Below are 50,740 nucleotides of genomic sequence, written 5' to 3' on the forward strand. Positions count from 1 at the left end.
TCAAACCTGGGAATTGCTCTGGTTCGTACATGCTTCTTGGCAATGTTCTTGCTGCTTGTTCCAAGTTGACTTTACCTCCAAGGTTAATTGAGGATACGATATTTTGAATTGAAACTACGGCATCTTTTTTGACTTTGATTCCTCCTTTACGGAGTTGTTGGACTACTGTTTTTACTGCTTTTTTTGCTAATTCTTCTGATTTAGAACCTGTACATACCATTTTGCCAGAACTAAAAATTAATGTTGCACTTTTTGGAGTCTTTAATCTGTATACTAGGCCTGGAAAAACATCTGGGTGATACTCTACATCTGGGAATGTTTTTGTAATTTCATTTAAGTCCATTTTTTGCTCAACTGAGGCTGATGCTACTACGTTAACTATGCTTATCATTGGTTTTGTTTGCGGCATGTCGAGGTTTTTTAGTCCTACTATATAAAAGGACTATCTGTCTCTCTGTTTTTAGATTCCATTGATTTTACGAATCATTTAATTTAGATCTACAAAGTTTTCTTTTTATTGAATTTTACAGATTTTGAACAAATGTTCTCTATGGGTGATGATGGAGACACTTTGATGATGTTGGTTTGGATAATCCCAATAGTCATTTTTGTATTCTATGGACAACAAATTCAATTACTAGTTACTTCTGGTGAAATAAAAAAAGCAATTAAAAAATTAGACAAATTTAGTTCTGATTCTAAAAAAGAATTAATTGATTATGTTAAGAAAAATTTAGAACCTGTAGATGAACCTACAAAAAAAATTGAACAGTTTTTGGATTATTTCACAATAATGCCTGTTGATATGGATCCTAATGGAATTGTTGAGAAAGTAAGACATACTGTAAGATCGAGAGAAGACTATACCCGAAATCATATCAAATCTCTATTGCCTAATATTTCAGAAATTGAATTAAATCGTGTTCAGACATTACTTGAACTTGCTTCTTCATTACAAATGATTCACAAAATTGTAAATCACATGTTTTTGACTGCAAAAAAACAAAAAAATTATCCATTAATTTTGCCTCTACAAATGATTTTACCATTTATTATGGAAAATGCAAAAGCAATGCAATCTGCAATCCCCGCATTTAAAACCGGCCAACCAATCGGTGACGGAATTGGACCTATTGTAGTTGGTAAAATGATGTTAAATGAAGAAAAAGAAATTATTTCATTTCAAACTGTCATGGCAAAAACTACTTTTGAACAAAGAAAACTATTTTTACTAAAAGCTGAAGGGCCTAGCTCTACTGTTGGTAGACCTGATGAGGCATTACAAAAAATTATTGAAGACAGCAAAATTGATGCAATAATCATGGTTGATGCTGCATTAAAAATGGAGGGTGAAGATTCTGCATCTATTGCAAGAGGCTTTGGGGCAGCTATTGGGGGAATTGGCACTGAAAAATTCCAAATTGAGGCCATTGCAACTAGCAATCAAATTCCAGTTTTTTCAATTATTGTAAAACAATCTGTAAAAGAGGCAATTACTCTAATGAGTAAAGAAATTGCTGATCAGGCTGATAACGTTCGCTCACAAGTGTATGAAATGATTTTGGAAAATACTGTTGAAGGACAATCTGTTGTAATTATTGGTGTCGGAAATACTGTGGGAGTTCCACAATGATCTTTTCAAAAGAAGAAACAATATTGGCATATACTGTTGAAAAATGTCCTAAATGCAATAAACTCAACAGGCGAGATTTTTCTGAAGGTGATATTTTGTTTATGTCTTCTTCTGATTGTTCTTTTTGTGATGGCATTACAGTCATCGAAAAAATTTATGGTGAAATATTCCAAAAATAACTTGTTAAATTCTCTATTTTTGTAATTGGATAAATACAGTATCTTTTTTTAATTTGATTAGATGGCACTAAAAAATAAATTGGATCTGTCTAAACAATATGCAATAAAGCAACATAAGGGGCAATATCGAAAAAATAACAAAACTCCCTATTGGCATCATTTGCAAGATGTAGTGAAAAATCTTGAAATGATGGGAATTAAAGATGAATCAATTTTGTGTTCTGGGTGGTTACATGATTCTATTGAGGATACTTCTTCTGATTTTGATGATGTTTCAAAAAATTTTGGTAAAAAAATTGCTCAAATTGTATCTGATTTAACAAAAGAAACTCGTTTACCTAAAAATCAACAAGAAAAAAATTATCTAAAACAACTGTCTAATTCTTCATGGCAAGTTAAAGTTGTTAAATTTGCTGATATTTTGGCAAATGTATCTGATTTAAAAAATTCTGAATTGAATGGATCGCAAAAAATTATACAAGTAAAATATAAGCTAAAATATCTTGGTGCAATAAAATCTGGAATCATTCAAAATAAAAAGAAGATTCCTAATCTATCTCATGCTGAAAATATGTTAAATTTAGTTCTCAAAGAATATGGTCAGTGTAAAATTACTTTGTCCTAAATTTTAAGTTACACGATGGACAAAACCAAGAAATTGTTTCACCTTGCTCTCTAAACATTAATCCTCCGCATTTGGGGCATGGTCTAATTTCTTCACTCATTTTCTATTCTAATGCTTTTGTTGTTACTGTTACTCCGCTTTTACTTGGAATGAATGTATGTTCTGCTTGGGCAACTCTTTGTTCATTTACTTCAATTAATACTGGATATGCTTGAACAGCTTTTTTCTTTATTAGAATATCTAGTAACTCTCTAGCTTTCTTTTCTTCCCACTCTTTTGTAATCCATCTTAACGCAAATGGTAGCATGTTGAAATTTTCCCAAATGAAATTCAATAATTTGTCTGCCTCATCATTTTTTGTTTTCTTTCTGGAATTAATTGCAAAAATATCTTTTATTTTTCCGTTTCTTACAAATCCTCCCCCTTGTTCAGTTGTAACAAATGGTTCACATGCATAAGCTGTATTTTCAGATAATGAGAATCCTCCAATTGACCAAATATTTGGAATTGATTTTCCTGCATGTATTGTATATTGTTCTAATGAATGTCCACTAAGATTTGCAATTGGTTTGAATCCTAATTGTTTGATTGTTGTTTCAATTGTACGACCAATGTCGCTTGCTTTAACTCCTGACTTGATCATTGACATTGCACTTCCTAATGCTTCTTCTGATGCTTGAACTAATCCGTCAAACTGCGCATCATAACAAACTGTAACTGCTGTATCTGCTATATATCCATCAATTTGTGCACCAAGATCAATTTTTACTAAATCTGTATCTTTGATTGTAATTGGATCATTTGGTTCTGCTGTGTAATGTGCTGCAACTTCGTTGATACTGGTATTGACTGGAAATGCACACTTGGCACCTCTTTTTCTAATTTCTTTTTCTACCTCTTCACAAATCTCATAAACTGTTTTTCCAACCCAGTCTTTTACTCTGACCATCTCTCTTACTTCTGCTGCAATTTTACCTGCTTTAACATAATTTTCAATTGTCACAATCTTGATCCCTTGTTTGCCTTTAAAATTATTATCTGTGAAGCTTAAATTGGGGCATTTTCGTATTTCGCTGGGATCGTGGTCTAGCTTGGTATGATTCTGCGTTTGGGACGCAGAGGTCGCGAATTCAAATTTCGCCGATCCCACCATATTCTTATCTTATTATCAAATTACTGTTAATTGATGAAAATTATGCCTGAGAAATGATGATACTATTCATGGATATTTCAGAATTAATCCATTACAACTAGAGTTACAACAATTTCGGTTTTATCATTATCAAGATCATCTTCTAATGTAATTTTTTTATCTACTAGTTTATTTTCTTCAATCAAAGTTCCGTATTCATCAAATCTTCTAACTAGTTTGCTTTTTGGAAGAACCACTACATCCCCTGCATTATGAAATGTTTCAATGGTTTCACCATTTTTTATTAAAATTTTCAATCTATTCTTCTATTTCTAATTAGTAATAATAAAGTATGAATTTCCTAGTGCTGATTACTCTTTGTTTCTGTCAGTCATAAGCAATTAGTTATTATCAAATTGATGTCTTGAATCATTGCCGAGCAATGAAGATGAGTTAGAGAAATGACTTTGAAATGAAGTAAACTAATGGCCTGAGCCCGGCAAACTTTTATCGATTCAATTTAACACATTTTATTGAATTTTGAGCGTCGAGATATTATTCTGATAGTAGGCTTGCTTCTTGTAATGCTAGCATTAATTCAGTATTTGGGACCTGCATATTCTGCAATTATTGTAATTGGACTATATTTTGGAATAAAGATCTATGTTGGTAAAAAACGCCAATTAATCCAGCGTGATGTTGGTGAGGGAATTTGCATGGAATGTGGATCTAAAATTATCAATAAAAAATGCACAAATTGTGATTCTGGAGAGGAATAATTCATTCGAATTCCTTAAAGTCCTGAAATTTTATTATTTTTTGATGATTTTAAGATCTTTGACTTTAACAAATAGCTCAACTTTTTCTCCATCTAATTCTAAAATGAGTCCTTTTATGAAGAAATATAGGAAATTCCAATGAACCATGCTTCCATACTTATCGTATTTGCAGTACTAATTACCGCAGTTTCTATTCCTGCATATGGCGAACTGATTACTGATCATGTTGTGATTAATGAAGTTGATACTAATCCTTTTGGTGATGATTCACTTGCAATTTCTGAGTGGGTGGAACTTTACAATCCTACTGATTTAGATGTAGATTTGAGTGGTTGGAAAATTGCATCTACAACAGTTCTGAAAAAAACATTCACTATCCCTGATGGAACAATAATTTCTCCTGAACAAATGTTGACATTTACTTATGCAAAAGTTTGGTTTACTGATTCCTCTGAATCAGTTGAATTACGAAATTCTTCTGGAGATGTTGTTGATAAAACTCCTGAAATTTCTGATGTGAAAAATGATTTCATGTCTTGGCAAAGAAGTTATGATGGTCACACTGATTGGGAATTTTCTCTTGGAAATGCTGGTGGTTCAAATGGTAAACTATTATCATCTGATGGGGCCTCTTTAGTTGAAGTTACATTATCAACAGATAAAACAAATTATATTTTTGATGAAACTGCAATAATACAAGGAACCGTTTCTGAAAGAGTTTTTGTTGAAATTCCAACTTTTCAATCCTCCCCAATTTTGATAAATATTTCTGGCCCTGATTTCCAACAATCTACTTCATTATATCCTGATTACAATCTAAACTACGAAACAAGTTTGAATTTATTTCAAGTACTGGGAATATCTGAAGGCACATATGATGTAACTGTAAATTATGCTGGTGTATCTGAAACTACTAGTTTTTTTGTTGAATCTGAAAATATTGAAACTAATGAACTAGTAGCATCTTCTTTCAATATTTTTGTTGATCAAAATGAATATTTTCTTAAACAATCCATTTTACTAACTGGAAAAACTAATGAAATAATTCCTTATGAAAGCATGCAATTTACTGTAACTGATCCTGATGGTGTTCAAATTGATAGTGGAAGTTTGTTTACTGTCGATGGTGAATTTAATACAATCATTTTAATTAATTCTGCTATTCCTGTATTTGGTGAATATGTCCTCACCGCTGAATATGGTGAACATATTTCGTCTACCACATTTTCTTTAATTGAAAAAATTGTTGAAATTGATGAAACTGTTTCTAATGAAATGATTTTGACATTGGATGATTTCCAATATCTTGAAAATGGTTCTCTACAAATTTCTGGAAGTTTGCCTAATTTTGATTTTGATAGTGATATTTACTATCAAGTTGTTTACTTGAATTTTTATTCTTCTGACGGAAAACAAATCCATTTTGCTGCAGCAAGTGAAGATTATAGTTCAAACGAATCTCCTGTAGTGCCTTTTAGTGCTACTGCTATCCCTAATAGTAATGGTGAATTTTCTGTTAATGTTAGAATTCCTCCTGTAATCTTCCCAATTGGAGATTATTATGTAACATCTAATTATGGTGGTCTCAAGAACACAGTAAATTTCTCAATAATTTCTGAAAAATCTTCTGAATCTGGAAACGTTACTGGTGAAGGTAATCTAAATACTTTAATTCCTGGAAAACAATCTGTTTCTGAAAAATTAGATGCAGGTGGATATGCTGTAGCTAGTGTAAAAACTATAATTGAAAAAACTAATAGAATTTCAGATAGTTTGATTTCTATTGAAACTAAAGATAAAACAATTGATGAACAATCTGTGCAACCTAGAGTTTTATCTGGTTCTATGATCACTCCTTCAAAGGCTGATGTCTCTAAAGTGAATTTACAAGTATCATCTGAATCTGGTATTTGCATAATTGGTCAAAATTCTGATTGTTTAGTTAGTGAATCAACAAGAAAACCTGGACAAATTTTTGAAGTAATTCAAATTGATGGCATGAATCTTAATGTGAGATATTCTGGTCCTGATGTTAGATTAGAAAAATTCAGTATTTTACCTCAATCCTCTGATGATTTCTTGTCTAATGCAAATTGGAATGTAGAAGTTCAAAAAGACGATGAGGTATCTAGATTTTACTATAAAGTCACTTACAAAACCACACAGTAAATTCCAAATACTCATAATTTGATTATCTATTAAATTGAAATTACAAGTTTTGATGTTTTATCAGGATGATCCAAAGAAATGTACTGCTGCAAAGATGGTGAAATTTGGCCTTGCTCAAAATATTAAAAAAATTGGTTCAAAAGGACTAGTTTTAGATCCCTTTGCTGAAAAAACTTTACTTCCAAAAGATTCCTCTATCATTAACTCTGTTGTTGGAATAGATTGTTCTTGGAATCTTGCAAACCATGCATTTTCTCAAAAATTTAATGGAATTAAGAGAAAATTGCCTCCTTTGCTTGCAGGAAATCCTGTAAACTATTCAAAATTAAATAAATTAACTACTGCTGAAGCTTTATCTGGTTCTTTATTCATTTTAGGTTTTAAAGAACAAAGTTTGGAATTATTAAACAAATTCAAGTGGGGTCACACGTTTTATGAGTTGAATCAAAATCTACTAAATGATTACTCTCAATCAGAAACTGAAGAAGACATTAAGACTATTGTTACAGATTACGGGTTATCTTAAACTCTCTTTTTTAGAAATATCGCAATTCCAATAATTATAATAATTAATATGATGGAGATAATTTCTATGTTGTAATTTATTTCATTTTTTATATTTTGTAAATCAATATTTGATTTAGGGATGTCTGATTTTTCTTTGGTCACCAAAAAGTTTGTTTCATAAATATCTGGTTTTAAAACTGAATCTGATACACCAAAGATCTTAATTTGATTTGTTCCAATTTTCAATTTTTGTGTATTCTCTGATGTGAGTTTAATGATTGCTTGATTTTCATGAATCTTTGATTGTTCAGATATCTGAATTGCCCCTTCATTATTTAAAATGAAATATAGTAATGATGTAACTCCATCTGTTTCTATGTTAATTTGAGTAGTTTCCCCTTGTTGGATTGTCTTTTCCATGCTTATTTTTTTGATGTTTGGAAATTGTACGTTTTCAAATCCTGACCAAGTTCCAGTTTCAAATGGATATGTGTTATCTTCAAATGCCTTAACTAGAATTGTTCTTGATTCTGGTGAATATGTTTCCAAATAAAATGGCCCATTACTAATTACTGCATGATTTTTTTCTTCAATCCATTTGATGGATGAATCAAATCTATTATCAAAATATTGTTGTTGAATTTGACTTTGTTTTAATGAATTTGGAATGAATTTATTTTCTTTAAATTCTTTCAAATATTCTTTGATAATCTGTGCATCATTTGGAACTATTAATGATAACCAATTTACATTCTTACTTGTGGCCCCTGACCTTGAAAATGATACTTTGCCATCGATTACTGCTTTTTCCATTGCAGCAGTAATTTCCCATGGAACTGGACTCCATACAGCTGCCCATTCTGCAATCTCATTTTTGTCAAAATGCCAATAATCGACATATACTTCTACTGTATCCTCATCAATTTGATTAATTGCAATTATTGTTTGAATGCTTTGAGCTGCTCTGGGCGTGAATTCTGTGTCAAACGTTTTATCTTTTTCATCTACTTGTGTGCCCCATTCCATTGTAAAATATAATGAATGTAAAATATCGTTAATATCCATTAATTCTCCATTATGCCAATTACTAAATTTATAGTCAAAAGTTACTTTACTAGTAGCAAATGTCTCTGTTGGTACATTTTCCCATTTTTGTGATGATGGATTCCACATTTTTGCATCTGTAGGAACGTTGATTTTTTTATCAAACTCTGATGTATCTACTTCCCATTGTGCTCTAACTGGAAATGTTTCTCCCGTAAATGGATGCTTAAATGTAATGGGATCTGAAATGATTCCCCAAATTTGTCTACTGTAAGTATCTGTTAATCCCATTATTGGATTCCATGAACCTTGATAGATTTGCTTAACTCCAATGCTTAATTCCTTGTCATTGGTTTTTGCATTAATTGGCGTGAATCTACTTGGAACTCCTGCTCCCAAATCATTAATCACTCCTTCAACATTTTGGTTTACTACATATTGATCAATTTTACTTGCCAAAAAAATTCTTACTGATTCATTAATTCCTTCTACTACTGCTTTTTGAATTAATTCAGATCTTTTTTCTGAAGACTCAAAATCTCCTTTGTAAATTTTTTGGGTTAATTCATCTAATTTTTCATTTTCATAATTCCAGTATGATGGGTCATTAAAACCTGGCATATTTGAAAACCAAGGTGAATACATTTGACCTAATCCAATTGAATCATACTTTACAAATGCAGAACGCCCCCATCCTTCTGTGTATAAATTCCAATTCATATTTGCTGGATTTGAACCATATACGACAACAAATGCTTTATTCAAATCTCCATAGTCTTTTTTTATTTTGAATCCCATATTTTCTAATTCTTTGGATAATATTTCTCCAATAGATTTTCTTACTGGATCATCACTTCTAATAAAAACAATGATTTCAATTTCTTCATTATTGTGAATCCATTTACCGTCAATTTTCTTTGCTCCTCTATCTATCATTGATTCTGAAATTATTTTATTTGCCAATGTTGGATTGTATTTGAAATTAAATGATTCTAGTTCTTTGATTATTGTAAGATATTCTGGATCTGTTGGGCCATAATAAGAAATAATTTGAGAGCCGTATCCACTCATTAATTCATTTATGATTAATTTTCTATCTACTAGATAATTCAACGCAAATCTTGCATCCTTTTCTGAAAATGGATTAAACTTTTTGGACTCTGCTGGATTGATTAGCAAACTATATGACCCTCCTGTTGAATCAAAAATCTTTAACCCTCCTGTGGTCTCTATGTTTTCTAATCTGTCTGGTGAAATTCTATAATAATACAAGTCCAAATTTCCATTTTTTACTTCTTCTAATGCTGTATTTTCGTCTAAATATTGAATGAATTTTATTGAATTTACAAAACTATTTTTTTCTGCAAATGATTCATTGTAGCTAATTGCTATCACTAAAAGAGCTAGTATAATCACTAGCATTTTTTTCATAATTTTATTTTTTTTGCTTGTAATAAAACCTATGTTGTATTTTCAATTTTAATTTCTATGGATTGTAATTATGTGAAATAATGTGTAAGAAAAAAGTAAAATGTCTAATAGATGGAATTTAATGTAAAAATCAGGCAAATTAAAGGAATAATGCATATGACACAAGAAGATGATTTACAAAGAATTGAAGAATTAGTTAACAAGGGAATTTTATTTCAAAGAGAAGGTAAACATAAAGAAGCAATTACTCATTTTGATCAAGCAATTGAAATTGATAAGTCCTTAGGTGGAGAACCTGATCCAAATCTATTACTTCTCAAAAATAACTCTTCAATGAAATTATGATTGAGAACAAATGTCTTTGTTGTGGAAGAACTTTTCAACAAAAACCAAACAAATGTTGTGATAAAACCTGTGTGGAATGTCATACTAATCCTACTATGAACTGTCCAAATGCATAATTTCTATGCCTAATTTAATAACAAATCAATCTTTATTGTACATTTTTTGTGATACCATTGACTATTTCGTATCTGTGGTTTTAATCGAATTTCCTTTTTGCAAAAAGTACAAAAAATTTTCAAGATTACTAAAATATCTTAAATTTGCTTAAGAGCAGTTGGTTATTGTAATAAAATTTAGTATTGACCTAAAACCTATATCCTGTATATTATTCAAATTTGTTTATTGAAAACTCATCCTAAAATGATTCAAGGTTTAAATGGAATTATTTCTGGTGGTGTTTCTATAAAGGATTTTTCCACAGTTACTAAAATTAACTCTACTGAATCTGAAAATATTTTAAATAATTTGTTAAATAATGGGATTGGAACTCTGAAAGAGAATTTTTATTATTTTGAAGATGGCGATAAATTAAAAATTGCCATGATTTTGCTTGAAAATGGTTTTCCTTTAGATGAAATTTCCGTTGTGTTGGACTGGAAGGATTTTGAGGGACTAACTGCAGAAATTTTATCATCAAAAAATTTTGCTGTAATAAAAAATATGATGTTAACAAAACCTAGAATGGAAATTGATGTTGTTGGAATTCGTTTGGGTATTGCAATATTGATTGATTGTAAACATTGGAAAAGATATAATTCTTCATCATTATCATCTGCAGTTAAAAAACAAATTGAAAGAACAAAACATTATGTTTCAAAAACTGAAGGATCTATGGCTGTACCTGTGATTGTAACTTTATACCAAGACAAAATTGATTTTATTGATAAAGTTCCTATAGTCCCAATCTTTCAATTTTCCTCATTTATTGATGAATTTTATGGTAATATTGAAGAAATGAAAACTATAGAAAAAGACTAGTGATGAATAATCCTAGTCCTCCAATGACAAACATTTTGGTAATTCTTAATGAGTTTTCTAATGCTTTTGAATAATCTTCATAGATACTTTGACCCATGACTTTGACTTTTGTTTCATTTTCTAAAATCTCATATTTTGCTGATGATATTTTTAATTCTGCATTTTCTGCAATTTCTAAAAACCATTTTGAAAGTTTGTCTGCTCCAGCGATTAATCCTAATTGATAATACCCATTTCTATTTCTAGCTTTGACTACTGCATAATGTGTATCTGAAGTACAAATTTCTAATAAATTATGTCCTTTATCGGCAAAATTCTTGATAATTTTCTCTCTAACTCCATTTTCCATGTTGTTTGCATCTGCCCATCCTAGAAAATATTTTTTATTGTTAATCTTTAGGCAAGTAATCCCTAACCCTCCTTTTGCAAGATCTTCAGTCCATACGTCCATGTTGTTTGAATTTGCATATCCAAACTCAATTGGGAAACTATCTTTTGTGATTAATGCATCTAAACAAGATTTTGTAGCTTTTAGCATATCTTCGCCATCTTCACTTGAAATTTCTTCACCCATTGCATTATGACAATCTATGGTCATGATTTTTGTAAAATTTCTATTTTTTCCATATTGTTCAATTTCTTTTTTGATATAACTTGGAATATCTTCCATTCCATGTGGTGATAATGAGAGCATAAGTAATGGATTATTTCCAAAAAGCATTCCTGTTACTCTAGCTTTGTTGATTTGAACTATTACTGGTTCTGTACATGTCATTCCTTCTTCTTTGACAACGCTTTTTTCTAAATTTTTCAAATAATTATTCACTTCATTCCGTGATGGCAAATTCAATGCATGATCTGAAATACTGTGCATGATCATTGCCGATGATGCCAAATTTTTATAAATTAGATATGGGATATTGCTACCTCCTACTGGATGATATGGTCCTGGATGTATTTCTGGTAGTACCATGTGGAATTCATTAGCCCCATCTTTGGATGAAAATTTGATTTGTGAAGTTCCTACTTTTGTTTCAGTTGCATGTTGTTCCATTAATTCTTCAGCATCTTCAAAATCATTTCCTTGTGATGCAAGATATGCCTGAATAGTTTTATGTGTACTTTCCATTCCTGGTCTACCTGCTCTATCTGTCGTTAGTGACCATACAGATGCAATAATCAAAAATGCAAATCCATATCCTATTCCCAATGGTTCCCTAAGTATTGAATACCATAATTCTTGTGGTATTAATGCAAAGAACATCACTAGTGGTTGAATAAATGCAATTGCCCATGCTTTTTTCAAACTTAATCCTAATGTGGTTGTGTAAATTCCTATTCTAAAACTTGCAAACAAAATCATTCCAAATGTTATGAAAAATAATTCAATATTTTTTGATAATACAATGCTAGATAATATTCCCATTAGGATAGTAACCACCCAGAGCATACTTCCAAACAATGATGAATGTAATGATTTTGAATATTCTTTTTTCTTTGTAAATCTTGTATCTAACACTTGGATTATTGCTAATGCTCCTAATACCATTGGTATTCTATACCAAAATTCTTCAACACTAGGATTGTTCAGATATCCAAAATATGTTGCAAATACGATAACTACTCCTACCCCCATTGATGCAGCTAATGAAAAATAATGTGAACCCGGGTTAACTAATGTAAGTGAAAACCTATTGTGTATGTTTGAAACGTCGTCTTGTTCCTTTTCCATTGCTTTTTCACGGAGCTAAAAATATGTCAATTACCCATGAAATTGCAATTAAGCTTATTGGAATTGATACAACTATTCTTGGATCTAATTTGAAACCTTTTGTTTCATCTTCGAAGAATCTCATAAGACCTCCACTTGATGCTGGAAGTGGAGCTGATTTATCTGCCATTATGATTCAGACAAACGAATTTTACCATAAAAACTTTCTTATTTTTCTCAAATTTTATCAATTGTCTCTATTATTGAGTTAATGGTTTTGAGAATGGCTTGTTGTTTTTCATGATCTGCCTCTTGCTCTAACTCTTTTGACAGTGATTCTAATTTTTTTTCAAGTGTCTTTTTAAGTGAATTTGCTTCTGGCTTCTGCTCTTCTGGAATGTCTCTTTTTTCAGGTTCCCGTCCACATTGAATACATAGTGCCTGACCTTCTTTCATCACTCTCACCCCTTTACAATATGGGCATGGTTCACTCAGTAATGTTGCTCCACCAAGTAACATTTCTGCTGCTCGTTTTTGAAGATCTTTTGACATCGTTTTCTATTGTTTTTGGATTTAAAAAATCTGATTATTTTTATTTTGTTTGTCAAACAAGGCTTAATAGTGCGTATCATTGAAATTAATTCGAACGTATGGCAGTAATTTGTAATACTTGTGGTCTACCTGAAGATTTGTGTGCATGTGGAGAACTTGCAAAAGATAGTACTAAAATCATTATTCGATTAGAAACTAGGAGATTTAAGAAAAAAGGAACCATGATTGAAGGTCTTGATCCAAAATTAAATAATTTAGAAACTGTCGCAAAAGATCTCAAAAATAAATATGCTTGTGGTGGAACTGCAAAAGAAGGTTATATTTTCCTACAAGGTGACCATAGAGATACTATTAAGGACACTTTAGTTAATTTGGGATTTGCAGAAGATACTATTGAACTTCATTAGAAAAATTGCAAAATCCGAATAAGGTTCTTCAATTATTTGGAATTCCTTTCACTGCACTATTATCGATTCTCTTTGGACTGCTTGTAATTTCTTTTCCTATTGGAATTTACATTGTTTTTGAAACTGATATTGGTGAATCCATAAATTATGATTATCCTATAACTCATTTGGATATATTTCAAAATTCTTCTTTTTACCAATCTAATGTTGATTTGAGTATTGGTGATGTCTTTGTAGTTTTATGGTTGTTTTATCTTTTTATTTTTGTTATTTCTATTCTTGGACCCAAGCAGAATTTTTTAAAATCTATTTCTTCTTTAATTTCTCTTGGCAAATATGATGCAAAATTAAATTATATGTTTGCTATAACAAAATGGTTATCTGTTTTAGTTTTAGTTTCAGCAATAATTAATCTAGTTCAAGAATCTTTTGGAATTGTAACTGTTCCTCCTTTAGGCGATAATAATTTAATTCAATTTTTTTATGTCTCTCTTGCTCCTCTCTTTGAAGAATTTATTTTTCGAATTATTTTGATTGGTATTCCTTTATTTGCATTATATTCTAGTCGTGCTTCTATTCGCTATTTCTTGAAATGTCTGTGGACTCCTTCATCGTTAAACATCATTGATTCGAAAAAAGCAATTCTTGTAATTATTTTTGTGGGTATGTTATTTGGATTTGCTCATATTGCATTTGGTGATTCCTGGACAGAGGGTAAATTTGCTCAAGCCACTGCTGGTGGAATTATTTTGGGGTGGGTATATCTTCGATATGGGTTTGTTGTTTCTCTTTTAATTCATTGGGCTACAAATTATTTCATTTTTGCATATGCTCATTTTATTTCTCAGATAAATTATGTTCCTTTAGAACTTGCTTTTTCTAATCCATTGATGTTTACTTTGGAACTGTTGTTTTTATTTTCTGGAATTTTAGCAATTTGTATTTTAATTTTAAATAAATACTATTCAAAAAATTATTAATTTAGAATCTTCTTGACTTTTTCTACAAAATTTGGTTTTTCCTTTTGTTCTAATAACACACTCAGGTCTTCTTGATCATCTACATCTAACATAATTCTTTTTACGAAAACCATTGCGACATTTAGTGTGTGTTCTTTTGCTGTCTTCATATGATTTCTATAACTGTCATTATCGTAATGTGTTTTCATGATATTGATTGGCATCCTTACTAGTGCATTAGTTCCATCAAATTTTCTTGATGGTACAATAATTACAAAATTTGGGTGCATTTGATATTTTAACATAAAATCAATATCTTGAGTTTTAATGAATGGTATATCTTGAGGAAAGACAATTGATGCGTTAAAATCATTTTCTAACAGATATTCTTCTGCGAGAGATACTGCTTCATTTACACTTTTTTCTTCATTATCAATTATTGTAACTGTGTTGAATTTTTTGCCTAATTCTATGGCCTTTTCTTCTTTTGTGATTAGTATTATTTTTTCAATTTTTGGTGATATGGATAGTGTTTGTAAAATTTCTTCTAACATCAATTTACATAATTCTTCAATTTTTTCTGATGGTAATTTTAAGCGTGTTTTTGCGTTTGAAAAAGTCTTTACTGGTATAATTGCTGCAATTTTCAAATTAAACGTGCACTTGTTTTAAAATGAAATTTGCTAATGCTTCTTCTGCCAATTTGTTTTTCATAGTAATTTTTGTTTCATATGTCTTCATATCTAATCCTTGAATTTTTTTAACAAGTGCTTTATCTTTTGTATCTACTATGACATTTGAACAAACATCTGAATACATTTTTGCTAATCCATATGCATTTGATTCAATTCCTGCAGCTTGCATGTACTTTGCTGCTGGACCGCTAATTGATTTATCTCCAATCAGTGGACTAACTGCAACTACTTTTTTCTTAATTTTTGATAATTCTTTTCTAATCCCTTTTAGTTGTAACATTGGACCTATTGATGTTAGTGGATTTCCTGGAGCTAAAATTACCATATCTGCATCATGAATTGCATTTATTGCTTCAGGGTTTGGTCTAGCTTTGTCAGCTCCTATGTATTGAATTCCTTCTACAGGATCTAATCCTCTGTGTTTTACCCAATATTCTTGTAAGTGTAATTCTCCTTTGTTTGTTGTAATTCTTGTTTCAACAGTATTGTCTGTAACTGGAATAATATTTGCAGTAACTGCAAATTTTTCACACATCCATTTTGTAATGTCACTAAGATTTCTTCCGTTTTTCAACATATTGGTTCTAATCAAATGTGTTGCTGCATCTCTATCTCCAACACCAAACCATGTTTCTTCTCCAAATACTTCCATCTGGCGCAAAAAGTTGAATGTATCTTTTTTAATTCCCCATCCTTTTTCCTGATCCAAAAGATCTGCTAATCCGTAAATTATCGTATCAATATCTGGACATACATACAATCCATATAACCAATAATTATCTCCGACATTACTAATTACGTTGACCTTTTTTTCTTGTGCCACTAAACCTCTAACTAATTTAACGGAACCTGTTCCTCCTGCTAAAACTGTAATCATCTCATATACCTCTAAAACGATTTTCCTATTGTGTTACTACATATTACTTTTTAGAAAATTCTATGATCGATAAGTTAAAACTGATTCTAGAATTCTTGGATAAGTTTATTATGACTGTGCTGTAATTTTTAATCGTGACTAAAGCAGTAATTTTGACAGTTTTGTTGGCAGGACTTATTGTTTTTGGTACAAGTGCACCTGCATGGGGCGCACAATTGGATTCTCGAATTAATCCAAATAATGATGAATCTCCTTTTAAAATAGGTTATCTCAAAACTGTATTTGTTGAATATCCAAACGGTGGTGTCTTGTATGATACTTTAGCTGGGTCTGAATGGAAAACTTCTGGAGAAGCAGATGCAACAAATCCTGATGTTCAAAAGTTAATGATACAACTTAATGAAGGAATTCAACAAGATGGGAGTCAGGCAAGAATTTCTGACTTGAATGTACTATATGAATTTCAATTGAAAGGAAGAAATTTACAAACTTCTATTGATTACCGTGTAATCTTAGAGGGAACTATTTCTAATTATGTTATTACTGAAGATTCTCAAAAGAAATTAGTTGATTTAGGATGGAGAGGATTATCCACAAAATCTCCAGTTGAAATTGATGGTGTTGAAATCAATATTCCTCTTGATATTTTGCAAACCGAAGAGCCCATTCTTTACAATACATTTGTGAATACAGAAGCTGAAAGTGTTTTGAATAGAGAATTAATTAACGCTGATTTTATTTTAGAACAACCATTAACTAATTGGCATTTCTTATTTGATCCAACTGGAATTAATGCAGATGCAAGTACTTTTGGTTTGGATGACGAAATTGCAGGCTTTGTTGTTTCAAGTTGGACGATGGGTGAAAGTAGTATTAGGGAAGGTAGACAAGTTGAAAGGGTCTTTGAAGCAGAAGTAATGGCTGATCAACATTATACCGTAAGAAGTGTACAATCTACTGATACTGCAAACTTGTTTCTAATTGGATTTGGTGCTTTAGATGTTTTAGATGGAATTGAAATCGCTGGTGTTACTCCAACTCCTCCAGAGGATTATATGACAACTTCCACTGGTGATTTCCCTGTATTGATTATCTATGGAATGGCTGGTATGGCAGCTATAGCCGGAATAGGCTTTTTCATTGTTAGTAGTCGTTCAATGAAAAAGCAAGCAGTTGGACAACAAGGAATTGATCCAAGTAATCTTGTTGGATATCAAACCAGTGCATCATCAGGTGGTTATCAAACCAATAGAGGTGAAGCACAATTGAAATCTGATGCAGATTATAATCAAACTAGAAGTGTATATGAAGAATCTGCAGAAGTATCTCCTCAAGAAACTGTTCCTGAACAAACTACTCCATCCACTACTGAAGAAGCAGCATGTGGATGTGCTGCATCTGCAGAAATTGGAACTGAATGTGATTGTGCAATGCATGGTTCATGTTTGTGTGATGCAACATGTAATTGCGGTGCAGATATTTGTAAAGAACATGTCCGTGAAATGAGTTAAAGTTTTTTTTAAAATCTAAGTTTCTAAAATAAAATAATGTGTGCTGGGAGTAACCCTCCTTCTGTTTTCACGATATTTCGCTTTGCAGCCTACCTGAACCTGGTACAGGAACCTGTGGTTCTGTTTGGCTTTGCTCCATGTGGGTCGTCTTTTTCATTCCTTTTATGGAAATCTCAGGTTTTCACCATCACTGTGCGCCATATTGGATTTTTTTCTGCATCGTTGCCAACCATCTCTGATTATCTATCTCCAGATCACATTTCCTGTATGGAGGGAGGAGTTTCCTCTGCCGTAGCAGCGTTTCGTGCTCCAGCTCACATCATGGTAATTTTTTTAATATGATTTGAATATTACTTAATGGATTTTGTGCCTATGATGAATAATGTTCCCATTTCTCTTTTCCATTTTTCATTTCCTTTCAAATCTTTGATTTGTTTTGTTTGAACTGAAAATCCTGCATTTTTAAAAAATTCTTTCCATTCTTTTTTTGAATGTAAATGCATTTGGATTTTCATCATATTTGCCCACTTTGTTGTATCTTTATTTTCTGTATAGAAATCTGTTCCACAGAAAAACTGTCCTCCTGGTTTTAATAATTTGTAAATTTTTTTAATTGCTTTTTCCATTGAATCTGAATAATAAATTGATTCCATTGCAAAAACGAAATCAAATTTTCCAGTATATTTCCATGATTCTACATCTGTATGAATAAAACTCTCTTTGTTATTTCTAATTTTTTTATTTGCTAGAGTAATCATTTTTTTACTTTTATCTATTCCTACAGCTTTTTTACATGTGGGAATTTCTGTTATCTGTCTGATTACCCATCCATTTCCACATCCTACGTCCAAAAAACTAAATGGTTGATCAAATGAAATTTTATTCAAAAATTTTAAAACATTTTTTCCATGTCCTTTTTCCATGGATTCTGCTTTTCCATTTATTGCCCATTCATCAAATTTTTTACTAATTCTATCCATGTTCAATTTAATTTTTTAATTCAATTATAACTTTCTTCGTACTGATGATTTATTCGAATAAATTCTACGTCCTCTTTATAACTAATTTTTAATGAATAATTTTGAAAAGAAATTGCCTGATGGATCATGTAGAAATTGTGGAGGAAAATTAATTGAAGCAAAAAAATGCTCTCATTGCTTCAAAAATGTAGTGATGATCTGTAAATGTTGTTCTACAATGACTATTGAGCAATTTCATTCGTTATGTATGTCCGAGCCAACTGACCATACTGTATCTGTGCCTAAAATCATGCCTAGCATCTATTACCCCTTAGTTGCTACGGCATGATTTTTTCTATTGTTTTGATTTCACTAAATTGAATAATTGTCTGACTGCCAATTTGGGATGACTCATAGCTAATTTCACCATGTTTGATAATCCAAAATCTGCCTTAATGAAATCCAAAAATTCTTCAGTTTTTAATTCTTTAATTATGTCTAATTCTTTATCCCATTCTTCATCTGATAATTTAATCCATCTATCTTGAACTTTACCTGCTGAATTTATTTTTGATTCAATGGCATTTCTCCAATTCTCTTCATATGGATACAATGCATTTTCATCTGTTTTTTTATTTTTGATTGCTTTAGATGCAACTTCTCCTGCAACTCTGCCAAATTTTATTGCATATCTAATTCCTTCTAAAACCAATGGGTTGGCTTGACCTGCAGTGTCTCCTACTAAAATCAAATTATTGTAAACTGTCTTTCGAGATAATCCGTCATTTGGAATTAACCCGTAATGAAATTCTATTGGTGTAATTTTTCCTAGTTTTTTTATTGGTCCTAATTTCTTTTCTATTATTTCTTTTAGTCTCTGAGTTGGGTCTATGTCTGATTCTGGTTTTCCTACCCCTACACCAATTCTAACAATATTGTTTCCAAGTGGAAAAATCCACGCATATCCTGCAGGTGTGTATTCTTGACCTACCATTAACCACCATGTATCTGGGTCTACATTTTCAACTTCAGCTTCGTATTCTGCTCCTGCTCCAAACCTTTCCCATTGTGTTACGTATCCCATTGTTTTAGAAATTGTTGATGTAAATCCTGTTGCATCGATTACAACTTTAGAGTTGAATGTAATTCTTCCTTCTGGACCCGTTCCTTTAACTCCTATGATGTTTTGCTCTTTGTCTTTGATCACTTCATTTATGTTGGTCTTAACAAAAATATCTGTCCCTAATTTTCTTGCTTCTTCAGATAACCATCGATATGTTTTTCTTACATCTAATACTGCTGCTGTAGGGATTGAATCGCTGATTGTGACTTCGTTATTTGGTGATGCAAATGAGAAGTTTTTGATTGGATGATAACAATTTTCAGGAATGTTAAATTCTTTAATGCTTTTAATCCATGTAACTCCGCTTGTTCTTACTGTTTCTGCAATTGAATTTTCTTTTTCAATTAATGCAACTTTAATTCCATTCTTTGCTGCAGTAAATGCTGCTGATGAACCTGCAGGCCCTCCTCCTACGACAACTAAATCATAATCATATTCTTCAGTCAATTAAATTCCATAATAATTATCTAGGATATAATTTTGAGGATGTTGAATTGTTATTTTTTTAAAACTGGTTCGCCTGTTGAATCGTTTTCTCTTTCTATGTCAAATGTTTCCATGTGTGCTGGATCTCTATGTGTAAAGCTATGGATCTCCCCTTTAATTTTCCTGCAAAATTTTGAATGAATTGTTTTTTCTACTTCTAAAGTGGTTTCATTTTCATGAAATAGACGTTTTCCACAATCTTCGCATTTAAATTCAGGCATAAACTATCTCAATCTCAAATCTATTTAGATGTTTCAGCATAATTCCATGAGTAATTTTTGAACTTTCTTTGACTGATCCTAAACTTTAGATGTTTCAAGTTTTTCCACTAACTTATGTCTGAATTTGATCTGATTTCTTTTGTCATGTGGGGTGGTTTAACTGGAATTGCAATGTTGGTTTTTGGTTTCTCTTACAGGAAATATATTAAAAAAAATAATTTACCTGCTTAATTCTGGGAATTGTTGATTTTTTTAATATATTCTATTATTCCTGTATAATCGTAATCCCCTAACCCTTCTTTAATTGCATTTTTGTATATTTCTTCAGCTTTTGTGATCATTGGTAACTCTACACCTAATTTTTTAGATGTATTTATCATGGTTGTGATATCTTTTTTCAAATTTGATAATGTGAAAGTTGCATCATAATTTCCTTCAATCATTTTAAATGCTTTATTTTCACTCATGCCTGTTTTGAAATACGTTGAATTTAGAACTTCTAAAAAGATTTTTGGGTCTACTTTTGATTTTTCAACTAATGTTATTCCTTCTGATAAGGAAAGTGCCAACATTGTGATTTGTAAATTCATAGCTAATTTGATTGAATTTGCTGTTCCCTGTTCTCCTAGAAAAAATACTTTATTGGCAATTTTTTCAAAAATTGATTTACATTGTTCGAAACTATTTTTTGGTCCTGATGCCATCATTACTAATTTACCTGTAATTGCAACGTTTGGACCTCCCATCACTGGAATTTCTAATTTCTGAATTTGTTTTTGTTTAAAATTATTTGCAATTTCTTTTGATTCAGTTGGCTCAATTGTGCTCATATCTGCCACAATCAATTTTTTATTTCCTGATTCTATGATTCCATCTTTTCCAAATGAAACTTCTTTTACTGCAATTGCATCTTTTACAATGATAATTATTACTTCAGAATTATCTGCTACTAATTTTGGTGAATCCATTACTATTGCGCCTTTTTTTTCAACTTTTGATACTTTTTCTTTAGTTCTATTGTATACTGATACTTTAAACCCTAAATTCAATAGATTCAATGCAACTGCTTCTCCCAACATTCCTACTCCGATGATTCCTATTTTCATTTCATCATTCCCCAATTTTTTTCAATGTCGTTCTTCATCTTGAATTTCCCACTCTGCATTTCCAAATCGTGATACTGCAAATTCTAATTGGCCTATTGTTTTATCTCCTTTTTTCACTTTAGCAAAATCAAACTTTTTCATTTTAAACACTTTTTCTTTTGGCTTATACCCTCCTTCAATTATTTTAATCTTGAATTTTTTACTAGCTTTAATGATTAATTTTCTTGCAATTTGTACATCCCCAATCCATGAAAACATTTCAAATTCTCCAAAATTTTTTGTTGCTACTGTGTATCCGTATAACCTAGCTTCTAATTTGCCTTTTTGTGTTTTTGATTGTTCATTTAACCATTGAATAATTTCCTCCCCGTGGCCTTTTTGAACTCCAAATGTTTCTGAATTTCCCATACTTTCATTTCTAATTATTATCTATTAATATTATTTTCAAATTACTGTTAAACTAAAATATTCATTATTCTTTGGAATTTCATGCTTACTGTTGATTGTGCTGATGTAACTTCAATTCAAAATGAATTAGTTGTTTATGTTGCAGATAAAGTTGAAGCAATTCCTACTTTGAAAAATCATCAATTTACATTATCTACTCTAGATGATGAAATTATTGATGTTGAAGTGGTAATTTCAGCTATAAAGGAATATTTTGATTTTATTGAGGAAAGTTCAAATTTTGCTGTAATTTCTAATAATGATTTAATCTATATCAAATCTGTAGATGGAAAAGTACTGCAACGTGAATCTAAATCTCAACAAAATCAACTTTTTTCATGTACTCATTGTGGATTTGTAACTCAATATCAAGTTGAATTAACTGTTCATATGAGAATGCATTATCTCTAATTCTTTGTTGATTTTCAACATGATCTTTATAAGCAATTATTTTAGTTATTCAATGTGAAAAAATTTTCAAATCCTAATAATGCAAAAGTTTATTGTGAAAAATGTGATTTGGTATTAAATTCACGCGAAAAATTCCTAAAACATCTTGAAACTCACTCATCAACAATTCCTTGTGATGTTTGTCCAATTGATACTGTTATAGAGAAATTTGTAAATTTATTTCGTAGAAAATCTTCCCAAAATCTCAAATAGGTTTTTTTAACTCATTTTGATAAACCTTATTTGATGAAGAAAAAAGGTCCTATTTTAGGAATAATTATCATTTCTATAATTGCTGGAATTGCAGCATTAGCATCTTCATCTGAAAATGAATCAAACTTGGGTGAACAATATGATGTTGATATGAGTAGAATTCATGGTAGCATTTCCACAGCTTTGGGCTCTCCAATTTTAGGCAATCCTGATGCTCCTATTACAATAGTTGAATTTGGTGATTATCAGTGTCATCAATGTTATAATTGGTTTCATAACACTAAGCCAATGATAGTGAGAGATTATATTGAAACTGGAAAAGCAAATTTAGTTTTTGTTGATTTTGCATTTTTAGGTAAGGATTCTCCAAAAGCAGCTCAGGCAACTTATTGTGCTGATGATCAAAATAAGTATTGGGAATATCATGGAATTCTCTATAATTCACAAGAGTCTAAAATTGATAGTGGATGGGCAAACACTGAAAGATTGAAGGCTTTTGCTTTTAGTTTAAATCTTGATATGGAATTATTTAATGAATGTCTTGATTCTGATAAATATTCCAAACGTGTACAATACAATTCACAACAGGCTCGAGATAATGGTGTTAGAGGAACTCCTGGATTTTTTATAATTGGTCCAGATTTTGACCAAAAACAAATTGGCGGTGCTCAACCATTCTCTGTATTCAAAAAAGTTTTGGATTCTATGGTCTAAATGATCAATATTTTAAAATTAATTTTTTCTAATTTCAAATTCATTGCATTATCTTTGATAATTTTTTCATCCTTGATGATTACTTTGTTATTTGTTTCTGAATTTATTTTCTTTGAACCATTCTTTGTATCTCACTTACCGTCTGGAAATGAACTTGGATTCTTCTTAATTCTAATTCTTTCAATATTGTCTGCATTAGTAATTCCTATGAATCTTTTTAGAATTACTCATCTAAAAAATTCTAAACAAAAAATGGGAGGAAGTATTTTGGGTTCTATTGTGGGTTCTGTTGCAGGTGCATGTAGTTGTGGACCAATTGGATTTGCAGTTATCTCTACATTTGGATCAATTGGAGCTACTGCCACTGCCTTCCTTACAAACTATGAAATCCCAATTAGAATAATTGCCATTGGAATTCTTGTAATCACCTATTTTACAACGATTAAATCCCTCAAAACCGAATGTCAGGTAAATTTTTAGTTTTGATGGACTGAAAATTACCAATTAGACAAATTTTTACAACCCTTGATTGTATCATCTAGTCTGATTATTCTTTATTGTGACAATCATTTATGTTCCAATTCGACCAAGCAGACGAGACTCTGAACTTGATGAACTAGAAGATTCTGAAGACTGATTTTCTATTCCTCTTTTATCTTATCGTAACTTTGATTCTTCACTACGTTCAGATTTTTATTTGCCATTTTTAGTTTGGTTTGTATGCAAAATTGGAATCTATTTGTTGGGATATTTCTAATATCAAGTCCAATTTTATTTGCAATGATCGCATTTCCTGATTCCATTGCATGGAGTTGGAATGAAGGTAGGGGTGGTTACTTTTTTGCATTAGTTTTTGTTATTGCTGAATTAATTGGTTTGAAAATAATTATTTCTAAAAAAAGATTATTTGCTTTAATCCCAATCGCACTAATTACTATTTCATATTTGATCTCATTAGAATATGGTTTGCGAGAATTTTTAATTGAATCTGCTACACAGTTTGATGTTCAATTAATTTACTCTTGGACTTGGATGTGGGACTTTATTGTTATGGCAATTTTCATTGTACTTGGTTTGACTATCTTCTTTGGTAAACGTTGGATTAGAATTGCACCTGCTGCACCAATTTTTCTTAGTGGGACTGCAATAATTCTTTCTTTAGATGCATTCTTTCCTTATGATACACTTGGTCCATTACAATATGTTGTTCCTTATTTCGTTCAAGCTAATGTTTGGGTAATTACAGCACTTGATCTTGGAACCGCAATAGCTCGTGATAACATAATGTTCTTACGTGGTGATCATGGTTCAATGGCATTACAAGTTTTTTGGCCTTCTGCAGGTGTTCACAGTATAATCATTTTTTCACTTGTAATTGGTGCATTTATGTTAAAAATGAATATTTTGAAAAGTCGAAAAATTGTATATTTCATTATAGGAATAATAGGAACTATAATTGTTAATTTAATTCGAATTTTCTCTTTATCTTGGTATGCTCTGAAGGTAACTACTGATCCTGTTGCCTGGGAGGAATATCACAAAATTGCCGGTGAAATAATGTTCTTACCGTGGTTATTTGTTTTTATTTTAGTTGTAATAGTAATTGAATCTAGACGACTAAAAAAATCTGAATCTGAAAATATTAAAAAAAATTAGTTATGTCACTTTGACCTTTTATTTCGCTTAAATCTGATACTCTAACACCTATTCTTCTAATCGTCATTGATTGATCTTCTAATGCATCTGTCAATAGTTGTTTTACATTTTTTTCTAATTCTTCAAGATTATTAGTTGAATTACGTAACATTTTTGATTTTGATTTGTTACTTAGATCTGTTTGTACAAAATGTATGCCTATTGATTTAAACATTTTATTATTACTTTTAATTAAATGATGAACCTGTTTACACAATTCGTATAAATTTTCTAATAAAAATTCAAATTCTTTAGAATCTTTTTTCAGTGTAATGATTTTACTATATTGAATATTCTCTTCTTTTTCTTTAACTGGTTCATTATTTGCTCCTCTTACTGCATTGTAAATATATGCTCCATTTTTTCTTCCAAATTCTTTATTCAAAGTAAAGATGTCGATTTTTTTTATTTCTTCAATTGTTTCTAAATTCATTTCTTTAAACCTCTGTTCTGTTTTTTTACCTATTCCTGGAATAACTCGAATGTTTAGTTGTTCTAGAAATTGTTCCATTTTATTAGGTTCGACTATTGTCAATCCATCAGGTTTTTGAAAATCTGACGCTATTTTTGAAATTAATTTATTTGATGAAATCCCTATTGAGCAACTTAGTTTTAGTTCTGTTCTAATTGAATTTTTAATTTGTTGAGCTAGGTGACTAGCTTTATCAAAATTTTCCTCTACTCTTTCTGTTACGTCTAAATATGCTTCATCTCTTCCAACGTATTCAAAAATATCTGCATTGTTTTTCATTATTTGCATTGCTTTTTCAGTTATTTTTTCATAATATTGAAAATCTACTGGTAAAAATACTGCATCTTTTCTGTGTTCTAATTTTTTTTTTGCAAATGTGATTGGAATGCCTGATTTTACTCCAAACTTTCTAGCTGTATAGTTTGCAGTGGCAATTGCACCACTATCCCCTCCTCTATCCGAGAAAACACAAACACATACTGGTTTTGATTTTAAATTTGGTTTTCTCACTTCTTCACATTGAGCATAAAAATAATCAAAATCGATGTGGAAAACTACTCTTCCCAATGTACTATTTTGTTTTTTTGATTATTATTGTATTTTGTATCTGTTCCATTTTTTTGATTTTTCTTTATTAACTTAGATTACTTTTTTCCAATAATTATGTCTACTTTATACTCTAGACTTGCTCTATCATAAAGTTGCAGTTTCCATGATGTAAATGACGGTTTTTTTGTATTGCTGGTTATTTTAAACTCTAGTTCTGTTAATTTTTTTCTCAAAATTTTTTCATCAATTGGTTGTTTAACTGAATTTATCCCTCGGTCATAATCATATGGATCTGAAATCATTACATATCCATTTGATATTTGCTTGGAAATAATTTTTAATAAAATATTTGGTTCCATTAATTCTAGAATGTTTAACCCAATAATCAAATCAAATTTTTTATCTCTAAACGGATTTGATGCAAAATCAGAAACTATGTAATCTGTATTGTTTTTTTGATTTGTTTTTGCATGTTGAATTGCACTAAATGATTTATCTATTCCAAAAACATTCTTACTTTGATTTGATACATAATTACTGATGATTCCAATTGAACAACCGTATTCTAGAACTAATTCTTTTTTTGGAATTTTTCTTAGTTCTGATTTAATAATTTTATAAAATTTAATATTTTTATTATTTTGATAGATTTTTGTCCATCTTTCTTCAATTCCTGATTTGTCATTATTATTCCAAATGATTTCTTTAAACATTGACTTCAGAAAATTTTTCATTTCCTTACTTGAGGTTAATCTGTATAATTTACCACTTAAAATTTTATGTTCAGAAAAATATTTTTTTAAATCAGTTAGCATAATGGGAATTTTATCAATTATTGGAAAAACTAATTCACAATTATTGCATTTTAAAATCCCTTCAACAATTTCTTTTTTATTTTCATAAATCTCCAAATCTACTATTTTGTTACATTTTGGACATTTGATAAACTTGAGAGTTGACTCGTTCATTTGATATTTTCTATTTTTCTTGAAATTAATAATTTTTGATTTTATATTCTTCTTGTTTAATAATTTGTCAATACTCTATAATGGAAAATTGTTAAAATCTAAATATTGATGTGAACTATATTGATTATGGTATACCCTGTATCTGTTGATGAGAATGGTGTAAATTTTAATCCTGATAATATGGAAAAAGAGAAATTATATCATTGTATTTTTAAAAACAAGGCTATGCTGATATTCAAAGATTCTCAGGAAATGATGAATTGTTATGAAATTGAGGAACCTGTTTTGGTTGAGCAAATTAAGAACTGTAATTCTGACGATGAACTTGAAAAATTATTTGAAGATTATCTTCAAGGCAAGCACCTGAATAATTAAATAAAAGATAAAGTCATTTTTTAATTATAGGAATTCCAAATTGAGTTTTAACAAAAAATCTAATGATGCAGAAGATATTTTATCTGAATTTGATACTAGAACTAACCCAGAGCCAACACCAGAACCAGAGCCAACACCAGAACCAGAGCCAACACCAGAACCAGAGCCAACACCAGAACTTTCAAACAGCGATGAAAATTCTGCAAACTCAAACTCTACTGAAGAACGAAATGTTATCTTTATTGGAACTAAACCCATAATGAGCTACGTTTCAGCAACCTTGACTCAACTTTCTACTAGACCGAGTATCACAATCAAAGCTCGCGGAAAAAGAATTACTCAGGCAGTTGATGTATCTCAAATGATTGTCAAAAGAATGGATACTGTTGGTTATGTAATTAGTGACGTTAGAATTTCTTCAGATTCACTTACTTCCCAAGATGGGAAACAACGTAACGTTTCTAATATGGAAATTGATATTACAAAAGAATAATTTAAGAATTCTTCTTTTAATTGTTTTAGTAATTGTTGTAGTGATATTTTTTTTAACATCTGAAAAATTGTGTGGTGTAAATCACATGTTTATTTTAAATGAGATAAAAATTTATGAAAAATCTTTTGATCCTGAATTTTGTGAAGAAATTTTAGAAAAAATTGATTCATATAATGACAGTTGTACTCCTATAATTGAAATTTTAGATTGTGGTTAATTGATTGCATCTATCAAAAATGTTATTCCGAAATAAATCAATATTACACTCAGCGCTAACATAATTATTTTATAATTTGTATTTGAAATAATTTTCTTACTTTTTGAAATTAAAAATGCAGTAGCTCCTAACCATACAAAATCCATCCAAACATGCAACACAAATACAATTAAAATTCCTACAAATGCCCATATTGCCATTGCATCTGAAATTAATTTTAATCCAATTGTTAGCCACCAAATAATAAAAAATGGATTTAATCCACTGAGTAAAATTCCTGTGATGATTGGTCCTTGTTTTGGTCTTGCTTGTATTTTTTTATTTTTCTCTAATGTTGTTTTAATTTGTAAAAACGCAAATACAAAAAGTGTAATTGCGCCTAAAATTGAAATAATTGATCTAAATTCTGGAAAAATCTCCATTGACAAAATCCCAATTCCTAATAAAATTACTAATGGAAATTCTACCAGTGAATGTCCAATTGCAATTTTTATTCCTGCTTTAGCTCCATACTTTAATCCATATGTGATATTTGCAGCAAATAGTGGACCTGGTGACATTACTCCTGATACTGAAATAACTATTACAATAATTGCAAATTCTATAATGTCACTCATAATTTTTTCATAACTTTGTCATTGCTATGGAATTATCTATACATTGAATCTTTAAGATGGGTTGATTCTTCTTGTGTTTCCTTAATTGTTGCTTCAGCTTTTTCAGCTTCTTTTTGCAATGATGGGATGTCGCATGAAGCTCCTGGAATCAATTTTGACATTGACATACACAAATCTGCACTAGATTTGAAATCTGGACCATCTCCTAATGTATTGAAAATTATTACAACAACATCTTGATTTGTTATACTTCCTTCATTAAGTAACATTCCTGGTATTCCTGGAATTGTTCCATGATCTAAAATTTTTATTCCTGCTTCTTCGATTTTTTTCCTAGCTGACTCTGTACTTCCAACCCCCATCATCTCGGAATTTTCTTTATCTGATTTTATTGCTACACTGCTAACAATCAATTTGATTTTGTGTGTTTTTGCCCATTGTAACATTGAATCTGATACTTGCCTGTGTAATGATTGATCTAAATTAAGATATGATGAAAATACTCCTACTTTCAAATCTTCGTTAATGAAAATTCTTGAAGGATAGTTTGGTTTACCATTTTTGATTACACTGATTGGTGGAAATATCTCTGAGTCAATTATCCCGCCTAATTCAAATTGTGATGTATGAATCATTGATTCAGTTGCAATAGCACTGCTAAATCCTACTGAAGGAAATCCGTCAATTAAATAACCGCCTTCTAAATTGATTTTTTTAAATTCCTTAATCTCGATCTCATTATCTGTCATAATTAATGACTAATTTTTATTAAATAATAGGCTTTTCTGAATATCATTTAAGAAAAAATGTTTATCTTGTTCTGAACTCTAATTGGTTAAGCAAACTTTAAACCGCCTAATTTTATTAGAATTGTTATGACTGGTAGAATTAAAGTTGCTCTAGTTGGAATTGGCAACTGTTTTTCTGGATTAATTCAAGGAATTGAATATTATCGACAAAATCCATCTCAAGAAGTAATTGGAATTATTCACGATAAATTAGCAGGATATGGTATTCATGATATTGACTTTGTATGTGGATTTGATGTTGGCGAAAATAAAGTAGGACAACCTCTCAATGAAGCAATCTATGCTTATCCAAATATGGTAGATTGGATTCCAAAAGACACTATGCCTAAAACTGATGCAAAAGTCTATCAAAGTCCTTTATTAGATGGTGTTGGAATTTGGGTTCAAAATCGTGTTAAACCTATTGAAACAAAATTAACTGATGCTGAACTAGCCGAAAATGCAAAAAAAATTCTTAAGGAAACCGGTGCAGAAATACTTGTATCTTATTTGCCTGTAGGTTCTGACAAAGTAACTGAATTTTGGGCTCAAGTTTGTCTTGATTCTAACACTGCTTTTGTTAATTGTATTCCTTCATTCATTGCATCTGATGAGGCTTGGGCAAAAAAATTCCAAGAAAAAAATATTCCCTGCATCGGCGATGATATCAAAGGTCAAGTTGGTGCAACTATAGTTCATAGAACTTTAGCTAAACTTTGTAATGATAGAGGAACCAAAATTGAAAAAACATATCAAATCAATGTAGGTGGTAATACTGATTTCTTAAACATGAAGGAACAAGATAGATTAGTTTCTAAAAAAATCTCAAAAACTGAAAGTGTTCAAAGCCAACTTGATGAACGTCTAGATGATGATCAAATTTATGTTGGCCCTTCTGATTTTATTCCATTTTTAGGAAATACTAAACTTATGTTTATGAGAATTGAAGGAAGACAGTGGGCAAATATCCCTTACAATATGGAAGTTCGTTTAGACGTTGATGATAAAGCAAATTCTGCTGGAATTGTTATTGATGCAGTAAGATTGGCAAAAATTGCATTAGATAGAGGTATTGGTGGTCCAATAAAATCCGCTAGTGCATATCTGATGAAACATCCAATTGAACAAACATCTGATGTTCAAGCAAGACAAGATTGTGAAAAATTTGTTGCAGATCAATAATCACTGAAAATTATTTCTATCTTCTAGTCTGTGTTTTCTGATTTCCTTGTAATTTGAAAAAATTATGTCTATTGATTCACTTGATTCTCCATATAATTCCGTTAATTTGGTTTTTACAATTTTTTCCTTTTTTTGAAGCTCAATAATGAGGCTATTTCCTCCAAATTTCATGTCTATAACATTTGGGGCAACAATTGGTATTCTGTTCTCTAAAGATCTTACTTGAACATACATTTTCCATGGTTCAATACCTTCTTTGACAATTCTGCTTGGTGAAAACAAGATTTGTGCCCCCTTTTTGGTTAAAGTGTCTGCCACGCCTGGAAAAACAGTATCATAGCATATCATCACCCCAAATTTGCATGATGTGTTGAAAATTTTGGCTTCATTTCCTGGATTTACAATCTCTTTTTCGTAGTCGTATGGGTGAATTTTCTCCTGTTTTCCAATAATTTCTCCATCTGGACTGATTATGGGTGAATTTATTGAAATTTGATTATTTTTTTCTTGATAAAATGCACCTGGAATAATTGTCATATTGTATTCTTGTGAAATTTTTTTAAATTCTGAAAATTCTTTATCATAATCATCGATCTTATTATTTGGAAGCCATTGTTCTGGCAAACAAACAATTTCTGTTTCATCTGTACCTAACTTTTTTAATAATTTTGAAACATTTTCAATTCCTTTTTTGTTATTTTCATAATTTGATGTTTGGATCAATCCAACTTTTGTCATGCATTACAATTGTTTACTTGCTAATTATAGTTAGGCTCATTTCTTTTGAAATTGTCTTTTTGAAAGTTATTTGATAATTACCTCCGTTACGAAAAATTTGATAATATAACAAGAAAAATTAATCAATAGAGTCAACAAAAATTGTTAAACATCGATTATCCTGTCTAATGAAAAATGATCTCTATTGGTACATGTAAAAAAAGTAGAGATCTTTGGATTCAAATCATTTGGATTTAGAAATACCACTGTTCAGTTTGAACCTGGGTTAGTTTCTATTTCTGGTCCTAATGGTTCAGGTAAAAGTAACATTTTGGATGCAATTATTTTTGCAATGGGTGAGAATAAACCCAAAGTAATGAGAGTTGATAAACTTCGATCATTAATTCATGATATTGAAGGAAGTCGTCGAGGTCCTAAAATGGCACGATCAAGTGTCCACTTTGATAATTCTGACAGAAAAATTCCAGTAGATAGTGATGTAGTTGAGATAACTAGAGAATTATCTGAAGATGGTGAGAATACTTATTATCTCAATAAAAAGAAAACCCAGAGAAGTCATGTTTTAGATTTACTTGATATGGCAAATGCTGGATTGGGACAACTCAATGCAGTACAACAAGGAACTGTAACAAGAATTTCTGAATTCACATCTGAAGAAAAAAGAAAAACTATTGAAGATTTAATTGGACTTTCTTATTTTGATGAAAAAAAATCAGAATCAATAAAACAACTTGATGAAGCTGATAGGCGACTTGAAATTGCACTTGCTAAAATGGGTGAAATTAAAAACCGTATTGATGAATTAGAAGAAGAAAGAAATCAAAAGTTACGTCATGATATACTGGAACGTGAATTAAATCGTTACAAAGCAATTGCTGCTGCCAATAAAATGAAGGTAATTTCTGCTAAAAAATCCAATAAAGAGACAACTTTGTCTGAATTAACACAGGAAATGGCCACATTTGATGGTGAACGAAATGTTTTGAAAGGTGAAATTGGAGTTTTGGATTCTGAAAAATCAACATTAATGAATGCTGCAAATGACTACACTCAAGCAAAATCTACACTTGATGCTGAAATTAGTTCTGCAATGGAACAATATGAGATTGACAATACTGCAATTTCTGCATCAAAGAAAAGACTTGAACAAATCAATATTCGCATTCCACAAATAAAAACTGAATTAGATGAAATTGACACTGCTAGACAAGACATAGATACACAAATCCAAAAAATAAAAGATTCTATTGAAATAACTAATGAAGAAAGAAATAAGATAAATGGTGATTTGGAATTAATTGATTCAGAACGTAACAAAATTCTTACTGAGCAATCTGAAGCAGCAGCAAAAAAATCTGAAATTGATAATAAAATAAAAATTCTTACTGAACAATCAAATGGTGTTAAACTAAAACTTTCTAAAATTTTACATGAAAAAGAAGAATCTGAATTAAAAATAAAATCTAATTCTGAAAAATTAACTCAATTGGAAAAAGATATTATAACACTGATCAATTTGGAATCCAAATTATCTTCATTAACAAATAATCATCGTGCAACTATCTCTGAATTAAAATCTAGAATTTCAAAATTAAAAACAAAAAAATCAAAAACAATTCATGATATGGATGAATTAGGATTTATTTTAGAAAAATCTGACAAGGCTGCTAATCAATATGAATCCAAAATTAAAACTGTGAAAGGTTTCATGCATGAAGATTATACTGTTGCAAAATTAAAAGAAGATGCTGACAAATTAGGAATTGATGGCTTGGTTTATGAAATGATTTCTTGGGATAAAAAATACGAGCGTTCTGTTCTTGCTGTAAGCTCTGATTGGATAAAGGCATTAGTGGTAAAAGATTTTGCAACTTTATTGGGTATCGCCGAAGTTGCAAGAACAAAAAAACTTCCAAAATTAAAAATTATTCCTCTTGATGCTATTCCAAAATTCAAACTTACTATGCCTAAAGAATCAGGTATTATTGGAGTCTTATCTGATTTTGTAAAATGCAATGATGCCTATTTTGCCCTCAAAACATTCCTATTTGGGAATATCCTTTTGGCAGAAACCCGTGAATCTGCATACAATTTATCTCAATTAGGATACAAATCTGTCACTCTTGATGGTGAATTCTTTGAGGCTAAAGGTGGAACTGTGGTCATTGATATAAATTCAAAAATTTCAAAACTAACAAAATTAATTTCAATGAGTAGTGACATTGATGGATTGATTCAATCGATAAGTTTGATTAAAAAATACATGCTAAAGAAAAAACACACCTTAAAAAAATTGGATGATTCTATCCAATCTTATTTTGATAGACTGTCTATGTCTGAAAATGCATTAACTTCGGCATCAGAAAACTATGAAAATCTTAAATCTAGAATTGTATCTGCCAAAAATACTAAAGAACAACTAACAAAACGAATTTCTGAACTAACTTCTAGAAATAATATGATTGAATCTGAAGTTTCAACAAATCAATCTCACCTTGATTCATTACTTGATCGTATTAGTATCGTTGAACAAAATTATGCTAGTGGAGAACAAACTAGAATTGCAAGTGAATTATAAAAAATAAATATAAAAAAATCTGATATTGAAAAATTATACACTTCAATTATGAATGAATATCGTGATAAATCATCTCAATTAACTACAATGCAAACACAAGATAATCGTGAAAAATCTCAAACAACTAGATTAAATGATGAAGAAAGTTCATTACGTTTAGAATCTAAACAAATTGAATCAAAAATTAACGATTTGGAAAAACAAAAAGATCCTAAAAGAGAAGTTTTAGAAAAACTAAGACAAAAAGAACAGGAATTAATCTCTACATCTGGTTCATCTATTGGGCAAGTCCAAGAAATTGATGATAAACTCAAAACTTTAACTGAAAAAGATAGAGAATTAACCAAAAAAATTAATGATTTTCAACGTAAATCTGACTCTTTGAATCGTGATTTAAAAGATTTAGTTGAAAATGAAGTAAAATTACAACAAATTCTTTCAGCCTTTGGGTTCCACAAAGATATGGAAACATTTGATGTTGAAACAATCGTCCAAGGCTTGACTGCTGAATTATCCTCACTTAACGCCCTAAATGCAAAAGCTCCTGAAGCCTACCTTGAAGTTTCATATGGATACAGGTCAATGTCTGTTAGAAAGAATTCCTTGGAAGAAGAAAGAATTGGAATTGTTAAATTTATTGAAAGTATTGAAAGAGATAAGCGACAAACTTTCTTGGATGCATTTGATAAAGTCGACAAAGAGATTAGATTAATTTTCAATAAAATGACTGGCGGTAACGCTTGGTTGGAGTTACAAAATGAAGATGACATCTTTAATTCTGGAATATCTTATTTGATTCAATTCCCAAACAAACCAAAAAGAGAATCAACATCAATTAGTGGTGGTGAAAAAACACTTGCAGCAATTGTATTTGTGTTGGCATTACAAAAACTCAAGCCTTCACCATTTTACTTGTTTGATGAAGTTGATGCTCACCTTGATGCACCTAACGCTGAAAGACTCTCTACAATTTTGGAGGAACGCTCTAAGGAAAGTCAGTTCATTATGGTGTCTCTGAAGGATTCTGTAATTCAAAAAGCCAAATTGATTTATGGTGTATTTCCTAAAAATGGAGTTTCAAATGTTGTTACCTATAAGGACAAACGTGTTCCTTCAGTAAAAACAATCTAATCTAGTTTAACATAACATGCAGAAAAATGTTTGTCACCAACTTTTTCTAAATCTGGTTCTACATCACATTGTTTAATTGCATATGGACATCTCGGTTTGAATCTACATCCTTTTGAAATGTCCTTTCCAGTTGGTTCTTTAATTCTAATCTCTCTTACTTTGTGAATATTGTTCGGATCTGGTTCTGAAATTGCATCAATTAACGCCTGAGTGTACGGGTGTTTTGGACTTTCTAGTACTTGATTAATTGGTCCTGTCTCGACAATTTTTCCCAAATACAAAATTGCAATTCTCTGACCAAAATATTTTGCAGTTGCTAGATCATGGGTGATGTAGATAAATGAAATATTGTATTTTGTTTGTAATTGTTTCATTAATTCTAGCATTTCTGCTCTAATTGACACATCTAGCATTGAAACTGGCTCATCAGCTATGATTATTTTTGGTTTTAATGCTAATGCTCTGGCTAGCACTACTCTTTGTCTTTGTCCTCCTGATAACATGTGTGGGTATTTTCCAATTATCTCTTTTGCTGGTTCTAACTTTACTTCTTGTAACACTTCAATTACTCTTTTCATCCTTTGCTCTTTGTTTTCTGTATTGTGGATTTCAAGTGGTTCTGATATGATGTCTCCTATTCTCATTCTTGGATTTATTGAGTCATATGGGTCTTGATGAATCATTTGACAATTCATTTTAATTTTTTGCAAATTCTTTTTTTGTTCATCTATCTCTTGACTCTCAAAAATGATTTTACCTGAATCTGCTTGAATTGATTTTAAAATTAGTTTGGCAATTGTTGTTTTTCCTGACCCTGACTCTCCTGCCAACACAAACACCTCTCCTTTTTTAATTGAAAATGTTACATCATCTACTGCTTTGACAACTAGTGATTTTGAACTAAATATTTTCTTTTTTGTGTAATATTTTTTTAAATTTCTAATTTCTAATATTTCTTCCAATACTATTTCTCTAATCCTTGGAGTATATCAAGAAATATGTTGTTTTACATACATTTGGGATAAGACACTTATGGAAACTGAAGATGACTCATATCACTTGAATGACGTTACATCCAACTCCAATTATAAAAAATATGTACTAGATGATAAATTACAATATTTCAAACCACATGCTACAAAAATTGAGAATTCTTTTGCAGATGAAATTAAATTCAGTCTGAGTAGAGACAAAAAATTCATTTCTCCAAAATTTTTCTACGATATTAAAGGCTCTGAACTCTTTGAGAGTATTTGCTCACTTCCTGAATATTATCCTACACGAACAGAAGTTAGTATTCTGGAACATCTCCAAGAAGATTTACTTGATTACTTGGATGATTCGTTTCGTCTAGTGGAACTAGGTAGTGGTTCTTCTACTAAAACACGATTAATTTTGGATATTTTTGAGAAATTTCAGAATAAAATAGAGTATTTTCCAATTGATATTTCTGATATTTTGACTGAATCCTCTGAAATCTTACTATCTAACTATGAGAATTTGCACATTACAGGAATAATTGATACTTATGAAGGAGGATTGGATTTTCTCAAAAATTATGATGCAAAAAAGAATTTGATAATATTTTTGGGTTCTAGTTTTGGTAATTTCTCACCTGATGATGGTGTGGAATTTTTGAAAAAAATTCACTCCACAATGAAATCTGGTGATCTATTTTTAATTGGACTGGATTTGGTAAAGGATTATTTCATTTTGGAATCAGCTTATAATGATTCAGCAGGAGTAACTGCTGCATTTAATCTCAATGTATTATCTAGGATTAATGATGAGTTGGATGCTGATTTTGATTTGAATAATTTTGCACACCATTCTGTGTATAATGAATCAGCACAACGAATTGAAATGTATCTCAAATCTTTGGTAAATCAGACAGTTGTGATATCTCAATCTGAAATGAAAATACAATTAAAAAAAAATGAACTAATCCACACTGAATATTCTCATAAATTCAAACTATCTCAACTAGAATCCCTCTTTGAAGATATTGGGTTTGATGTTAATCATACTTGGTGCGATGAAAAAAAGTATTTCTCATTAACATTGTTATCTAAAAAGTAGACTCGTTTTTTTAGATCTTTTACATGGTGTATTATTTTTTCGATACATTGTTGTACATCTCCATCGTACAATATACTTAGAATATCTGTTTTTTGATTCACTAATCTCATCAAGCATCTTCTGCACATCTAAATCCAGAAAACAACCACCTCTCATCTAGTCTAAAGAAATTTCTATAACTTGCTCTAATTGACATTGAAGGTGTTCCAAATGAACCCCCTCGTAATACCTTTTGATTTGAAAACCACTTGTCATTATACTCATCAAATCCTGTAACAAATCCTGGATACCCTGTATACTCTGATGATGTCCACTCCCACACATCTCCAATCATTTGTTGACATCCTGATGGACTGACTCCCTCTGGATATGCACCAATTTCAGTACATCCCCATTGGTATGATTCTAGTAAATTACAATTATTTTCAGTTGGGGGCTCATTTCCCCACGGAAAAATATTTTTTTGTTGAGTTGTATCATTCCAACATGCAGCTTTTTCCCATTCAGCTTCAGTTGGTAATCTTTTTTTTGCCCATTTACAAAAAGCATCTGCTTCGTAGTAACTGACATGTTTTACTGGTTCGTTTGGATTGATTTTGTGAATCCCTGCAAAATCTCTAATGTGCCATGCATCATCAATTTTCTCCCAATACATTGGAGACTTCCATTTGTTTTTCTTTACTTTCTCCCATCCGTCTGATAACCAGTACTTGTATGTGTCATATCCGCCTGATTCCATAAATTCCAAATACTGCCCATTTGTAACTGGAAAGACATCTATCTTGTAATCATTTAGGTAAACTTTGTGTTCTGGTAGTTCGATGTCATAACAGTACTCTGTACCGTTATACCCCATTGTGTACAATCCACCTTTGACTAAAACAGATTTTTTCTCTACACTACTTGTAGATTTTATTTTATTTTGTATTGCTGGTTTGTATGATTCTGCTAGTAAATGTTGAAAATCATAAATCATTAATTCTTGATGTTGACATTCATGGTGAAATCCAATTGTTATTAATCTATTTTCTTCATCCGTTAATTCATGTGAGTTTATGAATTTTTCAACTCTTTGATTTATTGTATTAAAGTACGCAAACACTTCATCCACTGTTGGTCTTGAAACAATTCCACGTAACCCTTTATCATGTGGTACTCCGAATTGTTGATAGTATGAATTTAGATATTCTGAAAATTCTTTTGAATAAAATTTGTAATCTTTATCGATTTTACTAATAATTGCCTCATAAATCCAACTAACATGACCAACATGCCATTTTGGTGGACTCATAAAATATGCTGTCTGTACCACAAAGTCATCTTTTTCTAAATTTTTTACTAGTTGTAATGTTCTATTTCTGGTTTCTCTGAATTGTTGAATTAGTGGTTTTAATTCCAATTCTGGATTTGTAGTCATTGTCAAAAATTATATTTTTTTTCTTATTATGTTTTGGGTGGATAATCTCCAATGATTATCCTAGTATCCTCTGGCAAAAACTGGAATTGATTTACTCTGCTCTTTACAGTAAATGCATTTTTGAGTCGTATCCTCACTATTCCATGGAATTACTCTGATTTCAGCACCAGTTTCTTCTTTAATTTTCTCTTCACACTCTAATTTGCCACACCATGGAGAGTTGAAAAATCCTCCTTTCTCAATTTTTGATTTGAATTCAGTATATTCTGAAATTGATATTGTATTCTCTTTGGATTGCTTTCTTGCATTTTCCAACATGGTTCTTTGAATTTCATCAAGCATTGATGGAATTTTTTCAATATTTGAAAATTCAACACTTGTCTTTTCACCGCTGTGTCTTTTTGCAATAATGACACTTTGTTTCTCAATGTCTTTTGGACCAATTTCAATTCTAATCGGTACTCCTTTTAATTCCCAATCATTGAATTTGTATCCTGGTGATAATCCTTCTCTGTTATCAACATGCACTCTTATGTTTAATGACTCTAATTTTTCTTCAATTTCTTTAACTTTAGGTAATACGATATCTTTTCCTTCATCGTTTCTATAAATTGGAACAATCACTACTTGCATTGGGGCTACTTTAGGTGGTAAAACTAATCCTTTGTCGTCTCCATGTGCCATTATCATTGCGCCTATTAATCTCCATGACACCCCCCAGGAAGTTTGCCATGCAAAATGCTCCACATTGTCTTTGTCTGCGAATTTAACTTCAAATGGTTTTGAAAAATTCTGTCCTAAGAAATGTGATGTACCCATTTGCAGTGCCTTACCATCTGGCATGATTGACTCCATTGTAGTTGTATATTCTGCACCAACAAATTTTTCTTTTTCACTCTTCTTTCCTGTAGTTACAGGAATTGCTAATTTTTCTTCTACTGTCTCTTTGTAAATATCTAAAATTTTGATTACCTCTTTTTCAGCTTCTTCTTTTGTTGAATGTACCGTATGCCCTTCTTGCCAAAGAAATTCAGATGTTCTAAGAAATGGTTTTGTAGCTTTGATTTCAGCTCTTAATGCTGTATTCCAAAAATTAATTTTTAATGGTAAATCTCTCCAACTTTGAATCCATTTCGAATAAAGTGTATATGCTAAAGTTTCTGATGTTGGTCTTAATGCCAATCTATCGCCTACCTCATTTGTTCCTGAATGTGTAACCCAAAATACTTCAGGATTAAACCCTGCAAAATGCTTCTGTTCTTTTCCTAATAGTGATTCTGGGATCAAAATTGGTAAAAATCCATTTCTAATACCATTACGTGCAAATTTTTTATCAAATGTACTTCTTAATGACTCCCAGATTGAATATCCATCTGGTCTTAAAACAATTAACCCTTTTACTGGTGCGTAATCTGCTAGTTTTGCCTTTAACACAACTTGTGTATACCATTCACTAAAATCCTCATTTTTTGAGACTGTAATTCCAACATCTTGTTTGCCCAAAACTACTCTACTGAGAATTATTTTAATTAATGAGCCTTTCGTGAACTATTAAAATTATTTTAGTGGTTCCCCTTTACAGAAAACCTCGCCCATAACTCTACTTTGGAAATTTGGACAAATGAAACATTGTACAAATTGAATGTCATCTTTTAAAACAGGACATTCGACATATTCTTGTTTCATTCTTTTAAGCATTTTTGGACTAACTCCTTTGAGTTTTAATTTACCCTTTTCATCCATCATTCCTGATTCTTTTAATTGTGCTTTTAATTCATCAGGAAATTTTACTTTTTCTTCAGTCATTAAGATTTTGACATCATATTTTCGTTCAAGTTCTTCAACCATAAACTCATAATATTATTCCATGATTTATTATTACCGTTTTTGATTTTTTTCATATTTTAATACATTCAAAATTGGAAATCTCAAATTAAGATGGCACTACTTTAATATTATTAGAATTTTTTTCAAAATCAGAAATCTATTGCTAATAATTTTTGATGTTGAGGGTGTATTATTAGATGAAGAATATCTTCCAATTCTTGCAGAAAAATTAAACAAAGAAGATGAGATTTGGGAAATCACTAAACAAGGAATTCAAGGTAAAATTAATTGGGAAGAAGGCCTTAGAACTAGAGTTGCTGCTTTAAAGGGATTGGATGAAAAAGTATGTCAGGAAGTAGCTGATGATTTACCAATTATGACTGGAGCTAAAGAAGCTTGTAAAATTTTAAAATCTGCAGGTTGGAAAATTATGGCTGTTTCAGGAGGTTTCACATTGATGATGGACAGATTACAAAAAGAATTAGGCTTGGATTATGTTTTTTGTAATGATTTGATCTTTAAAGATGGAAAATTAGATGGCGTTACGATAAATGTTGATTCAGATAAGTCAAAATCTGCAAAAATAAAAATTGAAGAATGGGGTGAAAAGAAAGAAAATATTGTCTGTGTAGTTGATGGTGCAAATGATATTAAATTATTTGATGTCTGTGGGTTGGGAATTGCATATCGAGCTCAAGATCTAGTTAAGGATTTAGCTACTACTACGCTTGAAGAAAAAGACTTAACTAAAATTTTAGATATAATCAATAAACACTATAAATTAGAATTACAAACTATTGTCTAAACAATTTTTTACTTGTTAGTTTAATGATAAAATAATTGAAAATAACTCCCGTCTATATCGACAAAGAAATTAATTCTGACGATGATCTTTCTAAAATAATTTTAAATTCTGCTAATGTAACTGATGGGGATATTCTTGTAATTGCTCAAAAAATTATTTCTAAACAAGAAGGACGTTTAGTTGAATTATCTGCTGTTACCCCTTCACTATTATCTGAAGGAATAAGCTCTCAATACAAAAAGGATCCTCGAATTGTAGAACTAGTTCTATCTGAATCTAAGAAAATTGTTAGAATGAAAAACGGTTTAATCATTACTGAAACTAAAAATGGTTTCATTTGTGCTAATTCTGGAATTGATGAAAGTAATGTTGTTAATGGTTTTGCCACCTTGCTACCGTTAAATTCTGATGAATCTGCAGAACGATTAAGAAAAGAAATTTTTGAACAAACTGGAAAAACTGTTGCGGTAATAATTTCTGATACTTTTGGACGTCCTTTTCGAATGGGACAAACAAATTGTGCAATAGGCATATCTGGGATAGAACCGATTTTGGATTATTCTGGAACTTTGGATTCTTTTAATCGTGTGTTACGAGTCACTGCAATTGCTATTGTTGATGAGCTTTCTTCAGCTGCAGAATTAGTAATGGGTAAAACAACTAAATCTCCTGTTGCAATAATTAGTGATTATTCATTTAATTCTGAAAAACATAACATCAATGATTTAATTCGGCCTGAAACTGAAGATCTTTTTAAATAATTTTTTTCGAGGTTTTTTCACCTATTAATGAGAAACTCTTTTTTTCAATTTGTTACTTAGACTTTAATATGACAAATTTGATTTGAACAATGAATGTCAGAATCTACTGAAAAACAATTGGATGCAACTGGATTGTTTTGTCCTGAACCTGTATTTAGAACAAAAATTGAGCTAGAAAAAATGCAAGTTGGTGAAATCATTAACGTTTCTGCTGATGATCCAGATGCTGAAGAGGATATTTCCAGATGGGTAACAAGAAATGGTCATGAATTATTAAATTTGAATAAAGATGGTTCTGTTACTACGCTCAAAATTAAAAAATTAAAATAATTTTCATTCTAAAATTTTTTTAATCTCTTTGTCATAAAATTCTCTAAAATTCAAATTCATGGCTTTTTCTTGTTCAAAACAACTGTTACTTACTTCTACTAATTTTTCTTTAACTTTTTTACTCCATCGACTCTGTTGTTTGTCTTTTGAATTTGCTATTGATGGAGTCTCCTCAATCTGTTGCATTATTTTTTTTAATTGATCTCCTAATTGATGAAATTTGCTTATCTGTAATAGAAATATTTCTCCTTTTTCTTTATTGATAAGATTCATCATGTTGTGAACTTGATTGTAATATGCTATGGATGATTCATTATATTTTTCTAAATCTGTTATCCTATTTTGCCAATATTCTTTAGATTTTTTTTCTTCAATTTTATAAGTAAATTGATTTTTTGCTAAAGCTGAGCCTAACTTCATAAGTTTTTCACTGTTTTCTTTAACTTTGATTTTAATCTCATCTGAATTCATTATTTTTTACTTAATTTTTGCATTAAAGAACTTGACTTTTTTGATCATTCCATGCATTATCCAATTGATTTGAATACTCTTTGATACATTTTTCACAAAATGAATCCCATTCTCCAATCTTTAATTGCTCAAAAAATTTTAATGTCCATTGATAATTGGGTTCTTTTTTGTATTGAAATTGTTGAATTGTGTAAATATCTTTTTGATGAAAATTATTCAAACAATTGTTGCATTTTGCATTTTTATTTGCCTGCATTTTCTGTAAGGAATTTATCTACATCAATGGCTGCCATACAACCGTACCCTGCAGCTGTAATTGCTTGTCTGTAATTTCTATCATGTACATCCCCTGCTGCAAAAATTCCTTCCATGTTTGTGTGTGTTTTATTTTTTAAAACAATGTATTCCTCATCATCTAAATCAATTTGATTTTTGAACAATTCTGTATTTGGTTGATGTCCAATCGCTACAAATAATCCGCCTACATTGATAGTTTTTTCTTCATTAGTTTTTAGATTTTTTAAAACTGCTTGTTGCATTTTTTCATCCCCGTTAATTTTGATTACTTCTGAATCCCAATGAAATTGAATCTTCTCATTATTCATGGCTCTCTCTTGCATAACTTTACTTGCTCTTAACTCATCTCTTCTATGTACTACGTGTACTCTAGTTGCAAATTTTGTAAGGAAAGTTGCCTCTTCAATTGCTGAATCTCCGCCTCCTACTACAATTAGTTCTAAATTTCTGAAAAATGGACCGTCACATGTTGCACAATATGATACTCCTTTTCCTGAAAATTCCTCTTCTCCTTCAATTCCCATTTTTTTTGGATTTGCACCTGTTGCAATAATTACTGCTCGTCCTTCGTATTCTTCTGAACCGGTTAAAACTTTGTATGGTGCCCGTCTAAAATCTACATCCACTGCAATATCATCAATTATAGTAGTACCCATTCTTTGAGATTGTTTTCTCATGTCAATCATTAGATCTGGACCCATTATGCCATTTTCAAAACCTGGATAGTTTTCTACTTCTGTCGTATTGACAAGTTGACCTCCTGGTAAAATTCCTGATAAAATTAATGTGTCATAACCTGCTCTTGAACAATAAATTCCTGCTGTATATCCTGATGGTCCTGCTCCAATAATGATCACATCAAATTTTGTTTTCTTTTTATCTGGAATTTTGGGACCGTCATTATTAGTTTCTAAAACTGCTGCACCTGCATCTGCTGCCATCATAGTGAATGATGTTTTTATTTCATTAATTTAAGTCAATATCTCATTCTATCCCTCATTATTTTTCATTTTAGTTAAAATTTTTGTATGTTGATTGCATAATGATGGATTTTTAATCTGTGAAATGAATAGATCTTTTTGCCAATGTGCATTAAATAATCTACATTGAACATCTTTACAAAAAACATCTCCTGTTTCATAATACATTATTGATTGAAGTAAATATCCTTCAATTATTTCTGGTAACCTGGGATCGTCATGTTCTAAAAACTCTCCTTTGTATTTTTGCCTAATTGTTTCCTCTGATTCATTTGAAAAATTTGTCATTAAATCTATGTAGTATTGCTTGGGTTTTGCTGGTGCTTCAATAATTCCTGTAGTTGAAATAATTATTGGATTTGAGCCTACCCATACCCTTGCATGGTATCTGTAATCATCTAAATCAAATGTTCCTGTTAATTTATTCGTAAAAACTATGTGTAAAATATTTTCAATATTTTCTTGGTGCGGTATAATTTCTTCAATGACTTTACTCATCTCAATTCCGTCATAGATAGGGATTTCTTTTTCTCTAGACATATCTGTATTTTGTGATTCTATTGAAATTTCTGTAATTGATGATGTATGTTTCTGAAATGGTTTTTTTAAATCAAATACTCTTGTATTTGAAATTTTTTCATATTCTTTTTCATTTAATTTTTTAAAAATATTTTCTCGAATATCACAATTGATTCCAAATGTTTGTAAAATAAATTTTTGAATATTTTTTAAATTTAATTTTGAAACGGTTGGTTCATTGTATAAGATAATTTTAGAAATTTTCACTGAATATTCTAGATGGTTAAATTATTTATCTTTCTAACTCTTTGATTTTTTCTGCTGCAATCTCTGCTGCTCTTTTTCCAGAATATAACATTGAACCAAATGTTGGTCCCATTCTTGCTAATCCATGAGTTTCAGTAACTGACATTCCTGCTGCAATAAGTCCTGGATAAACTTCCCCTGTTTTGTGAACTACGTGTTCTTCTCCGTCGTTAACATACATTGGTTCCATTCCTTTCCATTCTGCTAATCCTCTATCTACTAACCTTTTTACTGCAACAGAGTCATGACCTGATGCATCTATGATTACTTTTGCTTCAAATGCGACTGGATCAACACATGTAATGTTTCGTGGTAATGCTGAAACTGGCATCCAATTAACAACAATTCCTGCAACCCTTCCATTTTTTAATACTAAATCATCGAATTTTGTTAGTTGTAGAAATTTAACTCCTGCATCACATGCAGCTCCAATTAATTTTGATACTGCGTGTGGCCCTGGTGTTAAGTATAATCCATCTTGAACTTTTTTGTAAGGAACTCCTAATTCATCCCAAATTTTTTGGGCTGGTTCTCTAACTGTAACTGGATTCATCATATATCCTCCTAGCCAGTAACCTCCCCCTAGATAGTTATTTTGTTCAATCACTAAAACTTTGAAACCTAAATTTGATAATTCTCTACTTGCTGTTAGTCCTGCTGGTCCTGCTCCTATGATGATTACGTCTGATTCTGCTCTATCAATTAATACATCATGAAATTCATCTGCAATTGCACGTGTGATTTCCACTTCACGAACATCTGTAAAAATTTTTGAAGATTGTTCTGCTATTGTTGCTTCTTGCATAGTGATGTCTTCTGTTTTATCCATAAATATATTCGCACGTAAAAATTAGGTTATACTAACACTATTTTTGCAATGAATAAACCGGAAAATTTTGTTTGTTTCTTGAAATTTATTACTAAAACATACCAATATCAAAAATTTATAACCAAACCCGATTGAATTTCATTGTATTGACTATCTCTGATTTGACTCATTCTTCAGTTGATCCAGTATCTCCTAAAATTAATTGGGCCCGAGTTGATGAAGCTGATCATTTTGCTGAAACTGTAAAATTATACCGTCAAGGCAAATATGATGAAGATAGTTTTAGACGATTCCGTTTACAACATGGTGCATATGGAACTAGAATGACTAGTGATTATGCAATGGTTCGTGTAAAATTACCTGCTGGTGAAATTTACCCAAAACAGTTTGAAAAATTATCTAAACTTAGTGAACAATATTCTATAGGAAGTGCCCATTTTTCAACTCGTGAAAATATCCAATTACACTGGGTAATTTTAGAAGATGTTTCTGAGATTTTTAGATCACTTGCAGAGGTTGGTTTAACTTCTAGAGAAGCATGTGGTAATTCTGTTCGAAATGTAATGTGTAGTCCTCTATCTGGTGTTTGCTGTGATGAAAAATTTGATTCCACTCCTTACGCTTTAGCAACTGCTAAATTCTTCTTGCGTAATCCTATGGCTCAAAGTCTTCCACGTAAATTCAAATTCAATTTTACATGTTGTGAAAAACATGGAATGGTTAGAATGGTTGATGTTGGTTTGATTCCAGAAATTCGACAAGTTGACGGCTCTGAACAAAAAGGTTTCAAAATTTTTCTTGGTGGTGGTTTAGGTAACAAATCCTTTGTCGGACATCAATTAGAAGACTTTACTCCTGAAGAAGATTTACTTTATACTTCAATTGCTGTTATGAGAATATTTGATAGATTGGGAGATAGAAAAAATCTTGCTAGAAATAGAATGCGTTATCTTGTAAATGACATGGGTTGGGAAAAATTCCAAAATCTTGTATTGAAAGAAAGAGCAATTGTTAGAGCAACTCAATCTGTTGTTACTAGATTAAAAGTTGATACCACTCCTAGTAAAATCACAAGACCATTAAAAATTAGTGATGAAACTGGTGGATCTGCACCTGATGGTTATGCAAGATGGCTAAAAACTAATACTGTGAAACAAAAACAATCTGATTACCGTTCTGTGTTCATTACTTTAGAAGCTGGAGATATCACGTCAAATCAATTATCTGTATTAGCTGATTTAATTCGTGAATTTTCTTCTGAAGGAAAAGCTCGTACTGGATTTGTTCAAAATGTTGCACTGCGATACGTTCATGAAGATGACTTAATTCCGTTATATTCTAAATTGTTGCAGTCAGGACTTGCAAAATCTGGGGCTTTAACTATGACTACTCCTGTAGGTTGTTCTGGAACTACTTCTTGTAATTTAGCATTAACTAATTCACATAGATTGGCAAAAGAAATTCAAAGAAAATTCTTAGAATTGAAACTTGATGATGATGATGATTTAGCTGATTCTTCCATTAAGATAAGTGGATGTCCAAACTCTTGTGGTCAACATGGTATTGCAACCATTGGTTTCTTTGGAGGTGGTGGACGAAATGGAAAAGACATGTATGCCAATTATCAAATGTCTCTTGGTGGTAGATTTGATGGAGAAACTATGTTGGGACAAACATGTTTGAGAGTTCCTGCAAAAAGAGTAATTCCAGTAATCTTGAAAATAATTGAACTGTTTAAAGAAAATAAAAAATCCGATGACACATTGAAATCTTGGATTCATAGAATTGTAAATAACAGTGAAGATTCTGCTGTTAAATCAATCAATGACATTAAAAAAATCTTGGAACCTCTAATTATTCCTCCAAACAAAGATGATGATCCTGATTTCTATCTTGATTATGGTAGCGATACTAGTTATCACACAAAAACTGGTAAGGGTGAGTGTGCTGCTTGACTCAATCCGTTAAAATTACTTCTGATGTTGATTCTGTTCGTTCAGAAATTCGTGATAATAGTATTCGCGTAATTGATGTACGACGTGAGGGTGATTACAAACAAGACCATATTCCAAATTCAGTTAATTTGCCTTTGGCAACATTATTGTCTGATGATAGTCCTGAAAATGTTTTGAAACTTGTAAACTCAATGGGTATTGACGATGAAACTCCTGTTGTTGTTTATGATGATACTTTTGGTGCATTGGCATCAAGAGTAGCTTGGACATTGGAGTGGATTGGTCATTCAAATGTTACATTACTTGAAACTACTTATGGTAATTGGAAATCTTTAGGATTAGAAAATGATTCAAAAATCCCTGATGTTTCTAAAAAAGACCATTCTTTGAATTTACAATCTGATATTTTGGCAACATCTGATTATTTAGAATCTGCAAAATCTCGAGAGGATGTAATTTTGATTGATAATCGAGAACGATTAAACTATCTGGAACAACATATTCCTGGTGCAATCAGTCTGCCTTATCGTACACTAGCAAGTGATGATAAAATTCTTCGTTCAAAAGAAGACATGAAACGATTGTTGGGTAATAGGGGAGTTTCTGGAAACTCTGAAATAATTACTTACTGTGGTAGTGTTGGTACGTTATCTGGTTTAGCATATTATGCTCTAAAATCTGCAGAATTACCAAATGCAAAATTATATGTTCGATCCTTTAAGGAATGGAAAAATCTTCAAAAACCTACTATCAAACAAGAAGATGCCAATTATTGGGATTTATCTGCAGAATAATTTATGCAATCTCGTCTCTTAATTTCTTTGTAATTGTTACTTCGATATTATCAAAAACTTCTAACATTTTCTCTTTATTGTCTATGATGTATTCTTCTCCTCTATCATTTAATCTGATTTTCCATAATCTAATTTCTCTATGTTCCTCAAAGAAATTTTCAATCATTTGTTCTCCTGATTTTGTTGGATCAATGAATTCTTCGAAAATTGATATGGTTTTATCTATGTCTCCTTCTTCTATTGCTTCTTTTGCTGTTTGAATTGATTCACTCAATTTTTTCAAATTTTTAACCGGTCTTGGTAATTTCTTCTTTGTAATTCCAAATAATCCGATTTTTTCTTTACCGATTTTTTCTGCAATATTATCTGCAAGATCATAGACTGGAATTTTACTCAATCCGTCACGCTTTTCATTTTGAACAATTAGTCCTTTTTCTAATAATTTTTTTAAAGAAAGTTCTGCATCTGCTTTATCTAGAAATGTTGTCCACACAATTGCCCCAAGTGTGTGATATCCTTGCCTCACTGATTCCAACACTACTACTTCTTGAATTCTTTTGAAGCCTTCTTCAATTCTTACATTTGCAAAGTCTTTATCTCTAATTGATTTTCTTGCATTTTTAACATCAATTTCAATGGAATGTTTCAAAGCTTGTAATGCTTCTGGAACTTGGTTTAACAATGACAGGAAACATGCTTTGTTATACCATGCCATGCCATATGTTTTATCTGAATCAATTGCTTTGTTAACTGCATCTAATGCTTGTGCATACTTCTTTTGTTCATAGTGAACTAGTCCTTTGAGATTCCATGCTTCAGGATTTGTTACATCTACTTCGAGAACTTTATCATATACTTTTAGAGCATCATTGTGATTCTCTAGATGGAATTTTGCATATCCTAACTTCATTAAAATTTCAACATTATCTGGTTCAATTCGTAAAGCTTGTTCAAATACTTCGACAGCATCATCTAATTTTTCATCTGCCATTAAATTAACGCCTTTTTTAAATAATTTTTTAATATTGTAACTTGGATCAACTAGACTAGTTTCTTTTGTAACTATTTTTGCTGATTCTTCATCTTTTGATTTTTCTATTTTCTTTTTTTTCTTACCAAACAACTTAATCATCTACGATTATTCTCTAGATAAATACCATCTTAATCCGTATATTTTCTTATATTTTCAGGGTTAATTCAAATACGGCGATCCAAATCCTGAAATACTTCAAATTTTAACAAACGATTATGTCTTCTCAATCACGAATAGAAATTCAAGGGCAGGCACCTTTTAAACAATCTGGTGTATATGAAGCTCAAATTTCAATAATTGATGTAAAACCCTCTGATGCTGATATTCGTGCTAAAAAATTTACTCCTTTATGGAAAGGAGATTTTCATTTAAAAGTAAAAGATGGTGTATTTTCAGAAATATTAGGTGATTCCAAAAACCCTCTTCCTTCATCTGTTGATGAATTGAATTCTATCTGGATTGTTGTAAATGATTTATTTTCTTCAGTATATTCTGTTTTTGATGTACCTTTAAGAAAATCTTCTGAAATTGTTAAAACTCCTGAAAAAACCATTGAAAAAACCATTGAAAAAACCATTGAAAAAACTCCTGAAAAAGCTAAATCTAAACGCCCATCAAAAAATATTACAAATTCTGATAATGTGGGATCACGAGGTATTCGTGGTCCAAGTGGAGATAAAGGTGAACCTGGTGCAACCGGACCAGCTGGTGACAAAGGTGACAAAGGTCCACACGGTGACAAAGGTGACAAAGGTCCACACGGTGACAAAGGTGACAAAGGTTCAACTGGTACCACCGGTGACAAAGGTCCAACCGGATTAAAAGGTCCAACCGGCCCAACTGGGGAAAAAGGCTCAACCGGATTACCCGGTGACAAAGGAACTTCTGGAATACGTGGTGTTCCTGGAGAAAAAGGTGACAAAGGCCCACAAGGTCCGCCTGGTGACAAAGGATTAACTGGTCCTGTTGGTGTTCCTGGAGAAAAAGGTCCAACCGGAACTTCTGGAGTTCAAGGAGAAAAAGGAATTCAAGGTTCTCCTGGACCAATAGGAGAAAAAGGTGTTACTGGACCTGTCGGTGACAAAGGACCTATCGGTCCACCTGGTCCAGTTGGATCTAAAGGATTAACTGGTGTTACTGGTCCAACAGGAGAAAAAGGTGACAAAGGTCCACTAGGTCCACCCGGTCCTCTTGGTGACAAAGGTAGTAAAGGACCTGATGGTCCAACTGGAGAAAAAGGCCCACAAGGCCCACAAGGTCCTGCTGGATCTAAAGGATTAA

Annotated in this window: 55 protein-coding genes, 1 tRNA gene, 1 other RNA gene and 2 pseudogenes; 29 read left to right on the top strand and 30 right to left on the bottom strand. The window is 31.0% G+C overall.

Annotated features, from left to right (window positions below; all coding sequences use genetic code 11):
• On the bottom strand, nucleotides 1–409 hold a 409-nt coding region (locus AW732_RS02200), incomplete at its 3' end, for a TATA-box-binding protein (RefSeq protein ID WP_067957906.1).
• A gap of 108 nt (nucleotides 410–517) precedes the next feature.
• On the opposite strand from AW732_RS02200, the gene AW732_RS02205 reads away from it, so the two are divergent.
• The 3 genes from AW732_RS02205 to AW732_RS02215 all read left to right on the top strand — a co-directional run bounded on the left by AW732_RS02205 (nucleotide 518) and on the right by AW732_RS02215 (nucleotide 2,437).
• Nucleotides 518–1,633 carry a DUF1512 domain-containing protein gene (locus AW732_RS02205; protein WP_067957911.1) on the top strand — a complete coding sequence of 372 codons (1,116 nt, stop codon included), beginning with the start codon at nucleotides 518–520 and terminating at the stop codon, nucleotides 1,631–1,633.
• Nucleotides 1,630–1,812: a hypothetical protein gene (locus AW732_RS02210; protein ID WP_067957914.1), complete on the top strand. Its 183-nt coding sequence runs from the start codon at nucleotides 1,630–1,632 to the stop codon at nucleotides 1,810–1,812. Before AW732_RS02205 ends, AW732_RS02210 begins: the two co-directional genes overlap by 4 nt.
• Nucleotides 1,813–1,873: 61 nt before the next feature.
• Nucleotides 1,874–2,437: an HD domain-containing protein gene (locus AW732_RS02215; RefSeq protein ID WP_067957917.1), complete on the top strand. Its 564-nt coding sequence runs from the start codon at nucleotides 1,874–1,876 to the stop codon at nucleotides 2,435–2,437.
• 103 nt (nucleotides 2,438–2,540) lie between these two features.
• Here the strand turns inward: AW732_RS02215 and map are convergent, their stop codons facing one another.
• The gene (gene map, locus AW732_RS02220; protein WP_067957919.1) at nucleotides 2,541–3,440 is read right to left on the bottom strand and encodes a type II methionyl aminopeptidase; all 900 of its coding nucleotides are present in this window, start codon (nucleotides 3,438–3,440) and stop codon (nucleotides 2,541–2,543) included.
• A gap of 72 nt (nucleotides 3,441–3,512) precedes the next feature.
• Here map and AW732_RS02225 point away from each other — a divergent pair.
• Nucleotides 3,513–3,589 (top strand) — tRNA-Pro (locus tag AW732_RS02225).
• An 84-nt stretch (nucleotides 3,590–3,673) separates the two neighbouring features.
• Here AW732_RS02225 and AW732_RS02230 read toward each other — a convergent pair.
• The gene (locus tag AW732_RS02230) at nucleotides 3,674–3,886 is read right to left on the bottom strand and encodes a hypothetical protein (protein ID WP_067957921.1); all 213 of its coding nucleotides are present in this window, start codon (nucleotides 3,884–3,886) and stop codon (nucleotides 3,674–3,676) included.
• A 216-nt stretch (nucleotides 3,887–4,102) separates the two neighbouring features.
• Here AW732_RS02230 and AW732_RS02235 point away from each other — a divergent pair, with 216 nt between their 5' ends.
• The 3 genes from AW732_RS02235 to AW732_RS02245 all read left to right on the top strand — a co-directional run bounded on the left by AW732_RS02235 (nucleotide 4,103) and on the right by AW732_RS02245 (nucleotide 7,043).
• On the top strand, nucleotides 4,103–4,348 hold the full coding sequence (locus tag AW732_RS02235; protein WP_253805536.1) for a hypothetical protein: 246 nt from the start codon (nucleotides 4,103–4,105) through the stop codon (nucleotides 4,346–4,348).
• Between the two features lie 138 nt (nucleotides 4,349–4,486).
• Entirely contained in the window at nucleotides 4,487–6,517 is a 2,031-nt protein-coding gene (locus AW732_RS02240; protein ID WP_067957927.1) for a lamin tail domain-containing protein, read from the top strand.
• Between the two features lie 34 nt (nucleotides 6,518–6,551).
• Entirely contained in the window at nucleotides 6,552–7,043 is a 492-nt protein-coding gene (locus tag AW732_RS02245) for a DUF367 family protein (protein ID WP_067957929.1), read from the top strand.
• Here the strand turns inward: AW732_RS02245 and AW732_RS02250 are convergent.
• A complete protein-coding gene (locus tag AW732_RS02250; RefSeq protein ID WP_067957931.1) occupies nucleotides 7,040–9,499 on the bottom strand; it encodes an ABC transporter substrate-binding protein in 2,460 nt (819 codons plus the stop codon). The genes AW732_RS02245 and AW732_RS02250 overlap by 4 nt on opposite strands.
• 111 nt (nucleotides 9,500–9,610) lie before the next feature.
• Between AW732_RS02250 and AW732_RS02255 the strand changes: the two genes are divergently transcribed.
• Nucleotides 9,611–9,844 (top strand): tetratricopeptide repeat protein, encoded by a 234-nt coding sequence (locus tag AW732_RS02255; RefSeq protein WP_067957934.1) that lies wholly within the window; start codon nucleotides 9,611–9,613, stop codon nucleotides 9,842–9,844.
• A 360-nt stretch (nucleotides 9,845–10,204) separates the two neighbouring features.
• Entirely contained in the window at nucleotides 10,205–10,822 is a 618-nt protein-coding gene (locus AW732_RS02260) for a hypothetical protein (protein WP_067958046.1), read from the top strand.
• Here AW732_RS02260 and AW732_RS02265 read toward each other — a convergent pair.
• The 3 genes from AW732_RS02265 to AW732_RS02270 are packed head-to-tail and all read right to left on the bottom strand — an operon-like array spanning nucleotide 10,806 to nucleotide 13,085.
• A complete protein-coding gene (locus tag AW732_RS02265) occupies nucleotides 10,806–12,554 on the bottom strand; it encodes a DUF2070 family protein (RefSeq protein ID WP_067957937.1) in 1,749 nt (582 codons plus the stop codon). The genes AW732_RS02260 and AW732_RS02265 overlap by 17 nt on opposite strands.
• 7 nt (nucleotides 12,555–12,561) lie before the next feature.
• Nucleotides 12,562–12,723: a preprotein translocase subunit Sec61beta gene (locus AW732_RS08390; RefSeq protein ID WP_082697397.1), complete on the bottom strand. Its 162-nt coding sequence runs from the start codon at nucleotides 12,721–12,723 to the stop codon at nucleotides 12,562–12,564.
• A 47-nt stretch (nucleotides 12,724–12,770) separates the two neighbouring features.
• The gene (locus AW732_RS02270; RefSeq protein ID WP_067957940.1) at nucleotides 12,771–13,085 is read right to left on the bottom strand and encodes an Sjogren's syndrome/scleroderma autoantigen 1 family protein; all 315 of its coding nucleotides are present in this window, start codon (nucleotides 13,083–13,085) and stop codon (nucleotides 12,771–12,773) included.
• 98 nt (nucleotides 13,086–13,183) lie between these two features.
• Here AW732_RS02270 and yciH point away from each other — a divergent pair, with 98 nt between their 5' ends.
• A complete protein-coding gene (gene yciH, locus AW732_RS02275; RefSeq protein WP_067957946.1) occupies nucleotides 13,184–13,492 on the top strand; it encodes a stress response translation initiation inhibitor YciH in 309 nt (102 codons plus the stop codon).
• Nucleotides 13,493–13,497: 5 nt separating this feature from the next.
• Nucleotides 13,498–14,472, top strand: a complete 975-nt coding sequence (locus AW732_RS02280; RefSeq protein ID WP_067957949.1) for a CPBP family intramembrane glutamic endopeptidase — start codon at nucleotides 13,498–13,500, stop codon at nucleotides 14,470–14,472.
• Here AW732_RS02280 and cofC read toward each other — a convergent pair.
• Both cofC and cofD read right to left on the bottom strand, forming a co-directional pair.
• Nucleotides 14,469–15,101 carry a 2-phospho-L-lactate guanylyltransferase gene (gene cofC / locus AW732_RS02285; protein ID WP_067957952.1) on the bottom strand — a complete coding sequence of 211 codons (633 nt, stop codon included), beginning with the start codon at nucleotides 15,099–15,101 and terminating at the stop codon, nucleotides 14,469–14,471. The genes AW732_RS02280 and cofC overlap by 4 nt on opposite strands.
• A 1-nt stretch (nucleotide 15,102) precedes the next feature.
• Complete coding sequence (cofD, locus tag AW732_RS02290; protein WP_067957955.1) at nucleotides 15,103–16,023, bottom strand: 2-phospho-L-lactate transferase; 921 nt, start codon at nucleotides 16,021–16,023, stop codon at nucleotides 15,103–15,105.
• Between the two features lie 134 nt (nucleotides 16,024–16,157).
• On the opposite strand from cofD, the gene AW732_RS02295 reads away from it, so the two are divergent.
• Nucleotides 16,158–17,534 carry a hypothetical protein gene (locus AW732_RS02295; protein WP_067957958.1) on the top strand — a complete coding sequence of 459 codons (1,377 nt, stop codon included), beginning with the start codon at nucleotides 16,158–16,160 and terminating at the stop codon, nucleotides 17,532–17,534.
• 38 nt (nucleotides 17,535–17,572) lie between these two features.
• On the opposite strand, the gene rnpB is transcribed toward AW732_RS02295, so the two are convergent.
• The 6 genes from rnpB to AW732_RS02330 all read right to left on the bottom strand — a co-directional run bounded on the left by rnpB (nucleotide 17,573) and on the right by AW732_RS02330 (nucleotide 21,837).
• Nucleotides 17,573–17,852: RNase P RNA component (gene rnpB, locus AW732_RS02300), an RNA gene on the bottom strand.
• 32 nt (nucleotides 17,853–17,884) lie between these two features.
• On the bottom strand, nucleotides 17,885–18,514 hold the full coding sequence (locus AW732_RS02305) for a class I SAM-dependent methyltransferase (RefSeq protein WP_067957959.1): 630 nt from the start codon (nucleotides 18,512–18,514) through the stop codon (nucleotides 17,885–17,887).
• Nucleotides 18,515–18,848: 334 nt separating this feature from the next.
• Complete coding sequence (locus tag AW732_RS02315; RefSeq protein ID WP_067957964.1) at nucleotides 18,849–20,063, bottom strand: NAD(P)/FAD-dependent oxidoreductase; 1,215 nt, start codon at nucleotides 20,061–20,063, stop codon at nucleotides 18,849–18,851.
• A gap of 50 nt (nucleotides 20,064–20,113) precedes the next feature.
• Nucleotides 20,114–20,323, bottom strand: coding sequence for a hypothetical protein (locus AW732_RS02320; RefSeq protein ID WP_067957966.1), 210 nt, complete (start codon nucleotides 20,321–20,323; stop codon nucleotides 20,114–20,116).
• Between the two features lie 227 nt (nucleotides 20,324–20,550).
• The gene (locus tag AW732_RS02325) at nucleotides 20,551–21,429 is read right to left on the bottom strand and encodes an NAD(P)-dependent oxidoreductase (RefSeq protein WP_067958049.1); all 879 of its coding nucleotides are present in this window, start codon (nucleotides 21,427–21,429) and stop codon (nucleotides 20,551–20,553) included.
• 21 nt (nucleotides 21,430–21,450) lie between these two features.
• On the bottom strand, nucleotides 21,451–21,837 hold the full coding sequence (locus tag AW732_RS02330) for a hypothetical protein (RefSeq protein ID WP_067957969.1): 387 nt from the start codon (nucleotides 21,835–21,837) through the stop codon (nucleotides 21,451–21,453).
• A gap of 81 nt (nucleotides 21,838–21,918) precedes the next feature.
• Here AW732_RS02330 and AW732_RS02335 point away from each other — a divergent pair, with 81 nt between their 5' ends.
• The 5 genes from AW732_RS02335 to artG all read left to right on the top strand — a co-directional run bounded on the left by AW732_RS02335 (nucleotide 21,919) and on the right by artG (nucleotide 24,909).
• Entirely contained in the window at nucleotides 21,919–22,287 is a 369-nt protein-coding gene (locus AW732_RS02335) for a C2H2-type zinc finger protein (RefSeq protein ID WP_067957971.1), read from the top strand.
• Between the two features lie 54 nt (nucleotides 22,288–22,341).
• Entirely contained in the window at nucleotides 22,342–22,539 is a 198-nt protein-coding gene (locus AW732_RS02340) for a hypothetical protein (protein WP_067957973.1), read from the top strand.
• A 33-nt stretch (nucleotides 22,540–22,572) separates the two neighbouring features.
• Nucleotides 22,573–23,253 (top strand): DsbA family protein, encoded by a 681-nt coding sequence (locus AW732_RS02345; RefSeq protein WP_067957978.1) that lies wholly within the window; start codon nucleotides 22,573–22,575, stop codon nucleotides 23,251–23,253.
• Nucleotides 23,254–23,733, top strand: coding sequence for a hypothetical protein (locus AW732_RS02350; RefSeq protein WP_067957980.1), 480 nt, complete (start codon nucleotides 23,254–23,256; stop codon nucleotides 23,731–23,733).
• A gap of 240 nt (nucleotides 23,734–23,973) precedes the next feature.
• Nucleotides 23,974–24,909 (top strand): thaumarchaeosortase, encoded by a 936-nt coding sequence (gene artG / locus AW732_RS02355; RefSeq protein ID WP_082697398.1) that lies wholly within the window; start codon nucleotides 23,974–23,976, stop codon nucleotides 24,907–24,909.
• Here artG and dinB read toward each other — a convergent pair.
• Nucleotides 24,896–25,987, bottom strand: coding sequence for a DNA polymerase IV (gene dinB, locus AW732_RS02360; protein ID WP_067957983.1), 1,092 nt, complete (start codon nucleotides 25,985–25,987; stop codon nucleotides 24,896–24,898). The genes artG and dinB overlap by 14 nt on opposite strands.
• A gap of 77 nt (nucleotides 25,988–26,064) precedes the next feature.
• Entirely contained in the window at nucleotides 26,065–26,937 is an 873-nt protein-coding gene (locus AW732_RS02365; protein WP_067957986.1) for a methyltransferase domain-containing protein, read from the bottom strand.
• Between the two features lie 126 nt (nucleotides 26,938–27,063).
• On the opposite strand from AW732_RS02365, the gene AW732_RS02370 reads away from it, so the two are divergent.
• The 3 genes from AW732_RS02370 (at nucleotide 27,064) to AW732_RS08975 (ending at nucleotide 28,022) form a co-directional block, all read left to right on the top strand.
• Nucleotides 27,064–27,312 carry a hypothetical protein gene (locus tag AW732_RS02370; RefSeq protein ID WP_067958056.1) on the top strand — a complete coding sequence of 83 codons (249 nt, stop codon included), beginning with the start codon at nucleotides 27,064–27,066 and terminating at the stop codon, nucleotides 27,310–27,312.
• A 40-nt stretch (nucleotides 27,313–27,352) separates the two neighbouring features.
• On the top strand, nucleotides 27,353–27,805 hold the full coding sequence (locus AW732_RS02375; RefSeq protein ID WP_253805538.1) for a DNA-binding protein: 453 nt from the start codon (nucleotides 27,353–27,355) through the stop codon (nucleotides 27,803–27,805).
• 85 nt (nucleotides 27,806–27,890) lie between these two features.
• Nucleotides 27,891–28,022, top strand: a complete 132-nt coding sequence (locus AW732_RS08975) for a hypothetical protein (protein WP_256381635.1) — start codon at nucleotides 27,891–27,893, stop codon at nucleotides 28,020–28,022.
• Here AW732_RS08975 and AW732_RS02385 read toward each other — a convergent pair.
• Complete coding sequence (locus AW732_RS02385; RefSeq protein ID WP_067957994.1) at nucleotides 28,019–28,639, bottom strand: LysE family transporter; 621 nt, start codon at nucleotides 28,637–28,639, stop codon at nucleotides 28,019–28,021. The genes AW732_RS08975 and AW732_RS02385 overlap by 4 nt on opposite strands.
• A 32-nt stretch (nucleotides 28,640–28,671) precedes the next feature.
• Nucleotides 28,672–29,388, bottom strand: coding sequence for a PAC2 family protein (locus tag AW732_RS02390; protein WP_067957997.1), 717 nt, complete (start codon nucleotides 29,386–29,388; stop codon nucleotides 28,672–28,674).
• A gap of 126 nt (nucleotides 29,389–29,514) precedes the next feature.
• On the opposite strand from AW732_RS02390, the gene AW732_RS02395 reads away from it, so the two are divergent.
• On the top strand, nucleotides 29,515–30,609 hold the full coding sequence (locus tag AW732_RS02395; protein ID WP_067957999.1) for an inositol-3-phosphate synthase: 1,095 nt from the start codon (nucleotides 29,515–29,517) through the stop codon (nucleotides 30,607–30,609).
• Here AW732_RS02395 and AW732_RS02400 read toward each other — a convergent pair whose 3' ends face one another.
• Complete coding sequence (locus AW732_RS02400; protein WP_067958003.1) at nucleotides 30,610–31,347, bottom strand: carbon-nitrogen hydrolase family protein; 738 nt, start codon at nucleotides 31,345–31,347, stop codon at nucleotides 30,610–30,612.
• Nucleotides 31,348–31,531: 184 nt separating this feature from the next.
• Between AW732_RS02400 and AW732_RS02405 the strand changes: the two are divergent.
• Nucleotides 31,532–35,056 (top strand): annotated as a pseudogene (locus tag AW732_RS02405) (chromosome segregation SMC family protein).
• On the opposite strand, the gene AW732_RS02410 reads toward AW732_RS02405, so the two are convergent.
• Nucleotides 35,053–36,018: an ABC transporter ATP-binding protein gene (locus AW732_RS02410; protein WP_067958007.1), complete on the bottom strand. Its 966-nt coding sequence runs from the start codon at nucleotides 36,016–36,018 to the stop codon at nucleotides 35,053–35,055. The pseudogene AW732_RS02405 and the gene AW732_RS02410 overlap by 4 nt on opposite strands.
• Before the next feature lie 70 nt (nucleotides 36,019–36,088).
• Between AW732_RS02410 and egtD the strand changes: the two genes are divergently transcribed.
• Complete coding sequence (gene egtD, locus AW732_RS02415) at nucleotides 36,089–37,135, top strand: L-histidine N(alpha)-methyltransferase (protein WP_082697399.1); 1,047 nt, start codon at nucleotides 36,089–36,091, stop codon at nucleotides 37,133–37,135.
• 109 nt (nucleotides 37,136–37,244) lie between these two features.
• Here the strand turns inward: egtD and egtB are convergent, their stop codons facing one another.
• The 3 genes from egtB to AW732_RS02430 are packed head-to-tail and all read right to left on the bottom strand — an operon-like array spanning nucleotide 37,245 to nucleotide 40,400.
• A complete protein-coding gene (egtB, locus tag AW732_RS02420) occupies nucleotides 37,245–38,552 on the bottom strand; it encodes an ergothioneine biosynthesis protein EgtB (RefSeq protein WP_067958011.1) in 1,308 nt (435 codons plus the stop codon).
• A 60-nt stretch (nucleotides 38,553–38,612) separates the two neighbouring features.
• Nucleotides 38,613–40,055 carry a proline--tRNA ligase gene (gene proS, locus AW732_RS02425; protein ID WP_067958015.1) on the bottom strand — a complete coding sequence of 481 codons (1,443 nt, stop codon included), beginning with the start codon at nucleotides 40,053–40,055 and terminating at the stop codon, nucleotides 38,613–38,615.
• Between the two features lie 54 nt (nucleotides 40,056–40,109).
• Nucleotides 40,110–40,400 (bottom strand): hypothetical protein, encoded by a 291-nt coding sequence (locus tag AW732_RS02430; protein WP_067958017.1) that lies wholly within the window; start codon nucleotides 40,398–40,400, stop codon nucleotides 40,110–40,112.
• Nucleotides 40,401–40,539: 139 nt separating this feature from the next.
• On the opposite strand from AW732_RS02430, the gene serB reads away from it, so the two are divergent.
• The 3 genes from serB (at nucleotide 40,540) to AW732_RS02445 (ending at nucleotide 42,275) form a co-directional block, all read left to right on the top strand.
• Nucleotides 40,540–41,184 (top strand): phosphoserine phosphatase SerB, encoded by a 645-nt coding sequence (serB, locus tag AW732_RS02435; RefSeq protein WP_067958020.1) that lies wholly within the window; start codon nucleotides 40,540–40,542, stop codon nucleotides 41,182–41,184.
• A gap of 35 nt (nucleotides 41,185–41,219) precedes the next feature.
• On the top strand, nucleotides 41,220–41,945 hold the full coding sequence (gene cofE, locus AW732_RS02440; protein ID WP_067958023.1) for a coenzyme F420-0:L-glutamate ligase: 726 nt from the start codon (nucleotides 41,220–41,222) through the stop codon (nucleotides 41,943–41,945).
• Between the two features lie 93 nt (nucleotides 41,946–42,038).
• Complete coding sequence (locus tag AW732_RS02445; protein WP_067958027.1) at nucleotides 42,039–42,275, top strand: sulfurtransferase TusA family protein; 237 nt, start codon at nucleotides 42,039–42,041, stop codon at nucleotides 42,273–42,275.
• A gap of 3 nt (nucleotides 42,276–42,278) precedes the next feature.
• Here the strand turns inward: AW732_RS02445 and AW732_RS02450 are convergent, their stop codons facing one another.
• The 5 genes from AW732_RS02450 to AW732_RS02470 are packed head-to-tail and all read right to left on the bottom strand — an operon-like array spanning nucleotide 42,279 to nucleotide 45,653.
• Nucleotides 42,279–42,746 (bottom strand): hypothetical protein, encoded by a 468-nt coding sequence (locus AW732_RS02450; protein ID WP_067958030.1) that lies wholly within the window; start codon nucleotides 42,744–42,746, stop codon nucleotides 42,279–42,281.
• 22 nt (nucleotides 42,747–42,768) lie between these two features.
• The gene (locus AW732_RS02455; RefSeq protein WP_348625411.1) at nucleotides 42,769–42,966 is read right to left on the bottom strand and encodes a hypothetical protein; all 198 of its coding nucleotides are present in this window, start codon (nucleotides 42,964–42,966) and stop codon (nucleotides 42,769–42,771) included.
• Between the two features lie 22 nt (nucleotides 42,967–42,988).
• Nucleotides 42,989–43,987 carry a thioredoxin-disulfide reductase gene (gene trxB, locus AW732_RS02460; RefSeq protein ID WP_067958034.1) on the bottom strand — a complete coding sequence of 333 codons (999 nt, stop codon included), beginning with the start codon at nucleotides 43,985–43,987 and terminating at the stop codon, nucleotides 42,989–42,991.
• 45 nt (nucleotides 43,988–44,032) lie between these two features.
• On the bottom strand, nucleotides 44,033–44,809 hold the full coding sequence (locus AW732_RS02465) for a DUF6775 family putative metallopeptidase (protein ID WP_067958037.1): 777 nt from the start codon (nucleotides 44,807–44,809) through the stop codon (nucleotides 44,033–44,035).
• Between the two features lie 25 nt (nucleotides 44,810–44,834).
• On the bottom strand, nucleotides 44,835–45,653 hold the full coding sequence (locus AW732_RS02470; RefSeq protein WP_067958061.1) for a sulfide-dependent adenosine diphosphate thiazole synthase: 819 nt from the start codon (nucleotides 45,651–45,653) through the stop codon (nucleotides 44,835–44,837).
• 170 nt (nucleotides 45,654–45,823) lie between these two features.
• Between AW732_RS02470 and AW732_RS02475 the strand changes: the two genes are divergently transcribed.
• Nucleotides 45,824–47,632 (top strand): nitrite/sulfite reductase, encoded by a 1,809-nt coding sequence (locus AW732_RS02475; RefSeq protein WP_067958065.1) that lies wholly within the window; start codon nucleotides 45,824–45,826, stop codon nucleotides 47,630–47,632.
• Nucleotides 47,629–48,426 carry a rhodanese-like domain-containing protein gene (locus AW732_RS02480; protein WP_067958040.1) on the top strand — a complete coding sequence of 266 codons (798 nt, stop codon included), beginning with the start codon at nucleotides 47,629–47,631 and terminating at the stop codon, nucleotides 48,424–48,426. The genes AW732_RS02475 and AW732_RS02480 overlap by 4 nt, the downstream gene beginning before the upstream one ends.
• Before the next feature lies 1 nt (nucleotide 48,427).
• Here the strand turns inward: AW732_RS02480 and AW732_RS02485 are convergent, their stop codons facing one another.
• Nucleotides 48,428–49,558 (bottom strand): tetratricopeptide repeat protein, encoded by a 1,131-nt coding sequence (locus AW732_RS02485; protein ID WP_067958043.1) that lies wholly within the window; start codon nucleotides 49,556–49,558, stop codon nucleotides 48,428–48,430.
• A 116-nt stretch (nucleotides 49,559–49,674) separates the two neighbouring features.
• On the opposite strand from AW732_RS02485, the pseudogene AW732_RS02490 reads away from it, so the two are divergent.
• Nucleotides 49,675–50,740 (top strand): annotated as a pseudogene (locus AW732_RS02490) (collagen-like protein); the annotation flags it as partial.

Origin of the sequence: Nitrosopumilus sp. Nsub, from assembly GCF_001541925.1 — an archaeon.
Lineage (GTDB): Archaea > Thermoproteota > Nitrososphaeria > Nitrososphaerales > Nitrosopumilaceae > Nitrosopumilus.

Bases quoted from the DNA above. Each gene is read 5' to 3' on its own strand.
- AW732_RS02470 (WP_067958061.1), bottom strand. From the start codon at position 45,653: ATGCAAGAAGCAACAATAGCAGAACAATCTTCAAAAATTTTTACAGAT.
- cofD (WP_067957955.1), bottom strand. From the start codon at position 16,023: ATGATTACAGTTTTAGCAGGAGGAACAGGTTCCGTTAAATTAGTTAGA.
- AW732_RS02485 (WP_067958043.1), bottom strand. From the start codon at position 49,558: ATGATTAAGTTGTTTGGTAAGAAAAAAAAGAAAATAGAAAAATCAAAA.
- AW732_RS02400 (WP_067958003.1), bottom strand. From the start codon at position 31,347: ATGACAAAAGTTGGATTGATCCAAACATCAAATTATGAAAATAACAAA.
- AW732_RS02445 (WP_067958027.1), top strand. From the start codon at position 42,039: ATGTCAGAATCTACTGAAAAACAATTGGATGCAACTGGATTGTTTTGT.
- yciH (WP_067957946.1), top strand. From the start codon at position 13,184: ATGGCAGTAATTTGTAATACTTGTGGTCTACCTGAAGATTTGTGTGCA.
- AW732_RS02385 (WP_067957994.1), bottom strand. From the start codon at position 28,639: ATGAGTGACATTATAGAATTTGCAATTATTGTAATAGTTATTTCAGTA.
- AW732_RS02215 (WP_067957917.1), top strand. From the start codon at position 1,874: ATGGCACTAAAAAATAAATTGGATCTGTCTAAACAATATGCAATAAAG.
- AW732_RS02260 (WP_067958046.1), top strand. From the start codon at position 10,205: ATGATTCAAGGTTTAAATGGAATTATTTCTGGTGGTGTTTCTATAAAG.
- trxB (WP_067958034.1), bottom strand. From the start codon at position 43,987: ATGATGGCAGCAGATGCAGGTGCAGCAGTTTTAGAAACTAATAATGAC.
- AW732_RS02305 (WP_067957959.1), bottom strand. From the start codon at position 18,514: ATGGATAGAATTAGTAAAAAATTTGATGAATGGGCAATAAATGGAAAA.
- AW732_RS02390 (WP_067957997.1), bottom strand. From the start codon at position 29,388: ATGACAGATAATGAGATCGAGATTAAGGAATTTAAAAAAATCAATTTA.
- AW732_RS02370 (WP_067958056.1), top strand. From the start codon at position 27,064: ATGGTATACCCTGTATCTGTTGATGAGAATGGTGTAAATTTTAATCCT.
- AW732_RS02325 (WP_067958049.1), bottom strand. From the start codon at position 21,429: ATGAAAATAGGAATCATCGGAGTAGGAATGTTGGGAGAAGCAGTTGCA.
- AW732_RS02320 (WP_067957966.1), bottom strand. From the start codon at position 20,323: ATGCCTGAATTTAAATGCGAAGATTGTGGAAAACGTCTATTTCATGAA.
- AW732_RS02330 (WP_067957969.1), bottom strand. From the start codon at position 21,837: ATGGGAAATTCAGAAACATTTGGAGTTCAAAAAGGCCACGGGGAGGAA.
- AW732_RS02350 (WP_067957980.1), top strand. From the start codon at position 23,254: ATGATCAATATTTTAAAATTAATTTTTTCTAATTTCAAATTCATTGCA.
- AW732_RS02395 (WP_067957999.1), top strand. From the start codon at position 29,515: ATGACTGGTAGAATTAAAGTTGCTCTAGTTGGAATTGGCAACTGTTTT.
- AW732_RS08390 (WP_082697397.1), bottom strand. From the start codon at position 12,723: ATGGCAGATAAATCAGCTCCACTTCCAGCATCAAGTGGAGGTCTTATG.
- AW732_RS02250 (WP_067957931.1), bottom strand. From the start codon at position 9,499: ATGAAAAAAATGCTAGTGATTATACTAGCTCTTTTAGTGATAGCAATT.
- AW732_RS02255 (WP_067957934.1), top strand. From the start codon at position 9,611: ATGGAATTTAATGTAAAAATCAGGCAAATTAAAGGAATAATGCATATG.
- artG (WP_082697398.1), top strand. From the start codon at position 23,974: ATGCAAAATTGGAATCTATTTGTTGGGATATTTCTAATATCAAGTCCA.
- AW732_RS02240 (WP_067957927.1), top strand. From the start codon at position 4,487: ATGAACCATGCTTCCATACTTATCGTATTTGCAGTACTAATTACCGCA.
- AW732_RS02345 (WP_067957978.1), top strand. From the start codon at position 22,573: ATGAAGAAAAAAGGTCCTATTTTAGGAATAATTATCATTTCTATAATT.
- AW732_RS02450 (WP_067958030.1), bottom strand. From the start codon at position 42,746: ATGAATTCAGATGAGATTAAAATCAAAGTTAAAGAAAACAGTGAAAAA.
- AW732_RS02335 (WP_067957971.1), top strand. From the start codon at position 21,919: ATGCTTACTGTTGATTGTGCTGATGTAACTTCAATTCAAAATGAATTA.
- egtD (WP_082697399.1), top strand. From the start codon at position 36,089: ATGGAAACTGAAGATGACTCATATCACTTGAATGACGTTACATCCAAC.
- AW732_RS02430 (WP_067958017.1), bottom strand. From the start codon at position 40,400: ATGGTTGAAGAACTTGAACGAAAATATGATGTCAAAATCTTAATGACT.
- AW732_RS02365 (WP_067957986.1), bottom strand. From the start codon at position 26,937: ATGAACGAGTCAACTCTCAAGTTTATCAAATGTCCAAAATGTAACAAA.
- AW732_RS02210 (WP_067957914.1), top strand. From the start codon at position 1,630: ATGATCTTTTCAAAAGAAGAAACAATATTGGCATATACTGTTGAAAAA.
- AW732_RS08975 (WP_256381635.1), top strand. From the start codon at position 27,891: ATGTTTATTTTAAATGAGATAAAAATTTATGAAAAATCTTTTGATCCT.
- AW732_RS02270 (WP_067957940.1), bottom strand. From the start codon at position 13,085: ATGTCAAAAGATCTTCAAAAACGAGCAGCAGAAATGTTACTTGGTGGA.
- AW732_RS02265 (WP_067957937.1), bottom strand. From the start codon at position 12,554: ATGGAAAAGGAACAAGACGACGTTTCAAACATACACAATAGGTTTTCA.
- egtB (WP_067958011.1), bottom strand. From the start codon at position 38,552: ATGACTACAAATCCAGAATTGGAATTAAAACCACTAATTCAACAATTC.